The sequence below is a fragment of the Mesorhizobium sp. M0862 genome, assembly GCF_040319795.1.
In the GTDB taxonomy this organism is placed as follows: domain Bacteria; phylum Pseudomonadota; class Alphaproteobacteria; order Rhizobiales; family Rhizobiaceae; genus Mesorhizobium.
In genome coordinates this window covers 55,343-111,689 of record NZ_JAMYOJ010000019.1, presented here as the reverse complement: position 1 = coordinate 111,689, position 56,347 = coordinate 55,343, and the positions used below count along the sequence as shown (strand labels likewise).

The 56,347-nt window shown below is 63.6% G+C and carries 53 protein-coding genes (2 of these 53 cut by a window edge); 21 read left to right on the top strand and 32 right to left on the bottom strand.

Features of this window, described 5'->3' with window-relative positions:
* The 3 genes in view from NKI15_RS24770 to exbB are tightly spaced (at most 6 nt apart) and all read right to left on the bottom strand, a layout consistent with a single transcriptional unit that may run on beyond the window.
* Nucleotides 1-688, bottom strand: the 5' portion of a protein-coding gene (locus tag NKI15_RS24770; RefSeq protein ID WP_352500525.1) for an energy transducer TonB. Its footprint begins 272 nt before the window's first position; only the first 688 of its 960 coding nucleotides appear in the window; the start codon lies at nt 686-688; the stop codon falls past the left edge of the window.
* On the bottom strand, nt 685-1,143 hold the full coding sequence (gene exbD / locus NKI15_RS24765; RefSeq protein ID WP_023726082.1) for a TonB system transport protein ExbD: 459 nt from the start codon (nt 1,141-1,143) through the stop codon (nt 685-687). Before exbD ends, NKI15_RS24770 begins: the two co-directional genes overlap by 4 nt.
* Before the next feature lie 6 nt (nt 1,144-1,149).
* Complete coding sequence (gene exbB / locus NKI15_RS24760) at nt 1,150-2,139, bottom strand: tonB-system energizer ExbB (RefSeq protein ID WP_352500526.1); 990 nt, start codon at nt 2,137-2,139, stop codon at nt 1,150-1,152.
* Between the two features lie 325 nt (nt 2,140-2,464).
* Here exbB and NKI15_RS24755 point away from each other — a divergent pair, with 325 nt between their 5' ends.
* The gene (locus NKI15_RS24755; protein ID WP_023686098.1) at nt 2,465-3,133 is read left to right on the top strand and encodes a cysteine hydrolase family protein; all 669 of its coding nucleotides are present in this window, start codon (nt 2,465-2,467) and stop codon (nt 3,131-3,133) included.
* 195 nt (nt 3,134-3,328) lie between these two features.
* Here the strand turns inward: NKI15_RS24755 and NKI15_RS24750 are convergent, their stop codons facing one another.
* The gene (locus NKI15_RS24750; protein ID WP_023732922.1) at nt 3,329-4,288 is read right to left on the bottom strand and encodes an LLM class flavin-dependent oxidoreductase; all 960 of its coding nucleotides are present in this window, start codon (nt 4,286-4,288) and stop codon (nt 3,329-3,331) included.
* Between the two features lie 170 nt (nt 4,289-4,458).
* Nucleotides 4,459-4,614: a hypothetical protein gene (locus NKI15_RS24745; RefSeq protein WP_023670454.1), complete on the bottom strand. Its 156-nt coding sequence runs from the start codon at nt 4,612-4,614 to the stop codon at nt 4,459-4,461.
* Nucleotides 4,615-4,846: 232 nt separating this feature from the next.
* Here NKI15_RS24745 and NKI15_RS24740 point away from each other — a divergent pair, with 232 nt between their 5' ends.
* Entirely contained in the window at nt 4,847-5,614 is a 768-nt protein-coding gene (locus NKI15_RS24740) for an SDR family NAD(P)-dependent oxidoreductase (protein ID WP_023686096.1), read from the top strand.
* Nucleotides 5,615-5,686: 72 nt separating this feature from the next.
* On the opposite strand, the gene NKI15_RS24735 is transcribed toward NKI15_RS24740, so the two are convergent.
* The 8 genes from NKI15_RS24735 to NKI15_RS24700 all read right to left on the bottom strand — a co-directional run bounded on the left by NKI15_RS24735 (nt 5,687) and on the right by NKI15_RS24700 (nt 15,306).
* On the bottom strand, nt 5,687-6,631 hold the full coding sequence (locus tag NKI15_RS24735) for an ABC transporter permease (RefSeq protein WP_023747355.1): 945 nt from the start codon (nt 6,629-6,631) through the stop codon (nt 5,687-5,689).
* Nucleotides 6,628-7,683 (bottom strand): ABC transporter permease, encoded by a 1,056-nt coding sequence (locus NKI15_RS24730; RefSeq protein WP_352515126.1) that lies wholly within the window; start codon nt 7,681-7,683, stop codon nt 6,628-6,630. The genes NKI15_RS24735 and NKI15_RS24730 overlap by 4 nt, the downstream gene beginning before the upstream one ends.
* A 281-nt stretch (nt 7,684-7,964) precedes the next feature.
* On the bottom strand, nt 7,965-9,476 hold the full coding sequence (locus NKI15_RS24725) for an ABC transporter ATP-binding protein (RefSeq protein ID WP_023747356.1): 1,512 nt from the start codon (nt 9,474-9,476) through the stop codon (nt 7,965-7,967).
* A gap of 173 nt (nt 9,477-9,649) precedes the next feature.
* Nucleotides 9,650-10,675 carry a BMP family protein gene (locus NKI15_RS24720; RefSeq protein ID WP_023694458.1) on the bottom strand — a complete coding sequence of 342 codons (1,026 nt, stop codon included), beginning with the start codon at nt 10,673-10,675 and terminating at the stop codon, nt 9,650-9,652.
* Between the two features lie 128 nt (nt 10,676-10,803).
* A complete protein-coding gene (locus tag NKI15_RS24715; RefSeq protein ID WP_352460301.1) occupies nt 10,804-11,751 on the bottom strand; it encodes an ABC transporter permease in 948 nt (315 codons plus the stop codon).
* Between the two features lie 2 nt (nt 11,752-11,753).
* Nucleotides 11,754-12,725, bottom strand: coding sequence for an ABC transporter permease (locus tag NKI15_RS24710; RefSeq protein ID WP_352460302.1), 972 nt, complete (start codon nt 12,723-12,725; stop codon nt 11,754-11,756).
* Between the two features lies 1 nt (nt 12,726).
* A complete protein-coding gene (locus NKI15_RS24705) occupies nt 12,727-14,244 on the bottom strand; it encodes a sugar ABC transporter ATP-binding protein (protein ID WP_023732918.1) in 1,518 nt (505 codons plus the stop codon).
* 48 nt (nt 14,245-14,292) lie between these two features.
* Entirely contained in the window at nt 14,293-15,306 is a 1,014-nt protein-coding gene (locus NKI15_RS24700) for an ABC transporter substrate-binding protein (RefSeq protein ID WP_023670464.1), read from the bottom strand.
* Nucleotides 15,307-15,510: 204 nt separating this feature from the next.
* Between NKI15_RS24700 and NKI15_RS24695 the strand changes: the two genes are divergently transcribed.
* The 9 genes from NKI15_RS24695 to NKI15_RS24655 all read left to right on the top strand — a co-directional run bounded on the left by NKI15_RS24695 (nt 15,511) and on the right by NKI15_RS24655 (nt 29,177).
* Complete coding sequence (locus NKI15_RS24695) at nt 15,511-17,931, top strand: glucan 1,4-alpha-glucosidase (protein ID WP_031242798.1); 2,421 nt, start codon at nt 15,511-15,513, stop codon at nt 17,929-17,931.
* Between the two features lie 42 nt (nt 17,932-17,973).
* Nucleotides 17,974-18,987, top strand: coding sequence for a phosphogluconate dehydrogenase (NAD(+)-dependent, decarboxylating) (gnd, locus tag NKI15_RS24690; protein WP_023694463.1), 1,014 nt, complete (start codon nt 17,974-17,976; stop codon nt 18,985-18,987).
* A 23-nt stretch (nt 18,988-19,010) separates the two neighbouring features.
* Complete coding sequence (gene zwf, locus NKI15_RS24685; RefSeq protein ID WP_023687745.1) at nt 19,011-20,384, top strand: glucose-6-phosphate dehydrogenase; 1,374 nt, start codon at nt 19,011-19,013, stop codon at nt 20,382-20,384.
* Nucleotides 20,385-20,500: 116 nt separating this feature from the next.
* Nucleotides 20,501-21,205: an ROK family protein gene (locus NKI15_RS24680; protein ID WP_023730211.1), complete on the top strand. Its 705-nt coding sequence runs from the start codon at nt 20,501-20,503 to the stop codon at nt 21,203-21,205.
* A 214-nt stretch (nt 21,206-21,419) separates the two neighbouring features.
* Nucleotides 21,420-21,884, top strand: coding sequence for a Ros/MucR family transcriptional regulator (locus NKI15_RS24675; protein ID WP_023730212.1), 465 nt, complete (start codon nt 21,420-21,422; stop codon nt 21,882-21,884).
* Nucleotides 21,885-22,008: 124 nt separating this feature from the next.
* Nucleotides 22,009-23,109: a pyridoxal phosphate-dependent aminotransferase gene (locus tag NKI15_RS24670; RefSeq protein ID WP_352887267.1), complete on the top strand. Its 1,101-nt coding sequence runs from the start codon at nt 22,009-22,011 to the stop codon at nt 23,107-23,109.
* Between the two features lie 158 nt (nt 23,110-23,267).
* On the top strand, nt 23,268-24,509 hold the full coding sequence (locus tag NKI15_RS24665; protein ID WP_023730214.1) for an MFS transporter: 1,242 nt from the start codon (nt 23,268-23,270) through the stop codon (nt 24,507-24,509).
* A gap of 361 nt (nt 24,510-24,870) precedes the next feature.
* Complete coding sequence (locus NKI15_RS24660) at nt 24,871-25,977, top strand: efflux RND transporter periplasmic adaptor subunit (protein WP_352460334.1); 1,107 nt, start codon at nt 24,871-24,873, stop codon at nt 25,975-25,977.
* Nucleotides 25,974-29,177: an efflux RND transporter permease subunit gene (locus NKI15_RS24655; protein WP_352887264.1), complete on the top strand. Its 3,204-nt coding sequence runs from the start codon at nt 25,974-25,976 to the stop codon at nt 29,175-29,177. The genes NKI15_RS24660 and NKI15_RS24655 overlap by 4 nt, the downstream gene beginning before the upstream one ends.
* Before the next feature lie 30 nt (nt 29,178-29,207).
* Here the strand turns inward: NKI15_RS24655 and NKI15_RS24650 are convergent, their stop codons facing one another.
* From NKI15_RS24650 to hemC, 8 genes are all read right to left on the bottom strand, one after another.
* Nucleotides 29,208-29,843, bottom strand: coding sequence for a LolA family protein (locus NKI15_RS24650; RefSeq protein WP_352887262.1), 636 nt, complete (start codon nt 29,841-29,843; stop codon nt 29,208-29,210).
* Between the two features lie 57 nt (nt 29,844-29,900).
* A complete protein-coding gene (locus NKI15_RS24645; protein ID WP_023670477.1) occupies nt 29,901-30,164 on the bottom strand; it encodes a YMGG-like glycine zipper-containing protein in 264 nt (87 codons plus the stop codon).
* Between the two features lie 187 nt (nt 30,165-30,351).
* The gene (locus NKI15_RS24640; protein WP_023834670.1) at nt 30,352-31,068 is read right to left on the bottom strand and encodes a glutamine amidotransferase; all 717 of its coding nucleotides are present in this window, start codon (nt 31,066-31,068) and stop codon (nt 30,352-30,354) included.
* Nucleotides 31,069-31,082: 14 nt separating this feature from the next.
* Complete coding sequence (locus tag NKI15_RS24635) at nt 31,083-31,562, bottom strand: tellurite resistance TerB family protein (protein ID WP_023702389.1); 480 nt, start codon at nt 31,560-31,562, stop codon at nt 31,083-31,085.
* A 76-nt stretch (nt 31,563-31,638) separates the two neighbouring features.
* Complete coding sequence (locus tag NKI15_RS24630) at nt 31,639-33,240, bottom strand: heme biosynthesis protein HemY (protein ID WP_352887259.1); 1,602 nt, start codon at nt 33,238-33,240, stop codon at nt 31,639-31,641.
* Between the two features lie 10 nt (nt 33,241-33,250).
* Complete coding sequence (locus tag NKI15_RS24625) at nt 33,251-34,741, bottom strand: COG4223 family protein (RefSeq protein WP_023705003.1); 1,491 nt, start codon at nt 34,739-34,741, stop codon at nt 33,251-33,253.
* Between the two features lie 112 nt (nt 34,742-34,853).
* The gene (locus tag NKI15_RS24620) at nt 34,854-35,567 is read right to left on the bottom strand and encodes a uroporphyrinogen-III synthase (RefSeq protein WP_023705004.1); all 714 of its coding nucleotides are present in this window, start codon (nt 35,565-35,567) and stop codon (nt 34,854-34,856) included.
* 1 nt (nt 35,568) lies between these two features.
* The gene (gene hemC, locus NKI15_RS24615) at nt 35,569-36,492 is read right to left on the bottom strand and encodes a hydroxymethylbilane synthase (RefSeq protein ID WP_023705005.1); all 924 of its coding nucleotides are present in this window, start codon (nt 36,490-36,492) and stop codon (nt 35,569-35,571) included.
* A gap of 120 nt (nt 36,493-36,612) precedes the next feature.
* Here hemC and tsaD point away from each other — a divergent pair, with 120 nt between their 5' ends.
* Nucleotides 36,613-37,698 (top strand): tRNA (adenosine(37)-N6)-threonylcarbamoyltransferase complex transferase subunit TsaD, encoded by a 1,086-nt coding sequence (tsaD, locus tag NKI15_RS24610; protein WP_352460335.1) that lies wholly within the window; start codon nt 36,613-36,615, stop codon nt 37,696-37,698.
* Complete coding sequence (locus NKI15_RS24605; RefSeq protein WP_023705007.1) at nt 37,695-38,711, top strand: NAD(P)H-dependent glycerol-3-phosphate dehydrogenase; 1,017 nt, start codon at nt 37,695-37,697, stop codon at nt 38,709-38,711. The genes tsaD and NKI15_RS24605 overlap by 4 nt, the downstream gene beginning before the upstream one ends.
* Here NKI15_RS24605 and NKI15_RS24600 read toward each other — a convergent pair.
* Complete coding sequence (locus NKI15_RS24600) at nt 38,708-40,474, bottom strand: DUF7056 domain-containing protein (protein WP_023705008.1); 1,767 nt, start codon at nt 40,472-40,474, stop codon at nt 38,708-38,710. The two genes, NKI15_RS24605 and NKI15_RS24600, sit on opposite strands and share 4 nt — an antisense overlap.
* Before the next feature lie 227 nt (nt 40,475-40,701).
* Between NKI15_RS24600 and NKI15_RS24595 the strand changes: the two genes are divergently transcribed.
* The gene (locus NKI15_RS24595; protein WP_156941278.1) at nt 40,702-41,565 is read left to right on the top strand and encodes a class I SAM-dependent methyltransferase; all 864 of its coding nucleotides are present in this window, start codon (nt 40,702-40,704) and stop codon (nt 41,563-41,565) included.
* Between the two features lie 178 nt (nt 41,566-41,743).
* Here the strand turns inward: NKI15_RS24595 and NKI15_RS24590 are convergent, their stop codons facing one another.
* From NKI15_RS24590 to NKI15_RS24575, 4 genes are read right to left on the bottom strand one after another with little or no spacing between them, the layout of a single operon-like run.
* On the bottom strand, nt 41,744-42,373 hold the full coding sequence (locus NKI15_RS24590; protein WP_023705009.1) for a class I SAM-dependent methyltransferase: 630 nt from the start codon (nt 42,371-42,373) through the stop codon (nt 41,744-41,746).
* Nucleotides 42,370-42,870, bottom strand: a complete 501-nt coding sequence (locus NKI15_RS24585; RefSeq protein WP_023705010.1) for a GtrA family protein — start codon at nt 42,868-42,870, stop codon at nt 42,370-42,372. The genes NKI15_RS24590 and NKI15_RS24585 overlap by 4 nt, the downstream gene beginning before the upstream one ends.
* A 4-nt stretch (nt 42,871-42,874) precedes the next feature.
* The gene (locus NKI15_RS24580; protein ID WP_245260377.1) at nt 42,875-43,879 is read right to left on the bottom strand and encodes a glycosyltransferase; all 1,005 of its coding nucleotides are present in this window, start codon (nt 43,877-43,879) and stop codon (nt 42,875-42,877) included.
* Nucleotides 43,869-45,098 (bottom strand): glycosyltransferase family 2 protein, encoded by a 1,230-nt coding sequence (locus NKI15_RS24575; protein WP_023709450.1) that lies wholly within the window; start codon nt 45,096-45,098, stop codon nt 43,869-43,871. Before NKI15_RS24575 ends, NKI15_RS24580 begins: the two co-directional genes overlap by 11 nt.
* Before the next feature lie 385 nt (nt 45,099-45,483).
* Between NKI15_RS24575 and NKI15_RS24570 the strand changes: the two genes are divergently transcribed.
* The 4 genes from NKI15_RS24570 (at nt 45,484) to NKI15_RS24555 (ending at nt 47,475) form a co-directional block, all read left to right on the top strand.
* On the top strand, nt 45,484-45,780 hold the full coding sequence (locus NKI15_RS24570; RefSeq protein ID WP_023705014.1) for a YciI-like protein: 297 nt from the start codon (nt 45,484-45,486) through the stop codon (nt 45,778-45,780).
* A gap of 88 nt (nt 45,781-45,868) precedes the next feature.
* Nucleotides 45,869-46,294 carry an EVE domain-containing protein gene (locus tag NKI15_RS24565; protein ID WP_023670487.1) on the top strand — a complete coding sequence of 142 codons (426 nt, stop codon included), beginning with the start codon at nt 45,869-45,871 and terminating at the stop codon, nt 46,292-46,294.
* Complete coding sequence (locus NKI15_RS24560) at nt 46,249-46,947, top strand: class I SAM-dependent methyltransferase (protein WP_023702382.1); 699 nt, start codon at nt 46,249-46,251, stop codon at nt 46,945-46,947. Before NKI15_RS24565 ends, NKI15_RS24560 begins: the two co-directional genes overlap by 46 nt.
* A gap of 105 nt (nt 46,948-47,052) precedes the next feature.
* Nucleotides 47,053-47,475 carry a DUF1761 domain-containing protein gene (locus NKI15_RS24555; protein WP_352515128.1) on the top strand — a complete coding sequence of 141 codons (423 nt, stop codon included), beginning with the start codon at nt 47,053-47,055 and terminating at the stop codon, nt 47,473-47,475.
* 15 nt (nt 47,476-47,490) lie between these two features.
* On the opposite strand, the gene gcvA is transcribed toward NKI15_RS24555, so the two are convergent.
* Nucleotides 47,491-48,411, bottom strand: a complete 921-nt coding sequence (gene gcvA, locus NKI15_RS24550) for a transcriptional regulator GcvA (RefSeq protein ID WP_023683901.1) — start codon at nt 48,409-48,411, stop codon at nt 47,491-47,493.
* Nucleotides 48,412-48,545: 134 nt separating this feature from the next.
* Between gcvA and NKI15_RS24545 the strand changes: the two genes are divergently transcribed.
* Nucleotides 48,546-48,785, top strand: coding sequence for a hypothetical protein (locus NKI15_RS24545; RefSeq protein WP_023670491.1), 240 nt, complete (start codon nt 48,546-48,548; stop codon nt 48,783-48,785).
* A gap of 106 nt (nt 48,786-48,891) precedes the next feature.
* Here the strand turns inward: NKI15_RS24545 and NKI15_RS24540 are convergent, their stop codons facing one another.
* Nucleotides 48,892-49,428, bottom strand: a complete 537-nt coding sequence (locus NKI15_RS24540; RefSeq protein WP_245264527.1) for a L,D-transpeptidase family protein — start codon at nt 49,426-49,428, stop codon at nt 48,892-48,894.
* Nucleotides 49,429-49,573: 145 nt separating this feature from the next.
* On the opposite strand from NKI15_RS24540, the gene NKI15_RS24535 reads away from it, so the two are divergent.
* Nucleotides 49,574-50,257, top strand: a complete 684-nt coding sequence (locus NKI15_RS24535; protein ID WP_023670493.1) for a response regulator transcription factor — start codon at nt 49,574-49,576, stop codon at nt 50,255-50,257.
* Nucleotides 50,258-50,434: 177 nt separating this feature from the next.
* Entirely contained in the window at nt 50,435-50,890 is a 456-nt protein-coding gene (locus NKI15_RS24530) for a cyclic nucleotide-binding domain-containing protein (RefSeq protein ID WP_023730228.1), read from the top strand.
* A 159-nt stretch (nt 50,891-51,049) separates the two neighbouring features.
* On the opposite strand, the gene xth is transcribed toward NKI15_RS24530, so the two are convergent.
* From xth to NKI15_RS24510, 4 genes are all read right to left on the bottom strand, one after another.
* Nucleotides 51,050-51,856 carry an exodeoxyribonuclease III gene (xth, locus tag NKI15_RS24525; protein WP_023742136.1) on the bottom strand — a complete coding sequence of 269 codons (807 nt, stop codon included), beginning with the start codon at nt 51,854-51,856 and terminating at the stop codon, nt 51,050-51,052.
* Nucleotides 51,857-52,052: 196 nt separating this feature from the next.
* Nucleotides 52,053-52,733, bottom strand: coding sequence for an outer-membrane lipoprotein carrier protein LolA (locus NKI15_RS24520; protein WP_352887256.1), 681 nt, complete (start codon nt 52,731-52,733; stop codon nt 52,053-52,055).
* 138 nt (nt 52,734-52,871) lie between these two features.
* Entirely contained in the window at nt 52,872-55,541 is a 2,670-nt protein-coding gene (locus NKI15_RS24515) for a DNA translocase FtsK (protein WP_352515130.1), read from the bottom strand.
* A 345-nt stretch (nt 55,542-55,886) separates the two neighbouring features.
* Nucleotides 55,887-56,347, bottom strand: the 3' end of a protein-coding gene (locus NKI15_RS24510) for an ammonium transporter (RefSeq protein ID WP_373420142.1). Its footprint extends 988 nt past the window's final position; 461 of the gene's 1,449 nt are visible here — the last part of the coding sequence; its start codon lies beyond the right edge, outside the window — the gene reads right to left on this strand; its stop codon occupies nt 55,887-55,889.

Here is a 56,347-nt window from a genome sequence, read left to right as displayed (position 1 = left end):
TGCTTGCACTGACTGATGATCCTCTCGATTGCGAAGCCTTCGGCGCCGACGCCTTCGCCGCTGCCTTTTGATCGACACTGGCGGTCACGACCGCTTTCGCCGGCGCGGCCTTTTCCTTCTTCTCTTTCGGTTTCGGCTTGGGTTTTTCGGCAGCCTTCTTCGCCTTCTCGATCGGCTTGGCCTCCACCGGCTTGGTCTCCGCCGGCTTGGTCTGGGGCAGCGGAATGACCACATCCGGCGCTATGGTCGGGACGATGTCGGGCACCACCTCATCCAGCGGCGGCGATTGATCGGGCTGCTCGGCCGCTGCCGTCTCGATCGGAGCGGTCTTATCGAGTTGAGCCGCTTCCCTCTTCTCGGTGACCAGCTCCGGCTTACCGGGCTCGGGCTCCACGACGGGCTTCAGTTCGGCAACCGCCTCCTCGATCTGGTTCGGCGGCTCGGGCGTCACCACGTCGGCCGCTGAGTCCACCCGCACCGCCGGCGCCACCATCATCGGCGACAGCTCGATAGCCACAGCCGGCGGCGGGCCGCCATCGGCCATGTTGGCCAGGCTGAAGCTCTGGACGGCATAGACGAACGCGACATGCGCGCCGACAATGACAATGGCCGCAGCCGCCCACAAGCCAATTTCGCGCACGCCGGCGCGCGGCGGGTCGGCCGCGGGGGCGGCGGCCAGTTGCGTCACGGGGCGGCGCCCGGGTGCGCCGCGGATGCGTCCGCCGGCACCGTCTCCAGCCCCACCAGCGCGATCTTCAGATAACCGGCGCCGCGCAGCAGGTTCATCACCTCCATCAGCTCGCCATAACCGACCGCCTTGTCGGCACGCAGGAAGATGCGGGTCTGCTTGTCGCCCTTGGTTCTGCCGTCGAGCACCGCGGCGAAAGCCTGGCGCGGCACGCTGTCATTGCCGATCGCCAGCGTCAGATCGTCCTTCAGCGTCAGGAACAGCGGCGTTTCCGGCCGGGGTGCTGGCGTCGCCGTCGAACCCGGCAGATCGACATTGACGTCGACTGTCGCCAAGGGGGCAGCGACCATGAAGATGATCAGCAGCACCAGGATGACGTCGATGAACGGGGTGACATTGATCTCGTGGTTTTCTTCGAGATCGCCATCGATAGCCTCGCGAATTCTAGCCGCCATGGCCCATCACTCCGCCGCCAGCGCGGGCGCCTGCGGCACCGTGCGGAAATCGAGATCGCGGCTGACCAGCCGTTCGACCCCGGCCGAGGCATCGGCAAGAAGCTGCCGGTAGCCGGCTATCGACCGCGCAAAGACGTTGTAGATGACCACCGCGGGAATGGCCGCGACCAGGCCCATCGCCGTGGCGAGCAGCGCCTCGGCGATGCCGGGCGCGACGACCGCGAGGTTGGTGGTCTGCGCCTGCGAGATGCCGATGAAGGCGTTCATGATGCCCCAGACGGTGCCGAACAAGCCCACGAAGGGCGCCGTCGAGCCGATCGTCGCCAGCACGCCGGTGCCGCGCGACACGCGCCGCGCCGCCGCCGCCTCGATGCGCGACAGGCGCGACGTCACTCGTTCCTTCAGCCCGTCGCCGGTAACATGGCCGAGCGCACCGGCCGAAAGGGCAGTCTCTTCCTCGGCCGCCCGCACCAAAAGCGCACCGGGGCCGCCACTGTTGCCAAGCGCGCGCCCGGCCTGGCGCAGCGTGGCGGCATTGCCGATGGCGCGCGCAGCGCGACGGGCGCCGAGCTTGCCGAAGAGAATCTCCAGCGATTTGGCCAGCCACACCGTCCAGGTGACGAGCGAGGCGAAGGCCAACCCGATCATCACCGCCTTGACGATGATGTCGGCGGCCATGAACATGCCCCAGGGCGACAGATCGTGCGGCAGCGTCAGCGATATTGCCGAAGGCTCGGCCTGCGCGGATGCACCGGGCTGGGTTGCCGGCTGTGGCGCGGTCGGCGCCGCCTGCCCGGCAGTTGGCGAAGCCGGCGCGACAGGCGCAGCCGGTGCGGGCCGTTCGACTGCGACCGGGGAAGGCTGGGCCGCCGACCGGGCAGCTGCAGCGGGTTCCGTCGTCACCCTGGGCTGCGTGTTTGGCTGCTCTTGCGCAGCAGCGCTGCCGGCCGACAGCATGACCGCGGCCAGCGCCGCCAACAAACCATTTCTGGACACGCTTCTTCCTCGCTTCGTCATTGCACGTACGATCGGCTGGTCGGTGACGGAATGTCGACCCCGGAAATCCAGCCACTGGTTCTGGCTTCTCTCAAACGCGGCACAGCCGCTGGAAACAATTCAGGCGGCCGAGTGCCCTGCTTGACTATAAAACATGAGTTTACTAGTCAACAAACAAGATGGCTTTTTTGGCCAACGATTATCGGCGCGATGTCTCAGCGGCACATCGTCCTGGCGTCGGTCTACCTGGTGTCGTCGCACTGAGGGATGGACGGCCGCAGGGTTGCTGGGCCACGATACCGGGCAGCAATTGAGGCAGGCTGCGATGATCAAGGCGATACCGTTCGATTTCCCCTATGACGGCCGGCTGGTGCCGGCAAACACCGCGTTGCTGGTCATCGACCTGCAGGAGGATTTCCTCTCGCCGACCGGCTATTTCGCCAGGAAGGGTTATGACCCCGCGCCGCTGCGCGCCATCCTGCCGACAGTCAACCGACTGATATCAGCGGCACGCGCGGCCGGCCTCACCATCATTCACACCAGGCAGGGATATCGCGGCGACATGGCCGACATGACGCCGTACGAGAGATGGCGCCGCAAGCGGGCGGGTCTCGAAGGCACCGACGTGCTGCTGCGCTCCGGCCCCGGCTTTCAGATCGTCGCCGACATCGACGTCGCGCCGCACGACATCATCGTCGACAAGACCTGCAACAGCGCCTTCACCTACACCGACCTGGAACTTGTGCTGCGCGCACGCGGCATCACCCATCTGATCTTTTCCGGCTGCACGACCGATGTCTGCGTGCACACGACGCTGCGCGAGGCCTGCGACCGCAATTTCCAGTGCCTGACCATCGCCGATGCCTGCGCCAGCGGCGACCAATACGCGCATGACGCGGCGCTGCATATGGTGACGGTGGAGGACGGGGTATTTGGTACGCTGACGGAATCTGACGCGGTGTTGGAGGCGCTGGCAGTGCTGAGTGGTGATTAGACGCTGGCGGGACAGCACCCCTCTGCCCTGCCGGGCATCCCCCGCAAGGAGGGCGATCAGACATCACGTCGGCTTTCGCCAATTACCAACGTTGAGAGCCGGCGCTCAAGCTGCCAATCTTCCCCTTTGAGGGGGAGATGTCCGGCAGGACAGAGGGGGGTGCTGTCCCCGCCGGCGTTCCCGATCGCGATCTCGCTACCCAGCTGCGTGAATATCCGACCCGCCCCGCGAGGCAAACGCGCCGGGCTGCGGCACCTCCGCCTCACGGCGTGCCAGCGAATTACGCAAGAGCGCGATCGTCTCGCGGCCGACGCCGGCGATCTCGCGCGGCCTGTCGACGCCAACGATCATGAACTCGCTGATGCCCAGCGCCGCATAGGACAGCAGCGACAGGGCGATCTGCGCCGGTGGTCCGGAAAGTTCGACCGCCTTGTGTCCGACGGTAGAGGCGCCACCCTCCGAGCGGACCCGGACCGGAAGCGCAAAACGCAGCTTGCCGGCGCGGCCATGCTCGGCGGCGGCGCTGCGCGCCCGTTCCATCAGCTGGCGGATCTCGTCGGGCGAACCAGGCGCCAGCTCGAAGACGTCGGCATGGCGGCCGGCGACCTTCAGCGCCGTGCCGGACTGGCCACCCATGCGGATGGTGATATCGACGCCATGCGGCCCCTTGCGCGGCACATAGCCACCCTTGATGCTGTAGAACGCACCTTCATGGTCGAAGGGCCGGTCGTTCGACCACAGCCGCTTCAGCAGCACCAGATATTCGTCGATGCGCTGCCAGACCACGGTGTGGCCGACCGGACGCGTCTCGGCATCGTCGTCATCCAGCGGCTCGCTCAGCATCCTCAGCGCCAGCCGGCCGCCGCTCCTGGCGTCGAGCGCCGCCAGTTGCCGCGCCGCAACCGCAGGCGCGATCACGCCGGCCCAGTGCGTCAGCACCACTTCCAGCGACGAGGTGCGGTCCAGCGCCTGGGCGGCGATGTCCATATTGGTCAACAGCCCGGCCGGGTCGTCGACGACGATGTTCTGGAAGCCGGAATCCTCGATCAGCGACAGCTTTGTCGCCGTCTCGACGAAATCATAGAAGAACGGAACGGCCGAACCGGCGTCGGCGGCATGCGTTTTACCGGGAACATGCGTGAACTCGATCGGCATTGCCATCTCCTCCATCACGTTGGATGTATGTCGCCCAAAAGTGGCCCCGGTTTTTGAGACGACGACATGCGTAAAAACAAGCGGTCAGCGCCAAAGCGCATCCGCATTCGGTTCATCAACTCCGGTCACTCACTGAAAGCGATAGGTCGCCACCCTTCGGCCTGAACGGGTCAGGGAATCAAGCCGAGCACGACTGCCCCGGTGAACACGAACGCAAGGGCAAAGACGAGATAGGCGAAGGCGCCGGCATAGGCCGGGCGGAAAGCCTGGCTATTGGCCAGCCTCTGGCTGGTGCGGTCCGTCTCGGCGTTCTGGATATAGGACATATCGACCTCCGTCTTGCGGATTAATCTATAAAATCAGTAGACTTTGTCGAGTGCTATTTTTTGGCGATATGTAGAACGATTTTCTCAGTATGCCTTATTATTTGGTTTTGGATTGCTGGGGGACCCCTGCTGGCGACAAGCGAGCGACAAGCTTGGCCGACGTCTGCATAGGCGATAGCATCGCCATTCCGGCATAAATGCGGATCATTTCGATCGGGAACGGGAACAGAACATGGGTACAAGACTAGCCGGCAAGATTGCAATCATCTCGGGCGGCGCGACCGGAATGGGCGGAGCGGCCTCGGAATTGTTCGCCGCCGAAGGCGCCAAGGTGGCGATCATCGACCGCAATGGCGAGGCGGCGGCAGCCACTGCGGCGGCGATACGCGCGCGGGGACATATCGCCGAACACTGGGTGGCCGACGTCTCGGACGAGGCGCAGGTCGAGGCCGCAGTGAAGGCGGCGACTGCCAGGCTCGGCCCGGCCACGGTGTTGTTCAACCATGCCGGCACCATCGTGATAAAGCCGTTCCTGGAGACGACAGTGCAGGAATGGGACTGGCTGCATGCGGTCAATGTCCGCTCGATGTTCCTGATGACGCGCGCCGTGTTGCCGGGCATGATCGCTGCCGGTGGCGGTTCGATCGTCTGCACCTCGTCGATCTCGGCTGTGGCGGCCACACCCATGGAGGTGCTCTACGACACCACCAAGGGCGCCTGCCACATGTTCGCGCGCGCCATCGCAGTCGAATTCCGCGACCGCAACATACGCTGCAACGCCGTCTGTCCCGGCTTCATCCGCACGCCGCACGGCCTGCGCGAGGTCGCCGATCTCGGCAAGCTCGGCGTCGACGTGTCGGACGCCGCATTGGCCGCACAGCAGGGCCGCATCGGTGAGCCGGAGGAAGTGGCCAAGGCAGCGCTGTACCTCGCCAGCGATGAGTCCAGCTTCGTTAACGGGACGCATCTGTTTGTCGATAATGGTTTTACGGCGATGTGAGTATCCCAGGCTTGGCGCCCTTCCTCTCCCCCGTCGATCGGGGGAGAGGAAGGGCGCCAAGTCCTACTCGCCTTACCGCTCTTCTCGTCGAAACGGCTTCAGCAGCGCCGACGGCGCAACCGCGTTGCGTGACATCACGGCCATCGCGACGATGGTGAAAATGAAGGGCAGCATCAAGAACGCCTCATAGGGAATATGCCCGAGGCCGCTCGCCTGCATGCGCAATTGTAGCGCATCGACGAAGGCGAACAGCAGCGCCGCGCCCGCAGAGCGCCACGGGTCCCAGCGGCCGAACACGACCAGCGCGATCGCCACCCAGCCACGGCCCGACACGACACCAAAGGTGAAGGCGTTGAACTGTGCCATGGTGAGGAAGGCGCCCGCAAGCCCCATCAGCGCACCGCCGAGGATGACCGCCTGGAAGCGCGTGGCGATGACGCTGACCCCAGCGGAATCAGCGGCGCGCGGGTTCTCGCCGACCATCCGCACCGACAGCCCCCAAGGCGTGCGGTAGAGCACGAAAGCAGCGACCGGGATGGCAATGATTGCCAAGTAGACCAGCGCAAACTGGTTGAAAACCGCTGACCCCAGAACCGGAATATCCGACAGCAGCGGGATCGGCAGCGTCTGAAAACCCTTGATGCTGGGCGGCACCGATTGCTGGCCGAAGGTCAGACGGTAGAGGAAATAGGCAAGGCCCGACGAGAACAGGGTGACGCCGATGCCGCAGACATGCTGGCTGAGGCCGAGCGCCACCGTGAACAGCGCATGCAGCGCGCTCATCGCCATGCCGGTCAACACCGCGGCCAGCACCCCGAGCCACAGGCTGCCGCTGAGGCTGGCGGCGGTAAAGCCGGTCATCGCGCAGAGCAGCATGATGCCTTCGATACCGAGATTGAGCACGCCGGCCCGCTCGGAGAACATCTCGCCCAGCGTGGCAAATGCCAGCGGCGTGGCGATGCGGATAATGGCGGCGAGGAAGCCGACCTGAAAAATCTGTTCGAACACCGCGCTCATAAGGCGGCACCGACGCGGCGGATGCGATAGGCCGTGAACAGCAGCGCCACCAGCATGGCGAGCAGCGCCGTGCCCTGGATGACATCGCTGAGGAACGCCGGCACGCCGGTGGCGCGCGACATCGCTTCGGCGCCGGTCATCACGGCGGCCAGGAAGATCGCCGCCGGTACGACGCCGAGCGGATTGAGCCTGGCCAGCATGGCAACGACGATGCCGGAATAGCCATAGCCCGGCGAAATGTCGCTCATCACCTGGAAATGCACGCCGCCGACCTCGCCGACGCCGGCAAGCCCGGCCAGCGCGCCCGACAGCAGCGCCGTCGAGATCAGCACCCGCTCGACATGTATGCCGCCATAGCGGGCGGCTTCCGGGCTTTCGCCGGTGACCCTGATCCGGAAGCCGAGCGTGGTGCGCACGATCAGGAACCAGATCAACGGGGCCGCGATCAACGCGGCGATGACACCCAGATGCAGCCTTCTGCCTTCGAGCAGCACCGGGAAATTCGCCGAATCCTCGATCGGCGGCGAGATCGGATAGCCGCTGAACGAGTCCTTCCACGGCCCCTCGATCAGCGCCATCAGCGCATAGTAGATGACCGAGTTGAGCAGCAGCGAGCTGACGACGTCATCCACCTTGAATTTGACCCTGAGCGTCGCGGGCACCAGCGCTACCGCGGCACCGGCAGCAGCGCCCGCCAGCGCCATCGACAGGATCGCCAGCGCGCCCGGCATTGGGATGGCGCCGACGAAGCAGCTGGCCACGGCGCCGGCCAGCAATTGGCCCTCGGCGCCGATGTTCCAGAATTTGGCCCGGAAGGCGACGGCCACAGCCAGCCCGGTGAAGATCATCGGGGCGGCGCGCACCAGCGTTTCGGTGATGGCATAGCTGTCGCCGAACGAGGCCGACAGCATCACGCCATAGGCCTCAAGCACGCCGGCGCCTGCCAGCGCGATGAGGCCGCTGCACAGGACCAGCGCTGCGCCGATGGCCAGCAGCGGCAAAGCGAGATTGAACCAGGCGGGGGTGGAACTGCGGGCTTCGAGGCGGAACATCAGCTATGCCCCTCCGCCGCCCAGACGGTCGCGCCGCCCTTCATCCGCCTGCCGGCACCTTCTCCCCGAATAGACACGGGGAGAAGGGATCCGGGCCCTATGCAACTCCCCTCTTGCAGCTGTGGTGATTGGCGAAACCATGGGTGAGAGCCCCTCTCCCCGTCTCTATACGGGGAGAGGATGCCGGCAGGCAGGTGAGGGGCAGCGCTGACGCTTAAAGTCAGCCAAAAGCGGGCAGTATTATTTGAGGTTTCTGCGAGGAACCGAGTGAGAAAGTCCATCTAGGCTCTGCCCTCCGCCCCGGTCATCAGCAGCCCAAGCCGCGCGATGGTCGCATCGGCGCTGTCCAGCGTGCCGGCGATGCGGCCCTCATACATCACCGCGATGCGGTCGCAGAGCACCAGCAGCTCTTCGAGATCCTCGCCGATGACGATGATCCCGCAGCCCTTGGCACGCATGTCGAGGAATTTTTCGTGGATGAAGCGGGCGGCACCGATGTCGAGGCCGCGCGTCGGCTGCGAGACGATCAGCACCTTCGGGTCGAAAGCCAGTTCGCGCGCCAGCAGCGCCTTCTGCAGATTGCCGCCCGACAGCGCGCCGGCGCGGGTCATCGGCCCGGGGCACCTGATGTCATAGGCCTTGATCTGTTCTTCGGCGAAGGCGCGGATCGCATCTGGCTTGAGCAGGCCCCGGCTGCTGAAAGCCGCAGTACCAATGCGCGGCAACACCATGGAATCGGCGAGCGGCAGATTGGTGACCAGCCCGGTCGTCATACGGTCTTCCGGGATGCGGCCAAGGCCGAGCGCCTGCACCTCGCGCGGGGAGAACCGCGTCACAGGTTTGCCGGCTATCGTCATCACGCCGGCGTCGGGCGCGCGCGTGCCGGAAATCACCTCGGCCAGTGCCCGCTGGCCATTGCCGGAGACCCCGGCAATGCCGAGGATTTCGCCCGCGCGAACGGCAAGCGATACATCGCGCAGCGGCGTCCCCGAATGCCGTGAGGTGGAAATACCGTCGAGCGTCAGCACCGCCGCGCCTGGGGTCGAAGGTCCTCTTGCCGGCGGCACGATCTCATGGCCGCACATCAGCTGCGCCATTTCTGCCGATGTCGTGTTCGCCGGATCGTCGACACGGCCGGCGACGCGGCCGTGCCGCAACACGGTGCAGCGATGGGTGAGCGCCCGCACCTCGTTCAATTTATGCGAGATGAAGATGATGCCGAGCCCCTGCGCCGCCATCGAGCGCAGCGCCGAAAACAGCCCGTCGACCTCGCTCGGCGCCAACACCGCCGTCGGCTCGTCGAGGATCAACAGCCTGGCGCCGCGAAACAGCGCCTTGACGATTTCGAGCCGCTGCTGCTCGCCGACCGACAGCGCGGAGACAGGCAGGTTGGGGTCCAGCGTCAGCCCATACTGACGGCTGATGTCGGACAACCGGGCAAGTCCGCCGGCGCGGTCGATGCGGCCGGATTTGCCGGGAATGCCAATCAGAAGGTTTTCCAGGACCGTCAGCCTTGGCGCCAAATGAAAATGCTGGTGCACCATGCCGATGCCGGCGGCCAGCGCATCGGCCGAACTGGTGATCCGCACGGTCTTGCCCTGGATAAGAATTTCGCCGGCATCGGGCGCATAGGCGCCGAACAGCACATTCATCAGCGTCGTCTTGCCGGCGCCGTTTTCGCCCAGCAGGCCGAGGATCTCACCTGGGGCGACGCTTAGATCGACAGCCTCATTCGCCTTGACGGCGCCGAAGCTCTTGGTGATGCCGCGCATTTCGATGAGAGGGGCGGACAAGGATGCTCCTGCGGAGATACCCCTCCCCCTCGAGGGGAGGGTGCCGAGCGAAGCGAGGCGGGTGGGGTCACCTCAACTGCCTCAACCCATGACTTAGCAGGATGGAGCACTTCGCGGAGGACCCCACCCGGCCCTGCGGGCCACCCTCCCCTCAAGGGGGAGGGTACGCCGAGCTAATCCGAAACCGGCGTGTTCTCATCCACATCCACCCGGAAATTGCCTTCCAGGATCTCGGCCTTCTTCTTCTCGACCAGATCCTTCACATCCGCCGGCAGCGTCTTGTCGAATTTATGGTAGGGCGCCAGGAACGACCCGCCCTTGGCCATGCGCGAGAAATCGCCATAATCCTGCGCGGTGAAGACACCGGCCTTGACCAGCTTGATCGCCTGCTCGACCGTCGGATACATGTCCCAGACCGGCCCGGTTATGACCGTGTCGGGGCCGAGGCTCGACTGGTCGGACATGTTGGAGATGGCGAGGATCTTCTTGTCCACCGCCGCCTCGATGACGCCGAAGCGCTCGGCATAGATGACATCGACGCCGGCATCGATCTGGGCGACCGCCGCTTCCTTGGCCTTGGGCGGATCGAAGAACGAGCCAATGAAGGCGACCTTCTTCTTGATGTTGGGATTGACCTCCTTGGCGCCGGCAAAGAAGGCGTTGACCAGCCGGTTCACTTCCGGAATGCCCATGGCCGCCACCGCGCCGATCGTGCCCGACTTCGACATCTTGCCGGCGATCATGCCGGACAGATAGGCCGGCTCGTGGATCCAGTTGTCGAAGACGCCGAAATTGGGCTCGGCCGGGCCGGCGCCCGAGCCGAACAGCCATGCCGTCTTCGGGAACTGCTTTGCCGTGCGGCGCGATTCACGCTCGGCGGCGAAGGCGTCGCCCAGCACCAGCTGGTACCCGCCTTGCGCATATTCGCGCATGACGCGGCTGAAATCGGCGGTCTGCACCTTTTCCGACCATTTGTATTCGATGCCGAGTTCCTTCTCGGCCTTCTGCAGGGCGACGTGGATCTGGTTGTCCCACGGCTCCTCGATCGGCGTGGCGAAGATCGCCGCCACCTTCAGCTTCTTGTCCTTGGCGAGGGCTGCACCCGGCAGCATGGCTGCGGCCAGGCCAAGTGCGCCGAGTTCCAGCACGTCGCGCCGCGACAGGCCGGTCGATTGCGATTTGTTTTTCCGGTTTTCCATCTAGTGCCCCTCTGTTTGACAGCCGTGTCGAGCCGACTGTTCCGAAATCAGACGCGGAACTATGGAACGGGTGCGGACTTTTGTCCACATGGTCAAATTTGGCGGGACTGCTGCCGGGCTCACGCCTTTTAGCGCAGCGCTTTCTCGCCGCCGGCTACGGTGATGACGCCGACGATGATCAGCCCGGTCAGCAACAGCCGAACGCCGGCGCTGACGCCGAACGTGTTGAGCATGGTCAGAAGCAGCACCAGGAACAGCGCCGCGCCCCAGACACCGGGAACATTGGCCTTGCCACCGGCGACCGAGGTGCCGCCGATGACGACGACGGCGATCGAGGCCAGCAGGTACTCGTTGCCGATATCGACATTGGCGCCGCGGAAATAGCCGGCGAGCAGCGCCCCGTCCATGCCGCCGAGCGCGCCCGACAGCGTGTAAGTCAGGAAGCGGGTGCGGCCGACATTGACGCCGGCAAGCCACGCGGCGCGGATGTTCTGGCCGATCGCCAGCACCGAGCGGCCATAGATCATGCGCTGCAAGGCGATGGCCGCACCGATGCTGAACAATACGGTAAGGATCGCCAGCACTGGAATGCCCAGGATTTGCCAGTTCGCAAAATCGGCAAAGCCGGGCGGCGGCTTGATCTGCAGGCCACGCCCATAGCTGATGTCGATCGACTGGATGATGAAGCTGGCCGACAGAGTGGCGATGATCGGCGGGATCCTCAGCGCCCAGATCAGGAGATAGTTGACGGCACCGATGGCGGCGCCGCAGGCGAGCGCGGCGAGCAGCCCGACCACGATCATGGAATCGCTGCCGCCCATGACCTTCATGGCGACGGCACTGGCGAGCCCGATATTGGCCGGCAGCGACAGGTCGACATTGCCTGGCCCGAGCGTGATGACGAACATTTGGCCGACTCCGACGATGACGGTGAACACCGCCAGCGACAGTGCCGCCGTGACCATGCCACCGCCGCCATAGCCGCCGGTGAAAGCGATGGTCGCCAGCCAGACGAACATCGCGCCGATGAACGACCTTATCCAGGGTTTGGCGGCCAGCGATTTAACCAGCGTCATCGCTACCTCTCCCTGCGGCTGATCAGGACGCGGGCTGCCAGCACGATCATCAGGATGGCGCCGTTGGCGGCGACCTGCCAATCCGGCGGAATGTGCATGAAGGTGAGCAGAGGCGATGCCGCCAGCGCCAGTGTCAGCGCGCCGAGCACGGCGCCGATCGGCGACACCCGGCCGCCGACGAACTCGCCGCCGCCGAGAATGACGCCGGCGATCGCCAGCAGCGTGTAGCCATTGCCGATATTGGCGTCGGCCGAGGTGGTGATGCCGATCAGCGCCATGCCGGACAGAACGCCGAATAGGCCGGTCAGCGCAAACAGCACGATCTTGGTTCGAAGCAGCGACCAGCCAGCGCGCCTGAGCGCCGCCGGATTACCGCCGGATCCCCGCAGGATGACGCCATAGGAGGTGCGCATCAGCCCAAAATGCACCACCGCTGCGATCGCCAGCGCGGCGATGATAGGGAACGGAATGAAGGGCGGCTTGAAGGCCATCAGCGACAAGAGCCAGTCCGGCGCCTTGCCACCGGGCTTGGGCAGCACCAGAATGGCAAGCCCCTGCCAGACGAAGCTCATGCCCAGCGTCACCACGATCGACGGCAGATTGCGCAGATGGATCAGTGCGCCGAGCAGCGCATAAACGCCTATGGAGCCGAGCAGGATGATCACGCCGAGCAGCGGCGCGTCCTTCAGCCAGGTCGCGGTGACGCAGCCGACAAAGCCGACAAAGGTGCCGATCGACAGATCGAGCTCATTGCCGGCGATGACGAACATCTGGGCGATCGTCGCCAGCGCGATCGGAATAGCGAGGTTCAACATCAGGCTGAAGCCGAAATAGCTGATGGCGCGTGGGTTGAGCCAGGCGATGGCGATAACCACCAGCGCCAGCGACAGCGCCGGCAACAGGCTGCGCAGCAGGCGCGCGCGGGCCGCGCTGCTGCGCGGCGAGGACGTAGGGCCGGGAGCGACTGCCGTCATCTCAGGCCGCGTCGCCGAATGAGGACTGGATGATCTTTTCCTCGGTCAGCTCGTCGCGCGTGAGATTGGCGACGATGCGGCCGTTCTTGAAGACATGGATGTGGTCGCAATTGTCGAGCTCTTCGGTCTCGGTGGTGTACCAGAGGAAGGTCCGGCCCTTGGCCGCCTCCTCGCGCACGAGATCGTAGACCTCAAGCTTGGTGCCGATGTCCACGCCGCGCATCGGATCGTCCATCAGCACGATCTGCGCATCGGAACCCAGTGCGCGGGCAAACAGCGCCTTCTGCTGGTTGCCGCCGGACAGCGAGAAGATGTTGTTGGTCATGTCAGGCGTGCGGATGCCGATCTTCTGCTTCCAAAACTCAGCAAGCTCGGCCTCGCGCTGCGGCGAGATCAGCAACCCTTTGCGCAGCCGCGCCAGCGAGCGGATGCCGATGTTTTCGGCAATAGACCATTGCGGGAAAATGCCGTCCGATTGGCGGTCTCCGGCCACCAGCGCCACCGGGGCGGTCACCTCGATATCAAGCCTTCTACGCGTCGCGGCGGCAAAGATCGCCAGCAACAGGTCGGTCTGGCCATGGCCGGCAAGCCCGGCAAGCCCGATGATCTCGCCGGCGCGAGCGACAAGCTCCTTGCCGTCCTGCTGCCGCTCGGGCCGCGCCCGCACCCTGAGCGGGCCCGCCGCCGGCCTGGCGGCGATCTCCGCCGCGATCTTCTCGCGCGCTTCCGCGCCGCCCATGGTGGCCACCAGCCGGTCGCGGTCGAACGCTTTTGCAACGTCCGTGGCGACCACCTTGCCGTCGCGCATGACCACGATGCGGTCGGCATTCTGCAGCACCTCGCCCAGCACATGCGAGATCAGGATGCAGCTGCCCCCGGTGGCTACGAAACGGCGCACGAAGGCAAGCAGCTGGCCCGCAGTATGCGCGTCCAGCGAAGAGGTCGGCTCGTCGAGAATGACCAAGTCGAGCGGATCGCGCGTCACCGTGAAGGCGCGCGCCACCTCGACCATCTGCCGCCGGCCGATGGAGAGATCGCCGGCAATGTCGTCTGCCGAGATGCCGTGATCCGGAAAGATTTCGTCCAGCTTGGCGGCAATGAGAGCAGCCGCCTTGCGTCGCCAGCCGAAGCCGGTGAGCGCCGGATGGTTGATGCGCGTATTCTCCGCGATACTGAGGTTAGGGCAGAGCGACAGTTCCTGGAACACGCAGCGTATGCCGAGTTTCAGCGCGCGCGCCACCGAGTAGTCGGTTTCGGCATTGCCACGCACCGCGATCTCACCGCCATCGGGCTGCAGCGTACCGGCCACCATATGCATCAGCGTCGATTTGCCGGCTCCGTTGTGGCCGACCAGCCCGACGCATTCGCCTGATACAACATGGAAGTCGACGCCGTTAAGCGCCCGAACGGCGCCGAAATGTTTTTCGGCGCCGTTCAGCCTGATGATGTCCAAATGGGCGGCGCCGAAATGTTTTTCGGCGCCGCCCAGTCTGATGATGTCCGTATTGGCCTCAGGCATGCTCAACGATATCCGGTCGGTCATGCCGCTGGCAATGAATGCAATGCATCACTTGATATTGGCTTTGATCGCCGCGATTGCGTCTTCCTGGCTGTATTCGTGGGTGGCGACGCCGCCCTCCTTGATTTTCGGCAGCTCGGTCTCGAAATTGTCCTGGGTAAAGGCGAGATACGGCACCAAAAGGTCATGCGGAATGTCGGTGCGGCCGTCGAGCACCTGCTGCGCCACCCAGAAGGCCAGCGACGACACGCCGGGCGCGATCGAGGCCGACCAGGTCTGGTAGCCATCCTTGTCCTTCTGCTCCTTCCACCATTTCAGCTCGTCCTGGCGGTTGCCCATGATGATGGTCGGACGCGGCTTGCCTGCGGCGGCAAAGGCTTGTGCCGCGCCATAACCGTCACCGCCCTGGTCGACGATGCCGACGATGTCGGGCAACGAAGGCAGGATCGTCGCGACCGCCTTCTGCGCCGTCGTCTGGTCCCAGTCGCCGGTCACCGAACCGACGATCTTGAACTCGGGATGGGCGGCGACGCCTTCCAAGATACCGGCATGGATGGCATCGTCGATCGAGGTGCCGGCAAGGCCGCGGATTTCCAGCAAATTGCCGCCCTTGGGCTGGAACTTGGCCATCTGCTCGACTTCCTGCTTGCCCATGTCCTTGAAGTCGACGACGACGCGGTAGGCGCAAGGTTCGGTGACGGTCCCGTCGAAGGAGACGACGACGATGCCGGCATCGCAGGCCTGCTTGATGGCGCCGTTCAGCGCATCCGGCGATGCGGCATTGATGACGATGGCGTCATAACCCTGCAGGATCAGGTTCTGCACCTGGGCAGCCTGGGTCGGCACTTCCTTGTCGGCGGTGGTGAAGATGTCGGCGGCGCCGACGATCTTATCCTCCACCGCCTTCTTGGTGACGATGCCGTAGCTGTCGAGCATCGCCTGGCGCCACGAATTGCCGGCGTAATTGTTGGAGAAGGCGATCTTCTTGCCGCTGGTGTCGGCAAGCGCCGTGCCCGAGGCGAGCATCGCCGCCAAAGCGCTCAGGACGAGCAGTGTCTTCATGTCATAATCCTCCCATAGATTGTCGGCCCCGCCGACTGTTGCAGATGGTTTTGGCGTTGTCTGCCTGTTTTTTATCTATTGTCAGACAAATTCAGATACGCCCGCTTGTCAACTGCGATCGATCACGCTTGGACGATCAACTTCAGGTGCGGCGGTTGAAAAGCCTTCGCGTGCTGGTCTAGGGAAGGGTCCAGGAGACCATGCATGGCAGCGATGCCGCCGACCCTTCCCCCCAGTGCACCCAAAAGAATGGGCGCCCCCGGAATTCCGGCGCGCTGGACGTCAAGCGCCAAGAGCGGCGTAGGTGCCGCGCTTTCGCCGGCGAGCCGCGTCTGGTTCACGCTCAGCCATGGCATCGTCAACGAGGTCTATTATCCCGGCCTCGACAGCGCCTGCACGCGCGACATGGGACTGCTGGTCACCGGTCCCGGCGGCTGGTTCTCCGAGGAGAAGCGTGACGCCACGCATGCCATCGAGCCGTTCGAGGACGGCGTGCCCGCCTACCGGCTGATCAACGCGACGGCGCGTTACCAGATCGAAAAGCGCATCCTGGCGGATCCGGCGCGCCCGGCCTTGCTGCAGGAAACCAGCTTCACGGCACTCGAGGGCGTGGCCACGGACTACCGCGTCTACGCCCTGCTGGCGCCGCATCTGGTCAGTGCCGGCATGGGCAACACCGCCTGGACCGACGAGCACAAGGGGAGGCCGATGCTGTTCGCGTCCGGGCGCGGCACCTGCCTGGCGCTTGCATCCTCGCTGCCCTGGGGTGATTGCTCGGCCGGCTATGCAGGCTTTTCCGACGGCTGGCAGCAACTCAGCCGCGCCGGCCGGCTCGATCCGGCCTGCCAAAGGGCGGAGGACGGCAATGTCGCGCTGACCGGCGAGATCGGCTTTTCCTTACGCAACAGCAAAGCCTTGCTTGCGCTTGGGTTTGGGGCAACGCCGGATGAAGCGGCCGAAAACGCCGCCGCCAGCCTGAAACGCGGTTTTGAGCCGGCGGCAAAGGCCTATGTCGCGAAATGGCGGAAATGGCAGGCAGGCCTGACGGCGCTCGACCACCATGATGCATCCGGCCTCAACACCTACCGCGTCAGCACAGCGGTGCTGGCGACACACCTGTCGCTGGCGAGGCCCGGTGCGGCCGTCGCCAGCCTGTCGATCCCCTGGGGGTTCAGCAAGGGCGACGACGACCTTGGCGGCTATCATCTGGTCTGGCCGCGCGACCTTGTGGAAACCGCGGGCGGCTTCCTCGCCGCCGGCGATCCGGCGCAGGCGCTTGAGATCCTTGCCTATCTCCGTTCCATCCAGCAGCCGGACGGCCACTGGCCACAAAATGTGTGGCTCGACGGCTCGCTCTATTGGCCGGGCATCCAGATGGACGAATGCGCCTTCCCGCTGCTGCTTGCCGATGCGCTGCACCGCGCCGGCCACCTGCCGCGCGCCAAGCTCGCCGCCTTCATGCCGATGATCGAGAAGGCCGCGTCCTATGTCGTGCGCAATGGTCCCGTCACCGGGCAGGACCGCTGGGAAGAGGATGCCGGCTACAGCCCATTCACGCTCGCCGTCGAAATATCGGCACTGCTTGGCGCCGCCGATCTGTTCGACGTTGACGGCAAACCGGAACCGGCTAACTATTTGCGCGAGGTCGCGGATTGCTGGAACGACCAGATCGAGCGCTGGACCTATGTCAACGGCACACCGCAGTGCCACGAGGCTGGCGTCGACGGCTACTACATCCGCATCGCGCCGGCCGACGGTTCAGGCGCCGCATCGCCGAAGGACGGCTTCGTACCGATCAAGAACCGTCCGCCGGGCGATACCGACAAGCCGGCCGAAGCGATTGTCAGCCCGGACGCGCTGGCGCTGGTCCGCTTCGGCCTCAGGGCCGCGGACGATCCGCGCATCGTCGGCACGGTCAAGATCATAGACGCGCAACTGCGCTGCGACCTGCCGCAAGGGCCTCTCTGGTATCGCTACACCAGCGACGGTTATGGCGAACACGCCGACGGCGCGCCCTTCGACGGCAACGGCCAGGGCCGGCCCTGGCCGTTGCTGGCCGGCGAACGCGCCCACTACGAGCTGGCCGCCGGTAACAAGGACAAGGCGGCAAGCCTGCTCAGGACATTCGAGGCTTCGGCTGGCGTGGGCGGTCTGCTGCCGGAACAGGTCTGGGACCGCGCCGACATACCGGAGCGCGAATTGTGGCTGGGCAGGCCGTCGGGCAGCGCCATGCCGCTGGTCTGGGCGCATTCGGAACACATCAAGCTGTTGCGCTCGCTCCGCGACGGCGCCGTCTTCGACATGCCGCCGCAAGGCGTCAAGCGCTATGTCAGGGACAAGACCGGCTCGCCGCTGAGGATATGGCGCTTCAACAACAGGCTGCGCACCATGGAAGCCGGCAAGACGCTGCGGGTTGAACTGCTGCAGCCGGCACTGATCCGCTGGAGCGGCGACCAGTGGCAGACCAGCCATGAAATCAACACTTCCGTGAATGTCTTTTGCGTCCATCTGGCGGATCTGCCGGTGGCCGATATTCCGCGAGGTAATACGATCGTCTTCACTTTTTTCTGGCCCGACGGCGACCGTTGGGAGAATGTCGACTTCACCGTCGGCATTGAGAACTAACTCGCCAGCAATTTTCTTTCCTCAAGCGACTAGGACAAGACCATGCAGATCGGAATGATGGGACTAGGCAGGATGGGCGCCAACATGGTGCGCCGCCTGATGCGCGACGGCCATGAATGCGTCGTCTACGACATCAACCCGGCAAGCGTTGCCGGCCTGGTTGCCGATGGCGCCATCGGCGCCGCATCGATGGAGGAGTTCGTCGGCAAGCTTTCCAAGCCGCGCAGCGCCTGGCTGATGCTGCCAGCGGCGATCACCGGCAAGATCGCCGACCAGGTGGCGGCGCTGATGGAACCCGGCGACATCATCATCGACGGCGGCAATTCCTATTATCACGACGCGGTCGACCAGGCGGCCGAACTCGCGGCCAAGGGCCTGCACTATGTCGATGTCGGCACCAGCGGCGGCGTTTGGGGCTTGGAGCGCGGCTACTGCCTGATGATCGGCGGCCCCGATACGGCGGTCAAACACCTCGATCCGATCTTCGCCACGCTGGCGCCCGGCGCCGATGCCGGCGCCACGCCCGACAAGGCGGGCGGGACCGCACCCTTTGGCTACCTGCATTGCGGACCGAGCGGCGCCGGCCATTTCGTCAAGATGATCCACAACGGCATCGAATATGGTGTCATGGCCGCCTACGCCGAAGGCATGAACATCCTGAAATCGGCCAATGCCGGCAAAAGACAGCGCACTGCCGACGCCGAGACCAGCCCTTTGGAAAACCCGCAATACTATCAGTTCGACATCGACCTGCCGCAGGTGGCCGAGGTCTGGCGCCATGGCAGTGTGATCGGCTCCTGGCTGCTCGACCTCACCGCCGGCGCTCTGAAGAGCGACCCGGCATTGGCCCAGTTCGGCGGCCGCGTCTCCGATTCCGGTGAAGGCCGCTGGACGCTGAAGGCGGCGATCGACACCGGCGTGCCGGCGCCGGTTCTGTCCTCGGCTTTGTTCGACCGCTTCTCCTCGCAGGGCGAATCCGAATTCGCCGACAAGCTGCTGTCGGCCATGCGCTATGCCTTTGGCGGCCATGTCGAAAAGCCGAAGGCCGGCAAGTGAAGGCCGCAGGGGAGACTCGCAAGATGAGCCCGGAACGGTCCGACACGCTGGTGCTCTTCGGAGCAACCGGCGACCTTGCCCACAAGAAGATATTTCCGGCCCTCTACCAGATGGTAGCCAAGGGGACGCTGACCGAGCCGGTGATCGGCGTCGCCTTCGATGCCTGGGACATCAACCAATTGCAGGCGAGGGCCCGCGACGGCATCGTCAACGCTCTCGGCAAGATCGACGAAAAGATCTTCGCCAAATTCGCCAGTCTGCTGCGCTATGTCAGCGGCGACTACCGCGACGGCGCGACCTTCGAGAAGCTGAAGACGGCGCTCGGCTCGGCGCAGCGGCCTCTGCACTATATGGCGGTGCCGCCGACCATGTTCGAGACCGTCGTCCAGGGGCTGGAGCAATCCGGTACCGCGCATGGCGCGCGGCTGATGGTGGAAAAGCCGTTCGGCCACGATCTCCAATCGGCGCGCTGGCTGAACCGCGTGCTGCATCTGGTGTTCGAAGAGCAGTCGATCTTCCGCATCGACCACTATCTCGGCAAGGAGGCGATCCAGAACCTGCTCTATTTCCGCTTTGCCAATTCCTTTCTCGAGCCGATCTGGAACCGCAACTTCGTCGAAAGCGTACAGATCACCATGGCCGAGGACTTCGGCGTCGAAGGCCGTGGCAAATTCTATGACGATGTCGGCGCTATCCGCGATGTGATCGAGAACCATCTGCTCAACATCCTTTTGCTGCTCGCCATGGAACCGCCGGTCGGCCGCTCGGCCGACGATCTGATCGACGAGAAGGTGCAGGTGCTGCGCGCCATCCGCACGCTGACCAAGGACGACGTCGTGCGCGGCCAGTTCACAGGCTATCTCGCTGAACCCGGCGTGAAGCCGAACTCGCCGGTCGAAACCTTTGCCGCCGTGCGCTTCATGGTCGACACCTGGCGCTGGCAGGACGTGCCCTTCTTCATCCGCACCGGCAAGAACATGCCGGTGCATGTGACCGAAGTGATCGTGCGGCTGAAGCGGCCGCCGCTGGACGTCTTCGATCCGATCAAGCCCAGCGACGCCAATTACGTGCGCTTCCGCATCGACCCGCAGGTGGCGATCTCGATCGGCGCGCAACGCAAGGCACCCGGCGACGACATGGTCGGCGAGCAGGTCGAGCTCACCGCGCTCGACGATTCGAAGGGCGACATGCCGCCCTATGAGCGGCTGATCGGCGATGCCATGAACGGCAATGGCCAATTGTTCACCCGCCAGGATGCCAGCGAGCTTGCCTGGCGCATTGTCGGCCCGGTGCTCGGCGACACCACGCCGCCGCATATGTATGAGCCGAAGACCTGGGGGCCGGCCGACGCCATGGCCAGCTTCGGGCCGCCCAACGGCTGGATCAATCCGAGTTGAGCAATTCAGGAAGGTGCGAGCGGTTTTTCCGTCCGGAATTGCGTAAAAACAAAGAGTTGGAGCGTTCCCCCGTTCCCTGAAACGGGGGAATGCGCCAAGTGAGCGGAGGAAACGACATGGCCAAGGCAGCCAGGCCCGCGAAGGCCAAGGCCGAACCGATCGTGCTGACGATCGATGTCGGCGGCTCGCATGTGAAAATCCTCACCAGCGCAGGCGGCGAGATGCGCCGAGCCGATTCCGGACCGGACCTGACACCGCAGCAGATGGTCGCCACGGTGAAGACGCTGGCCGAAGGGCTGGCCTATGACGTGATCTCGATGGGCTATCCCGGCCCGGTCAGGCACAACAGGCCTTCGCTCGATCCCGCCAATCTCGGCAAGGGCTGGGACGGCTACGATTTTGCCGCCGCCTTCGGCAAGCCGGTCAAGGTCGTCAACGACGCGCTGCTGCAGGCGATCGGCAGCTACGATGGCGGGCGCATGCTGTTCCTCGGCCTCGGCACCGGCCTGGGCGCGGCGATGATCCTCAACAATGTCGGCCAGCCGATGGAACTGGCGCATCTGCCGTACCGCAAGGGCGGCAGTTTCGAAGATTATGTCGGCGAGCGCGGCCTGGAGAAATACGGCAAGAAGAAATGGCGCAAATACGTTTTCGACGTCGTCGGGCGGCTGCGTGCGGCGCTGCAGCCGGATTATGTCGTCATCGGCGGCGGCAATGTCGACAGACTGGATGAATTGCCCGCCACATCCAGGCGCGGCGACAATACGCGCGCTTTCGAGGGCGGTTTTCGACTATGGCGCGACAAGGCGCTCATCGTCTGATAGTATTAAAATTCAGTATAGTTGTTCAAAATGACGTGTGGCGCGATACGAAGTCATTGCGTTACGCAGATTTGGCGATTAGATCGGTGGCACCGGATGGAATCATCTGGCGCAACCGCACATATGCGGCAAGACAAATGACTAGAGCGGATTTCCGGCTCCGCTGGGACCACTCTGGGAGTTTCCGCCACCCCCCTAGCGACGGAGAGATAAATTGGCCGACGACAGCAACGACTCTGACAAGGACATCGACCTGCTCGAGCTTACCGCCCATATCGTGTCCGCTTACGTCGAGAAGAACCGCTTGCCCGTTGCCGGCCTGAGCGATCTCATCGCCAGCGTTGCGGCGTCGATCGGCGGGCTCAGCCAGCCGCCGGCCCCAGTGGCGGCGCCGCAGATCCCGGCCGTCAATCCCAAGCGGTCGGTGACGCCGGACTACATCATCTGCCTCGAGGACGGCAAAAAATTCAAATCGCTGAAGCGCCATCTCGGCGTCCATTTCAACCTGACGCCGGAAGCCTATCGTACCAAATGGGGCCTGCCGGCCGACTATCCGATGGTTGCCCCCAACTACGCGGCGTCGCGCTCCGAGCTGGCCAAGTCGATCGGCCTCGGCCGCAAGGCCGCAGTGGCGCCGCCAGCCAAAGCCAAGGGTCGGAAGGCCAAAGTCCCGGCCTGAGTGGGCTCAGCGCCTCGGCGCTGAGCCAATCGTTTGGACGACTGGAACAGAAGCCTGCCAGCGAATGAGCCTTGGCAGGCTTCGTGCTTTTGTACACCACAGAGATTGCTTTGGGGGAGCAGCGATGAACTACGCCAGAATGGTGATCGAGAAAGAGGCGCCGGAGGAATACGGCTACGATCGCATCCGCTTCAATCTCTCCGAAAGCTCGATCGCCGATCAGAAACTCTCCGACGTCGGCCTGTCGCTGCCGGATCTCACGCTGTTCTACGGCGAGCATCGCGGCGACAAGGAGTTGCGGGCGCTGATCGCAGCGCAAGACAAAGGCATCTCCGCTGACGATGTTCTGGTGACCGCCGGTGCGGCGGGCGCGCTCTTCATCATCTCGACCTCGCTTCTGTCGGAGCGCGACCACCTTGTCGTCGTCCGGCCGAACTACGCCACCAACATCGAGACCCCCAAGGCGATCGGCTGCGCCATCTCCTATGTCGATCTCGATTTCGACGCAGGCTTTGCCATCGATTTCGGCCGCGTCGCCGCCAGCATGCAACCGAACACCAAGCTGATCAGCGTCACCTGCCCGCACAACCCGACCGGCACGATGATGGGCCGGGCCGATCTCGACGCGCTGATTGCGCTGGCCGAAGCGAGCGGCTGCCATCTGCTGGTCGACGAGACCTATCGCGACCTCTCCTATGGACAGCGCCTGCCGGCGGCGGCTTCTCTCAGCCCCAAGGCGATCAGCGTCTCGTCGCTGTCGAAAGCCTTCGGCATTCCCGGCATCCGCATTGGCTGGCTGATCACCAGCGATGCCGAACTGCAGGAGCGCTTCCTCGCCGCCAAGGAGCAGATCGGCATTTGCGGCAGCGTCATCGACGAAGGCATTGCGCGCGGCATGCTGGGGCGCCGCGACGCTTTCCTGGCCGCGCTGCTGCCCGAGATGGCGAAACGCCGCGACATCGTGCAAGACTGGATCGACCGCGAGCCGCTGGTCGACTGGGTGCGGCCACAAGGCGGCGTCGTCGGATTTCCAAGGCTCAATGTCAGTCCAGACTTCGACCTCGACCGTTTCTACGTCAATCTCTTGGAAAACCACGGCACCTATGTCGGTCCCGGCCACTGGTTCGATATGCCCAAGCGCTTCTTCCGCGTCGGTTTCGGCTGGCCGAAAGAGGCGGAATTACAGGGCGGCCTCGACGCCATCACCGCCGCGCTGAGGCAGTAACGTCCGCGTGCAATCGGGCGAGCGGCTGGAAAACCGCTTGATCCAGGCCCGATTTTCACGCATACGCGCCCCGAACTTTGATAAGTTTCATCGGCCGGAACAGCGCCCATTTCCGGGAAGTGCCCCGCCGGCCAATGCAAGCAACGGGGCCTGTATCCATGACATCCCATTCCCATACACCGCCTGACCGGCGTTACGCCGCCTTCCGCCATCGCTCCTTCCTGAGCTATTGGGCGGCGCGTTTCCTGACCACCTTCGCCACCATGATCGTGTCCGTCGCCGTCGGCTGGCAGATCTATGATCTGACGCGCGATCCCTTCGATCTCGGCATTGTCGGCATCGTCCAGTTCCTGCCGTCGCTGCTGCTGGTGCTGGTCACCGGCGTTGTCGCCGACCGTTTCGGCCGCCGCCTGATCATGGCGCTGGCGACGGTAGTCGAGGCAGGTTGTGCGCTTGTCCTGTTGTACTTCACGCTGCGCGGTCTCGTCAGCCCGCTGCCGATCTTCATCGTGCTGGCTATGTTCGGCCTGGCGCGCGCTTTTTATGGGCCGGCCTCGTCGTCGCTGTTCGCCAACCTTGTTCCGCCGGAAGATTTCGGCAATGCGATCGCCTGGAACTCGTCCGCCTGGCAAACGGCGACCATTGTCGGCCCGGTCGCCGGCGGCCTGCTCTATGGCGTCTCGGCCGAAGCCGCTTACGCCGTTGCCTCCGTGCTGATGCTGGTGGCCGGTCTGCTGATCTTCACCATTCCGAAACCGGCCCAGCAGAGCGCCACCGACAAGCCGACGATGGAGACGCTGTTTGCCGGCTTCCGATACATCTGGAGCGAGAAGATCGTCCTGGGCGCCATCTCGCTCGACCTCTTCGCCGTGCTTCTGTCCGGTGCCTCGGCGCTGCTGCCGGTCTATGCCCGCGATATTCTGGAACTCGGCCCGTGGGGCCTCGGCCTGCTGCGCTCGGCGCCCGGCATCGGCGCCATCTGTGTCGCGGTCTGGCTTGCCGGGCATCCGCTGCGCGACAATGCCGGCAAGATCATGCTCGGCTTCGTCGCCGGGTTCGGCGCCTTCACCGTGCTGTTCGGCGTCTCGACCATCACCTGGCTGTCGATCCTGGCCCTTGCCGGCCTCGGCGCCACCGACATGTTCAGCGTCTATATCCGGGAGACGCTGATCCAGCTGTGGACACCCGACGAGGTGCGCGGCCGCGTCAACGCCGTCAACCAGGTCTTCGTCGGCGCCTCCAACGAAGTCGGCGAGTTCCGCGCCGGCACCATGGCGGCGCTCATCGGCACCGTGCCGGCGGTGGTGATCGGCGGCGTCGGTGCGATTGCCGTCGCCGGACTGTGGGCGGTGCTGTTTCCGCAACTGCGAAGGGTGCGGCATCTCAACAGCCGCAACTGATCGAGTAAGCCGCAGGATCCGGCGTTCGGTCCAAATCAGCTTGCGCCGATGACGGCTGAGATGGGCCGGAAGCGGACGGGCCGGTTCTGGGCGAACTAGCCAGATGGCGGGGCAGCCACAGGGTGGACATTTCAACACATATGGAAAATGATCATGTTGCCATGCACAATACTGCAGTGCTCTGGTCTCGACGAGAAACCTTAAATATAGAAGAGAACCACCCGACCTCCGGGTCCAGCTAGCGGGGACGCAAATGGACACTTCAGGGAATCGGCAATCGCATCGCGACGCAAGCGGGCGACCCAGCCGATCGGCCGGCTGGCTGGCCCGCTCCGCCGTCCCAGTGGCACTCCTGCTCGGCATGGCTTTCAGCAGCAACGCGTTTGCGCAGGACCAGCAGCTGCCCGTGGTGACGGCGGCCAAGCCGGTGGTGCGTGAAATCGTCGAAGACGACGAGTTCGTCGGGCGCTTCGAAGCCGTCGACGAGGTCGCCATCCGTTCGCGCGTCAGCGGCTATCTGGACAAGATCAGCTTCCAGGACGGCGCACTGGTCAACAAGGGCGACCTGCTCTTCACCATCGACCAGCGTCCGTACCAGGCGGCCTACGATGCCGCCAAGTCGCAAGTGGACGTCGCCAAGTCCCTGCTCGAATTCTCCAAGATGCAGCTGGATCGCGCCGATGCGCTCGCCAAGACCGGCAATATCTCGGCCGCGACGGTCGACGACCGCCGGCGGGAATACCTTTCGGCGCAGGCGCAGATGCAGGGCGCGACGGCGGCGCTGACGACGGCCAACCTGAACCTGGAGTTCACCGAGATCAAGGCGCCCTTGTCCGGCCGCATCGACCGCCGGCTGGTGTCGGTCGGCAACCTCGTGCAGCCGGATTCCACCTTGCTGACGACCATCGTCACGCGCGATCCGATCGACTTCTATTTCGACGTCGATGAGCGCCTGTATTTCAGCTACGCCCGCGACGCGAAGGAGCGCGGCGGCAGCATGCAGGAAGGCGCCGGCGGGCTCGAGGTGGTGGTTCGCGTCGCCGACCGCGCGGAGGCGGTATTCAAGGGCAAGCTCGATTTTGCCGAGAACCGGATCGACAACGCGACCGGCACCATGCGGGTGCGTGCAAGGTTTGCCAACGCCGACGGCGTTCTCCAGCCAGGCATGTTCGGGCGCATCAACGTGCCGGGGTCGCTGCCGCATAGCGGCGTCCTGGTGCCCGACGAGGCGGTCGGCGCCGATCAGGATCGCCGCATCGTGTACCTGGTGGATGAGGCTGGGATGGTGTCGGCGAAGCCCGTGCGCACCGGCCCGCTTCTCGACGGCTACCGGGTGATCCGCGCGGGCCTGACCGGCGACGAGACGATCATCGTCAACGGGCTGATGCACGCCAGGCCCGGCACCAAGGTGAAGGTCGAGATGGTGACGTTGCCGCCCAAGGTCGACACCGCCGGGTTGCAGCAATGAGGTTCGCCCATTTCTTCGTCGACCGTCCGATCTTCGCATCGGTGGTTTCGATCGTCCTCCTGATCCTCGGCGGGATTGCCTATACCCAGCTGCCGATCGCGCAATATCCCGAGATCGCGCCGCCGACCATCGTCGTTCGCGCCCAGTACCCGGGCGCCGACGCCGAGACAGTGGCAGCGACGGTGGCAACGCCGATCGAGCAGGAGATCAACGGCGTCGAGGGCATGCTTTACATGTCGTCCTATTCGTCGGGCGACGGAGCGATGGCGCTGACCATCACCTTCAAGCTGGGCACCGATCTCGACCAGGCGCAGGTGCTGGTGCAGAACCGCGTGTCGGTCGCCGAGCCGCGCCTGCCCGAAGAAGTCCGCCGCCTCGGCATCACCACCATCAAGAGCTCGCCCGACCTGATGATGGTCGTGCACATGCTGTCGCCCGACAATACCTACGACCAGCTCTACGTCTCGAACTACGCCCGCTCGCGGGTGCGCGACATACTGCTCAGGTTGGACGGCGTCGGCGACCTCATCATCTTTGGCGAACGCGAATATTCGCTGCGCATCTGGCTCGATCCGGAAAAACTGTCCGCCCTGGGGATGACCTCGGGCGATGTGGTGCAGGCGCTGCGCGACCAGAACGTCCAGGTGTCGGGCGGCTCCATCGGCGCGCCGCCGACCAATACCGGCACGGCGTTCCAGTACACGGTCACCACGCAAGGCCGCTTCAACGACGCACGGGACTTCCGATACGTGATCGTCAAATCGGCCGAAGACGGCCGCCTGATCCAGCTGCAGGACGTGGCGCGCATCGAGCTCGGCGCCAAGGATTACGTCACCAACTCCTATCTCAACGGCAAACCGGCGGTGGCGCTCGCCATCTTCCAGCGGCCAGGCACCAATGCGCTCGCCGCAGCCGCGGAGATCCAGGACAAGATGAAGGAGCTTTCCCAGGACTTCCCGAAGGGATTGAGCTACGACATCGTCTACAATCCGACCGAGTTCGTCGCCGAGTCGATCCAGGAGGTCTACAAGACGATCCTCGAGGCGATGGTTCTGGTCATCATCGTCATCATCGTCTTCCTGCAATCGTGGCGCATGGCGATCGTGCCGATCGTGGCGATCCCCGTGTCGCTGATCGGCACGCTGGCGGTGCTTTACGCCGCCGGCTTCTCCCTCAACATGCTGACGCTGTTCGGCCTCGTGCTGGCCATCGGCATCGTCGTCGACGATGCGATCGTCGTGGTCGAGAACGTCGAGCGCAATATCGCCAGCGGGCTGGCGCCCAATCCGGCGTCGCATCTGACCATGGACGAAGTCGGAACGGCGGTCATCGCGATCTCGCTGGTGCTGATAGCGGTGTTCGTGCCGACAGCCTTCATTCCCGGCATTTCCGGGCAGTTCTACCTGCAGTTTGCGATCACCATCGCGGTGTCGACGGCGATCTCGGCATTCAATTCGCTGACGCTCTCGCCGGCCTTGGCCGCGCTGCTGTTCAAGCCGCACCACACTGCTGCGGCGCCGCCGCGCTTTTTCCTGGCGCGGTTCGGACGGGCGCTCGCCGACGGCTTCAATCGCGGCTTCGACAAGGTCGCCCATTGGTATTCGAGCATCGTGCGCGTGTTGGTCGGCTCGCGGATAGCGATCGCCGCCACGCTGGCCGTTTTCGCGGCCCTCATCTACGCCACGGTCTATATGGTTCAGACGGTGCCGCGCGGTTTCATTCCGTCGCTCGACCAGGGCTATGCGATCGTCGTCGTCCAGTTGCCGGACGGCGCCTCGCTATCGCGGACCGATGCCGTCATCCAGCAGGCGTCGCAGATCATCCAGAAAACGCCGGGCGTCGACTACGCGGTCGCCTTCGCCGGCTTCTCCGGCGCCACCTTTACCAATGCCAGCAACGCGGGCGTGATCTTCGCCAGGTTCAAGCCGTTTGACGAGCGACTGGAAGCCGGCCAGTCCGCGACCCAGGTCATCGGCAATCTGTTCGGCAGCCTGCAAAGCATCAAGGAAGCCTTCATTATCGCACTGCCGCCGCCGCCGATCCGCGGCGTCGGCAATGCCGGCGGCTTCAAGCTGCAGATCCAGGAGCGCAACAGCGCCGACATGCGGCAGATCCTGGCGCTTGCCTATGAAATTGCCGGCAAGGCCAACAAGACGGCGGGGCTGACCGGCGTGTTCACCACCTTCTCCGCGTCCAGCCCGCAATTCTTCCTGGCGATCGATCGCGACAAGGCGCGCATCCTGAACGTGCCGATCCCCAACATCTTCGAGACGCTGTCTATCAATCTGGGCACCGCCTACGTCAACGACTTCAACGCTTTCGGGCGCGTCTACCAGGTGCGCGCGCAGGCCGACCAGGCGTTCCGCCTCGATCGCGCCGACATCTTGAAACTGAAGGTGCGCTCGGCGACCGGCGCGCTGGTTCCGCTGGGCACGTTGATCGAGATCCGCGACGTCACCGGCCCGGCGCTGGTCCAGCGCTACAACATGTACGTCTCGGTGCCGCTGCAGGGCAACGCCGCGCCCGGCGTTTCCACCGGCGATGCGCTTGCCAAGATGGAAGCGATCACGGCACAGACGTTGCCGGCCGGTACCTCCTACGAATGGACCGAACTCGCCTATCAGGAGCGCAACACCGGCAATGCCGCTGTCTATATCTTCGGACTTTCGGTGCTGTTCGTGTTCCTGGCGCTGGCGGCGCAATATGAAAGCTGGGTGCTGCCGTTCGCCATCGTGCTGGTGGTGCCGCTCGGCGTGCTCGCGGCGTTGCTCGGCGTGTCGTTCCGAGGGCTGGACAACAACATCCTCGTGCAGATCGGCCTCATCGTGCTGATCGGACTTGCCGCCAAGAACGCGATCCTCATCGTCGAGTTCGCGCGGCAGGCCCAGGAACGCGGCCTGTCGGCGGCCGAGGCTGCCGTCGAAGCCTGCCGGCTCAGGCTGCGGCCGATCCTGATGACCGCCTTCTCGTTCATCCTCGGCGTCGTGCCGCTGATGATCGCGACGGGCCCGGGCGAGGAAATGCGCCAGTCGCTTGGCACCGCGGTGTTCTCCGGCATGCTGGGCGTCACTTTCGTCGGCCTGTTCCTGACGCCGGTGTTCTACGTCACGCTCAGGTCACTGTTCTCACGGCGCAAGCCGCATGCCGAGGCCGAGTCTTCGGCACCGGCAGAGGTGCCGTCCGAGACGGCCGCCGAGTAGTGTTACACGGGCAGTTCGTGGCGCTGCCGACTATTTCGTTTTGGTGTTGAATTCACGGTTTGCAGCATAGTCGATAGTGAAGGTGCCCGCAGGACCGCGAACGCCCTGCTTCACGTTGGATATGGTGACTGTCGAGGTAAGGCCCCTCTCGTCAGTCAGGGTCCATCTGCGTAGATCGAGCGATTCCCTGTCAAACACCATAGTGATATTCGAATTGCCGAAGGCCGACTTGTCGGCCAGCCTGATGATCACCTGGGCGCCATCGTCCCTGATACTTTTGAGGCGATTGCCGGAAAAGTTGACCTGATTGTCGAGGAGCAGCTTGAGCGGCGTCTTCGAGAGAGCATAAAGCCGCGATGTCTTGAGCTTCTTGTTATAGACCACCAAGGATTTTCCATCTGCAATTACGCTGACCCCTGATTGGCCTGCATAGTTGAACCGGATCTTGCCCGGCCGCTGGAGGAAAAATTTCCCTTTGGTCCTTTCCGCTCTTGGGCCCGACTGGACAAAGTCCCCGGACATGGACTTTACCGATGAGAAGTGATCGGCAATCGTCTTCGCTTCTACAGGTGCGGCCAAGGCCGCAGTCGAAAGTTCGGCGTTTATCGCGACAGCGCTGACAACGGCTAACCAGAAAGCCAGCAGTCTTTTGCTGTCATATGCCATTCAAGTTATCCTACCCCGAGCAGGCGCGTGATCGAAAGAGATCACGCGCCTTTGAGATCAGTAGCCGTCCGGGCACTGAGCAACGTAAACTCGACCGTTCCGACCGCGATATCTGCACTGGCCGGCTTCGCTGGCGTGCCCGATGACCGCCCCGGCCAGCGCTCCGACCGCACCGCCAACAACCGCCCCTTTTACCGGGTCGCCGGCCACTGCTGCGCCTACAGCTGCGCCACCCAAACCACCGACGGCAGCGCCTTGTTCGGTGCGGGAGCATGCCGCGAGCGGAATGAGTAGGCTTAAAATGAGCAGCGTCTTCTTCATTGGTTCTCTCCTGGGGCCGTTATTAGCCGAAGCTCAAATGCGCCACGGAGTTTTTCGATCCATCGGAGTGTTTGGGGCGCAATCCAAATCTGCGGGAACGGGCTAAGGTCACGGATCCATCGTACACGCCTCCCATAGGTAAGTCGTCTTTGGGCAAGCTCGGCCGTTCAGAGTAGTTGGATTTGCTCTATCCCTCAGTAGGCTTGCCGAAGATCAGGCTCAAAAATTCGCTCAGCCAGCGCTTGAGGTGCATATCCCAGATCAGCCGGCCGCCGAGATGGTCGCGGCCGGGCTGCGCGCCGGGCAATTCGAAACGGTGCGCGCCGCGCACCACCCAGCGCTGCATCATCAACCGGGTCAGTTCGCCATGGAACTGGATGCCCCAGGCATTGTCGCCATAGCGAAAAGCCTGGTTGGGGTAGGTTTCCGCCGTCGCCAGCAGCGTCGCATCCCTGGGCAGCGAAAAGCCTTCGCGGTGAAACTGGTAGACCATGTCGGGCCAGGGCAGCAGCTTCTTGCCGGCTTCGGTCGGCTTCAGCGGATACCAGCCGATCTCGACCAGCCCCTCGCCATGCCCCTCGACCTTGCCGCCGAGATGATTGGCCAGCATCTGCGCGCCAAGGCAGATGCCGAGGAAGGGCCGGTTCTCCTTTAGCGGAACATTGAGCCAGTTGGTCTCGCGGCGGACGAACTCATCTTCGTCATTGGCGCTCATCGGCCCGCCGAACACCACGGCGCCGGCGTGTCCCTCCAGCGTCTCCGGCAGGCTGTCGCCAAGAGGCGGCCGGCGGATGTCGAGGTCGAAACCTTCCTCGAGCAGCATGTGGCCAACCCGGCCGGGGCTCGAAGTCTCCTGATGCAGCACGATCAGGATTTTTGGTTTCGAGCTCGGTCTGGGCGGCATGGAAAGGCGGAATCCTATTCGTCGCTCGACGTTCCGCTGGCGCCGGGCGCGGCGGCCGCCGCCTTGCGGCGCGCCTCGACGCGATCCTGGCGCTCGACGCCGATCAGTTCGGCAACGCGCCAGACGGTGTTGTCCTCCAGTTCATGCAGTTCGCCGTCGGCATAGACGATTTCCCACATCAGGCCGATGAAAGCCTTGCGCGCCTCGGCGTCGAGATGGCGCTTCAAGACGCTGGTGAAGGCATAGAGGTCGATCGCCTCATTGTCGGCGCGCTCGCCGGCGGCAGCCAGTGCATCGAGCTCGTCGCCGCTGATCGAATAGCTCTGCGCCAGCACCTGCTTGAACCGCTCCCACTCGACATCCTGGCGTACGCCGTCGGCATTCATCACATGATAGAGCAAAGCCGACGCCGCAACGCGCGGATCGTCCGCATTCGCGCGAGCCCCAGCCCCGGAGGGCAGGTCTTTCAGAAAGGCCAGGACGCGTTCGAACATGGTGCTCACTTCACTTTATTGGAGCATGATCTTTTCCAAAAACCGGTATCCACTTTTTGGGATCATGCTTCAGGGATCAAAACAGGCGGAAGCGGCGCGGTGACTTCTCCGCTTCGTCATCGGGGTCGACGCCGGGGTCGTCGGGCAGCCGCGCCAGTTCCTCGGCAGGTTCGACGGGTTCGGCGTCGGGTGGTATTGCGGCGAAAGCGGCGGAAGTGACCGGCGTGACCTGGTCGTCGCCCACAGCAGGCTTCGGCTCGATCGGCGCCTCGCTGCTCGTCCTGGCGATGGCCGGATGATCGATCACTTCGGCTTCCTTTGCCGGCTTGGCGGGTGCCGCAAGCACCGGCACATCGGCTTCGTCTTCATGGCTGTCGATGAGCTGGCCCAGCCGCTCCATCGGCGCGCGCCAGGCGAAAGCGTCGAGCTTGCCGCTGACCGGCGATACCGGCGCCCAGCGTTCGGAGACGACGCCGTCGGCGACCCAGGCCGGATCGCGCGGCGCGCGGACCGCCTTGGACAGCAATTGCCTGATCTTGCCCTGGTCGCCGGTCTCTGCCTCCTCGATATCGGCCAGCAGCAGGTAAGCGCCTTCCCGGCGATCCATGCGGATCGCCGCTTCCGCCTCGCGGCGGGCGGTGGAAAAATCCTGCGCATCGAGCGCGGCGCGCGCCACCGTCATCGACGATTCGGCATTGTTGCGCTTCAGCTCCTGCAGCTTCTTCGCCCGGTTGAGACGATCGACCACGGCATCTCCCGGCCTTGCGTGGGTGTAGAGCTCGGCGATCTCGGGATGCGGCTCCGCCTTCCAGGCTGCCTCAAGGATCTTCGAGCCTTTGCGCACATCGTTCTGTTTGAACAGAAGATTGGCGGCTGCAACCGCGGCCGGCGCGAAATCGGGCGCGAGCTTGTTTGCCTCGAGTGCCGCTGCCTTGGCTGCATTGGGGTCGCTGTCGGTCAGCGCCTGCGCCTTGGCGGTCAACAGCACGGCGCGGCGGCGATTGGCGGCGTCGCGTTCGATCTGCCTGGTCGACTTCTGCGCCTCCACCAGCTTCAGCGCGCCGTCCCAGTCGCCGCGCCCGGTCAGATCTTCCAGCGTCGATTCGGCGGCCCAAGCCAGTTGCGGCGCGACGGAAGCGGCGCGGCCGGCATAGTGACGCGCCGCGTTGCGGTCGCCGAGCCGTTCGGCTTCGAGATAGAGCCCGCGCAGGCCAAGCAGCCGCATTTCGGGGTCGTCGAGCATGGCCTCGAATTTTTCGCGCGCGCCCTCATGGTCGCCTTCGAGCAGCGAGGCTCGCGCTTCGAGCAGCTGGATCAGCGGCTCCTGGTCGGAGCGGATCAGTTTGGCGGCTTCCTTGGACTTCTTGCGGGCCAGCGCGCCGTCGCCGGCGCCGGCTGCGATCATGCCGGTCGACAGCGCCTGGTAGCCGCGGTCGCGGCGGCGGACGCGGAAATAGCGCGAGATCGTGTATGGGCTGTTCCACAGCGACTTGATCAGCCACCAGACGATCATCACCGCTGCGACGACGGCAACGATCGCCACCGCCGCCACCATCAGGCTGACCTGGTATTGGTAACCGTTGAAGGTAACGACCATCTCGCCGGGACGATCGGCCAGCCAGGCAAAGCCCAGACCGAGGGCGAAGACGGCGGCGAGAAAGATGAGAATGCGGATCATCGTGTCGTCCTCATGCCTTCATCGCTCCTGCAATCAGCGCGTCGACCTGCGTCTCGACGTCGATGCGCGCCTTCAGTTTGCCGGCAAAGTCGGCGCCAGCAGCCTTGACCGCATCCGGCAGCGTTGCGTATTCGCTGAGCGCCTTGGCGTAGTCGCCCTGATTGACCGCCACTTCGATGCGCGCCACGGTTTCCGGCGCGCCGGCGCCTTCGACGGCGCCGATCGGCCGGACCTTGACCAGCGATTCGGCGCTCGACAAAAGGTTCTGGAAGAAGCCGGCATTTTCATCGACCGGCGTCGCCGCCGCGACCATCGCATTGGCCGCGGCGTCGGCCTCGCCGGCGATCTCGGTGCGGGTCGGGACGCCCTTTTCAGCGTAGGGGCGCAGCGCTGCAATCTGCGGTGCATCGGGCGAGATCGCCGCAAAGGTCTCCAACTCGGCGGCGAACGGCGCGCCGCGGTCAAGCGCCGCCTTCAAGGCCGAAGCGGCGATGGCCATCGCGATCTTTGGCTGCGAGGCCTGCGCATCGACCTTGCCGGCGAGCTGCGTCACCGACTGCTCCAGCGCGGCGATCTTGCCTTCCTGCGTCTTGGCTGCCTCACCGGCCGATTTCACCAGTGCGTCGAGGCCCGCCAGTCTTTCATTGAGCGGCGCGAGATCGACGGGCGCTGCACCACCGGCCTGGCCAAGGGCGGCAACCGCCGTCTCGATCTGCTTGACCTTGTCGCCAAGCGCGGCAAGCCCGGCATTGTCGCCGGCGCCGTCCTTTTCGACCGCCGATTTCAGCGATGCGACATCGGCCTTGACCTGATCCAGCGCCGAAGACAGCCCGTCGACCTTGGCCGTTGCGGCGCCATTGCCGCTGGCTTCCCTGAGGTCGGCGATTTCGCGCTTCAGCGAAGCGATCTCGCCATTGACGCCGTCGAGCGAGACCGTGCCCGCCCCTGAGCCCGGAGCGCCAAGCACGCCGGCAAACTGCAGCCCCCCGGCGGCAGCCAGCGCGATGACACCGCCGATGATGCCGGCGGCAATGCCGTTCGTGCGCTTCGGTTGCGCGGCCATGGGCTGGTTCCCGGCTGTCCTTGGGGTTTCCTTGGGTGCACCCGGCTTGGGCGAGGCATCCTCGAAACTGAAGTCGGAGGTTCTGGCGCGCGGTGGCGCATCCGAAGCGGTGGGGTAAGGCTGCTCCGCCTGGGTGGACGCCTTGGCATCGGCGCTTTCGGGAGCGGCCTGCGCCGCGGCGTCGGAGTGCTCCCACGGCTCGAGATCGGCTTGATCGGCATGAACGGGCTCGTCAGGCGTCTCCGGCTGCGCATTGGCCATGGCAGCCGCATCCTCAGCCGCAACCGACCCTGCCGGGGCCTCGACGTCGTCCGAGTTGGCGACATCCGTCTTGGCGGCATCCGCATCGGCAATGCGCGAGACAGCGCCGGGTTCGAGTTCGATGGTCACCGGCTCGCGGCGGCTTTTCGAATGTCGCATCTTCGGCGTCTTGACCATGCCTGGGCTCCGCAATCCTGCTTCGTCTGGGCGCCCGACGGCGCGTGATGGTTTGAAAAATGGTCTAGCACATCATCATCAGGTGAAAAGGGGCGGCGTGATGACACGGGGCTCAGTCGCCGCGGTGCAACAGCTCAAGCAGCGCCTCCTCCTGCGGTTCCCGCGCAATGCGTATTTTTTTGCCGGCGGCATTGTCAAACGCCGCTGCCACGCGCTCGGAGAGCGCAAAAGCCTGCATGTTTTCAAGGAGATCGCGCAGTTCCGCCCGGCTGGCCAAGGCCTGCAACGCTGCCGCCGCCTTGGCTGAATAGAGCAGCACCGCGTCGACCGCCTGATCGGACAGGCGTGTACGGATTTCAGCATCGGAATAATCGAGCGAAATCGTGTCGTAGGTTTCGACGGTGCGGACCTCGACGCCGGCCTTTCGCAGCCGCGCCTCGAATGCCGGAAACCGCACGCGCCCTGTGAGATAGACGACCGCCTTGCCGGAAAGGCCGGCAGCAATCGCCTCGGCCAGCCGCTCGGCGTCGCCCGCCCCTTCGCTGACCGACAAGAACCCTGTCGAACGTGCCGCTTCAGCCGTCCTGCGTCCGACGGCATGGCAAGGCAAGGCGGCGAGCGCACGAATGAGTTCTTTCGGCGCATGCCGCACCGCATTTGCGCTGGTCACAGCGACGGCCACGGCATTGTCGCTCGCAGCATCGGCGCCAACCCGCAGTGTCACCGTTTCGGTCAGCGGCAGAAGGAGCGGCTCAAATCCCAATTCCTGCAGCCGCCGCATGGTTCGCGACGCCCCAGGTTGCGGCCGCGTCACCAGGACACGCATATCAGACCCAGCCGTCGAAGAAGGTTTCGCCCGCTTTGACCCGCACCATCCTGGCCGCGTCCGTGCCGATGTCAGCGGCATCCAGCGCCAAGCCTTCGGCCTTGACCTCATGCGATTGCGTGCCATCGGGCGAAATGATCAGCCCGGCGAAAACCAGCCTGCCGCCCGATATCGTCGCATAGCCGGCGATCGGCGTGCGGCAGGAGCCATCGAGCGCCGCCAGGAAGGCGCGCTCACAGGCCAGCGCCTGGCCTGTCGACACATCATGGATGGCCACCAGCATCTTTTCGACCTCGCTGTCGCCGATGCGGGTTTCGATGCCGATTGCGCCTTGTCCCGGCGCCGGCGGAAAAGCATCGAGCGGCATCAGATCGGTGACGACATGGCCGAGCCCGAGCCGCTTCAGCCCGGCATAAGCGAGGATCGTGCCTTCGGCGACGCCTTCCTCCAGCTTGCGCAGCCTGGTCTGCACATTGCCGCGGAACATGACCACGTCTAGGTCCGGCCGCATGCGCCGGATCAGCGCCTGACGCCTGAGCGAAGACGACCCGACCTTGGCGCCTTGCGGCAAATCAACAATGCGCTCCACCGCCTTGCCGATGAAGGCGTCCCGCGCATCCTCGCGCGGCAGGAAGGCGGACAGCTCCAGCCCGACCGGCAGCACTGTCGGCATGTCCTTGGAGGAATGCACGGCGATATCGATCGTGCCGGCCAGCAGCGCCTCTTCGATTTCCTTGGTGAACAGCCCCTTGCCGCCGGCTTCCGACAGCGGCCGGTCCTGGATGCGGTCGCCGCTGGTCGAAATGACGACGACCTCGAAGGCTTCCGCCGGCATGCCATGCGCTTCCATCAGCCGCGCCTGCGTCTCATGCGCCTGGGCGAGCGCCAGCGGGCTGCCGCGTGTTCCGATTTTCAAAGTTTGCATGGCGCGCGGTCCGTGATAACCCCCGGCTGGCTTTGCGTTTCCGGCGCTCTCCCTAACGAGGCCCGCCTCTACTAACTAGGAAAGTCCGGCGACACAATCTCTGGAGACAGCGACGAATTGATCCGCGTTCTGGGCATTGAGACGAGTTGCGACGAGACCGCCGCCAGCGTGGTGACGCTGGACGGCGATTCCGTGCCGGTGATTGCGTCCAACATCGTGCTCAGCCAGATCGAGGAGCACGCCGCCTTCGGCGGCGTCGTGCCGGAGATCGCCGCGCGTGCCCATGTCGAGGCGCTGGACGGCATTGTCGAGGCCGCTCTTGCGGATTCGGGCGTAGCCCTGGCCGACATCGACGCCATTGCCGCCACTGCGGGCCCCGGCCTGGTCGGCGGGCTGATCGTCGGCCTGATGACGGCCAAGGCGATTGCAGCGGCCGCCGGCAAGCCGCTGATCGCCATCAACCATCTCGAAGGCCACGCACTGACCGCAAGGCTGACCGACGGGCTCGACTTTCCCTATTTGCTGCTGCTGGTTTCCGGCGGCCACACCCAGATCGTCGCCGTGCGCGGCGTCGGCGACTACCAGCGCTGGGCGACGACCATCGACGACGCGCTCGGCGAAGCTTTCGACAAGACGGCCAAAATGCTCGGCCTGCCCTATCCCGGCGGCCCGAACGTCGAAAAGGCGGCAATGTCGGGCGATGCGGCGCGCTTTGCCCTTCCGCGGCCGATGAAGGGCTCGGCGCAGCCCGATTTCTCCTTCTCCGGCCTCAAGACTGCGGTGCGCCAGGCGGCGACCGCCATCCAGCCGCTGACTGAGCAGGATGTCGCCGACATCTGCGCCTCGTTCCAGGCGGCAGTAGCCGATGCGCTGGGCGACCGCGTGGCCCGCGCGCTTGCCCGCTTCCGCGACGAATTTCCGGACAAGGCCAAGCCGGCGCTGGTCGTTGCCGGTGGCGTCGCCGCCAACAGAGCGATCAAGGCGACGCTGCAGAAGCAGTGCGCCGAGGCCGGCTTCGCCTTTGTCGCGCCGCCGCTCAAACTGTGCACCGACAATGCGGCGATGATCGCCTGGGCCGGGATCGAGCGGTTGCGGGCAGGCCTGTCGCAAGAGAACGGCTTCGATTTCGTGCCGCGTTCGCGCTGGCCGCTGGACAGCATTTCGGCGCCGATGGTCGGCTCCGGCCGGCGCGGAGCGAAAGCATGAGCGCCAGCAAGACAAGCGGCAGGGACAGAACCGGCTGGCGCGTCGCCGTGCTTGGCGGCGGCGCCTGGGGCACGGCGCTGGCGCTGGCGATGCTGCGCTCCGGTCACGATGTGCGGCTCTACGCCCGCGACGAAGAGACGGTTTCCGCGATCCGCCGCGGCGAGAACCCGCGTTATCTCCCCGGCATCGCCATTGAAACAGGCATTGCGGCGACCAGCGATATCGGCACTGCCCTGACCGATGCCGATTGCGCGCTGGCCGTGGCACCGGCACAGGCGCTGCGCGCCATGCTGACGACGGCAAAGCCCCATATGCCGAAAGGCATCCCGCTGGTTCTCTGCGCCAAAGGCATTGAGCGCGACACCGGCGCGCTGCTGTCGGCGATCGTTGATGAGATTCTGCCCGAAACTCCGGTTTCGGCCCTGTCCGGTCCCAGCTTTGCCGCCGACGTCGCCAGGGGTCTGCCGACCGCTGTCGTGGTTGCTGCACGCGACGACGCCTTGGCGGCCGAGCTTGCCGCGCGCTTTTCGGCGCAGAATCTGCGCTGCTATTCCAGCGACGATTTGATCGGCGTCGAGATCGGCGGTGCTTTGAAGAATGTGTTCGCCATTGCCGCTGGCGCCGTCACCGGCGCTGGGCTCGGCGCCAGCGCGCAGGCCGCCATGGTGACACGCGGCTTCGTCGAACTGCGCCGCATCGGCGCGTCCTTCGGCGCCAAGCCGGAGACGCTGATGGGGCTTTCCGGCCTCGGCGACCTTTTGCTCACCTGCTCTTCGGCCCAGTCGCGCAATTTCGCCTATGGGCTGGCGCTGGGGCAAGGTAAGCCCTTGTCCGGACTGCCGCTCGCCGAAGGCGTGCCGACGGCGGCGATCGCCGCCCGCATCGCCACCGAGCGCCACATCGACGCGCCGATCATCGCTGCGGTGTCGGCGATACTGGACGGCACGATCACCATTCGGCAGGCTGTCACGGCATTGATGACCCGGCCGCTGAAGACCGAAACCGGTATTTAATTGTAAACTCCCGTGAACAGCTCGGTATTGTCCCCGCCAGGCACGATGCGGTTTTCATAGTGACCTTCCGGCAGCAGCAGTGCCTCGGCTGGACCGTTGCGCAGGACAACGTCGCTGGTACCTGCCTCCAAGGATAGGGGCGAAGAATGCGAGGTGCCGTTTATCTCGACCTCGCCGTCTGCAAGCTCCCCGCTGGTCGTGTACAGGCTGTATCGTCCGGCGACAGGCACCTTGAAAACGACCGGACGACCGGAATAGAGGCGACGACCAGCCATTCTGATGTTGGGAGCGATCTGGACGTAGCTGTCGCGGATGAGAGGCGCGATCACGGTATCGATCAAATCCATGCGATATGACCAGAGGACCATCTTGGGCGGGGAATCCGAGAGAACTTTGTAGGCTTCCGATTGCCTGCCTTCCTGCAATGTTTTCAAGACATAATGCTGGTCGAGCCAGAGTGTGGAGGGCTCCTGTCGATTGGGCAGCATGGCGATGCCGTCGAAATACTTCTCATCCGGTGCGAGCAAAGATTCCGCGCGCGAGACCAGTTCAAGCTGGGCCTGATTGTTGAGGCGTAGGTAAACGACATTGCTCGCGTAGCTCATTGCGATGGCTGTGATCAGCACCGCGAGGACAGGAACCCGGTAGCGCGCGTGGGTTGCGGTGCTGTCGAGAAGCTCCAACGACCAGAGCGCAACGAACGGCAACGCCATGATGAAGACATAAGGCCAGGGCTGGTCGTGCGTGAATACCAGCACCGTGATGACGAGTGAAAAGATCAGCGCAATTCGCCTTCGACCATCGAGTTTCATGATCCGCATCAGTGACAGGGCCATACCGGAGAAACAGATCCCGTAAAGAAGGGCGTTCCGCGCCAGTGTCTGTAACACGAACTGCCTCAGTCCCCCGTAGTCACCGCCTCCACGCGTCGCAATCTCGACCGGGCCAAGTAAAAGGTTTTTGGCCGCGAGAACAGGGGCGCCTCCACCGAAGATCAAGCAATAGACCATTATCGGAACGGCCCATCCAAGCACGAGCCACCCTCCGCGAACCGCCCCTGTTGCGTAGCGTCTCATCAAGGCTGCGTCAGCAACAAGGCCGATGCCGAGCGCAACGTTGAAGTAGACCGATTTCTGAGTGATGACGAAGGCAAGGCCACTTAGCATGCCGGCGGCAACAAGCTGCCTTGCCCTCAACCCAGGTGCGCGCAGGACAACCAGCAACGCCGCCACGGCGAAGAACACTGCCGGCGGTTCGGCGATGGTACGAAAGATGCGCTCCATGAAATTCGAAAAGCACAGGAGAACGAGGACGATCGTCAAAGCGCGCACGCGATCCTCGCCCAGAGCGCGAGCGCATGGGTAGATCAAAGAGATCGTCCCGCAGGCCAGCAACGCAGTCTGCATGCGGCCAGCAAGCAGAATCGACGTGGCATTCCAGCCGATCAGATGAGCAATCTCATAAAAAGCCGCATAGCCGACCGCCTTGGGATGCCAGATCGTATCGAACAGGCCGTTGGAGAAATATTTCGCCCATCCGAGTTGGACGAATTCATCCATGACGAAGCGGATGTTCCAAGCCAGAACGAACAGCAAGATGATCTTGAGTGCGATCAGGATATGCAGAAAAGTTGTTGTTGGGCGCTGCCCGAGAGCGAACAGCTTGTTTGGTCCCGGCTCCTGCGTATTCAAGACAACCCCCTCGATCGTGCCCAGGCAGACCAACGCCAGGCGTGCTGCCTCGCTGGGCGCAACGCCCTTCATCCTCAGACAACAACTTCGAGGCCGGCAGCTCCGCTTGGCGAAGCATGGTTCCACCGCGGTTAATTTTCCGAGACTGTGCGGAACTGAAGCCGTCGCGCTTCGGATTCTTGCAGCGCTCCGCTCCAGCCTGTCTATACGCAGCGGACTTTAGCCGCTGTTAGCCTTTTGCTTGTTAAGAAGGGTTATGTTCAAACACGGCAGCCAGCCTTCTGCGACAATGCGGAGGCTTGAAAGGACATCGCGTGCTACAACCCAAGATGGCATCGGGCCTCGTCTGCCCAGTCTGCTATTCCAGGCTTGGCACAAGCCCGGTTGCCCTGACCTGCGAATCTTGCCCTGCCCCCTATCCCGTGCACAAAGGCATTCCGTTCTTTGTCGAGTCGCCGGTGAGGGAGGGCTTCGACGCGAGCTTCCATGAAGAGGCGTATGCCGGTACCAGTACGCGCGCCCGTCTCTACAATTCGCTCAAGCAGGTCATCACCAGCGAATATTCACCGCACGACACGCTGAATTCGTTTCTTGCCTCGATACCTCAGGACTCAATGATCGTTGAGTTCGGCTCCGGCGCACGGCGCGTCCGCCCCGATGTTCTCAACATTGACCTGTTCCCCACCCCGAACGTCGATCTGGTCGCGAATATCGAGCACACGCCGCTTGCGAGCGATTCCGTCGACGTCGTCATTCTGGACAGCGTGATCGAGCATGTTCCCAATCCGGTAGCGGTCGTCGATGAAGTGTTCCGTGTCCTGAAGCCGGGTGGGAAGCTGCTCTGCATCAACCCTTTCCTGTTCCCCTATCACGGCTATCCCGCCCACTACTGCAACTTCACAAAGGACGGGATCGAGCAGCTTCTCCAGCGGTTCGCAAGGGTAGAGGTCCAGACGCATCAAGGGCCGACAAGCGCGATCGTCAACATCCTGTCCGAATACATCGGCGTCGTTGTCGGTCGAGAGAACCGAACCCGCTACATGGTAGCGAAAGCCGCGATCCTGACGCTGACATTCCCGTTGAAGTTTATCGACAAATTTCTGGTCGATCGCCCGGAGAGTCACCGGATCGCCAGCATGCTCGGCACCATCGCGACCAAATAGCGTGTCGCTGACCAGCGCTTATTGCCAAGAGCAATTCCAGGAAAGTGTGATCGGTTTTCCCAGGAAAAGCGCGTAGCGCTTTCCCTTGGGAATTGCGCAAAAACAAAGAGATAGAGCGGTTCGCCGTTTCCGTGAAACGGTGAAACGTTCTAGCGACCCGCCAGGATCTACCCATCTGCTACCAGCTGAGCAGTTCACAATAATTCGGCCGGTCCGGTAACGCCGATGCTCTTTTTGCTGTGGGGAAATGCCGTCTTGCCATGGCCGTGAAGTCCGAGCGTGAAAATAGCACGACATGCTTGTCTCCGGTAATGTGCCGGTCCGCAAGAAGCGACAAGGTGGCGCGTATTCCACCAGGCTCGATGTCCTTCAAGATGATCTTCCGGCAGGCCCAGCGTTCGCAACTGTCGGCCAGCGATTTGAAGAATGCGTCGCGCCCATCGACCGGCACATGATGAATGACGTCGGAAATCGTCACAACATCAAAAGATCCCTGCACGCTGGAAAGGTCCGTGGCGGGCAGAAGTTCGACCTTCGCCCGATTTGCGTTGCTTAGAAAGGCACCGATTGAAGGTGCGAGATCGCACATCGTAACCGTTAGGTCGGGGCGCCGATCAAGCAACCGGTCGACGAGCGCTCCATCCCCGCCGCCGATATCCAAAACCCTCGCGCCGTTCGGCAATTCGCGATCGAGAAAATCCGCAATTACATTGAGATTGACGAAAACACGCCGGTAGATGTCTCCGACCGGCTTGAAATGACGGCCAAGAGCCCTGCGCATGATCTGTCCTGGCGGCAACATTCTCATTCCTCGTTTCCCGTGGTTGAGCGAGAGGATGTCGCCGGCAAGGTGATGGGCTTTAGATTGAACCGTGACAAGATAGCAAAATGCGCAACGACAACGTTCCAGATGAGCAACGCAACTGTGGCGATCGGAGACGCAATCGCAACGCCAAGGCCGAGGCATGAACAGAGAAGCACCATCATGGCTACCGAGATCGGATAGGCCGCAGCCACACCTGCCGCAAAACGCGCAAACGCTTTCAAGCGAAGTGGCTTGCCGAAGGTGAACCAGCTGTGCAGAGCGTATCCCGTAGGCATCACAGCCAGGAATGAAATCATGATGCCCAGCAGGTAATGCCCACTCAGCTGATCAACCGCAATCATGATGGCATTGTGCGCAATTGCGCATATCGCTCCCACCACAGTGTACCGCCATCCACGTTCCAAAAGCGGTCTTTCGTGAGCTCCGGCATGGTTGCTCTTGTCCACTTGGTCGTCGGCGATCCTGGCAGAGCTGAACATTGCCTCAGAACGCTCCTGTCAGTTTCGCGCGAAGCCGGCACATGACGCGCTCCAGCAATCGCGAATCGCGCAAGTAGCGCCTTAATCCCGTCGGCCCGAGCGACAGCATGGTGCGAGCCGCTCGAACCAAGGCCTTCAAGTCGCCGCCCGACGCAGCCGCCAGCGACACATTGACGCTGATCGATGCCCGAGCAGCAGATTCAATCTGGCGTCGGCTGCGCGCCGAAAGCCGGTACAGATGGCGCTCTAGGACAGTCTGCATTTGCGAACGGAATTCGTTCGCATCGCGCGATCCGGTTACGGTCAGCGAATCGCCATGAACCCGGAAGGCTGTGGTTATCTCTTTGTGATAAACGACAGATCCGGCAACAGCGAGCTTCGCCCACATATCCCAATCCGCCGTATACCAAAGCATCTCATCCATGCCCCCGCATGCCAGCCAAGCACTCCGACGAAAAATCGGAGCAGGCACAGACACGAAATTCTGTACGAGAAGCCGTTCCAGCAAGAATTCAGATTCGAGCACCTTTTCGGTTGGCAAGGGACAGTTCCAGCATCCCATTCGCCGGCCGTGGCGGTCAACGATCGCAGTCGGGGCTAAATGAAGCGCTGCTTCGGGTGCGTCCGCGAGCCAGCGTCGAGCGGCCTCAATGCGCCCGGGCAACCACAGGTCGTCTTGGTGGAGTATGCAGACATAATCGGCGGCGGCTAGCTCAACGCCCAGGTTGGTCTTCGACTGCCAAGGCCCGAGATCTTTTCGCCGAAGCAGCCGGAACGCCGGCCGGTAGAGGAATCGCTCGACAATGGCAGCTGTGGCGTTCGTCGGGCTGCTGTCGATAATGATTATCTGCAGGTCGCCAGTCAGCTCCGCAGCAAGTGAATCAAGTGTCGCTCCAATCCATGCCGCCCCGTCATGGACAGGCATGACGACCGACAGAAAAGGCTTTTCGGCTGCGCGGCTTACGGCTTGAATTTCCGCTCGCGAGGCTGCTGAAGGGTTAGAACTCATGTCTGGCGCTCAATGTATCAAGCAGCAACTTGAGCACGAAGCCAGATAGCACCATGGACATGCCGGCCACGCAGATAGTGGTGACCACAAAGGTCAGATGCACTGATTGCTCCATGGGGCCACCGACAAAAATCCAATGTAGCGCCAGTGCCACGTCCGCCGCGAAGCCAGCTGCCGCGAGTACGCCACCGGAAAAAACCAGCCATTCCAAAGGGCGACCGCGCGTCAGCCATGACACAATTCGACCGCTGTAGACCGGATGGTAGATGGCGATTGCCACCTTTGCCAGCATACCGAACAGGATCGCTGAAAGGCCAATCAACGTCGCCATAGCCGAGAGCGCGACGAAGTGAATTCCGAAGTACCATCCACCGATGCGAACAGGTCCGGCAGCGAGAACTGCAAGGCCGGCAATGCCAGTGATCAGCAAGGTCAGCCCAGGCACGAGATACATGGTGTCCGGCGCGTGAGCAATAATGAGCCGCAAATGGCGCCAACCGTCGCGGAAGGAACGCAGATGCGGGGCGCGGTTTCGCTTGTCGGGGTAGAGCTTGATCGGCACTTCACGAATGGTGAGCCCAGCGCGATGCGCATTGATGATCATTTCCGAGGCGAATTCCATTCCCGGCGAGCGTGCGCCGATTTTCTGAAATGCCTCTCGAGTGAAGCCGCGCATGCCGCAATGGAAGTCGCGGATCGGAGATTTGTGCAGCCAGCGAGCGATGGTGGACAGGACGGGATTGCCCAGGTAGCGATGCAGTAGCGGCATGGCGCCCGGCTCGATACCGCCGGCGAACCGATTGCCCATGACAAAGTCCGCACCCAATTCCAACGCATCGATGAAATCGCCCAATTGGCTCCAGTCGTAGGAATCATCGGCATCGGCCATGATGAGATATTTGCCCTCGGCCGCTTCAACTGCAGCGCTGATTGCCGCGCCATAGCCCTTTACCGGCTGATGGACGACCCGCGCTCCCAACTGTTGCGCAATCTCCACCGACCTGTCCGTGGAGCCATTATCGCCGACGACGACTTCCCCCTTGACGCCGCGCCTCAAGAAGGCATCGAAGGCTTTGCGAATGCAAATGCCAATCGTCAATTCTTCGTTCAGGCAAGGAATAATTGCAGAGACGAGAACGCGCTCGGTCTCCATGCTGACCGTGAAAGCAGGCGTGGCGTCGTCGATCCTGACTGTCGTGTCCCCCGCGATGCTCTCCATTGCGTCCTCTATTCAGGCGTTCTGGAAGAACCAGCCCATCCCCACAACTGACCCGCTGGGAGCGTATCATATCGAAAATTGATTATCTTTGACTTACGAAATATCCAGTGGCGTCTTTATAAGCAGCAATCGCAAAGGCCAGGCGCTCTTTTTTCGCAATGCAGCGCTGTTGCCTGTGTCTGCTCTTTCGGGCGAAGCGATATCGTCTGTGACTTTCATCAAACTCATGTGGATCCATCATTTCAATGCCTTGGCCTTGAGCGGGGCGGAGATCCATCGCGACAGATCATTTGGCATTGACCCGAAGGCACCATAAAAGCAAAAACGCGGTTTCGGCAGTTCAAGGCGAACTTTAGTCGCAATCCCAACCCGGAGTTTCGAAAGCATGCTGTTTGCGTTGATTTGCAAGGACAAGCCCGGCAGCCTGCAGGTGCGCGTCGACACGCGACCCGCCCACGTCGCCTTTCTCGAGGGCCTGAACGCCGACAGGACACTGGCCTTTGCCGGTCCGTTCCTCGATGCCGACGGCAAGCCGAACGGCACCCTCGCCGTGGTCGAGGCGCCGGATCTCGCCGGTGCGCAGGCGCTGTCGGCTGCCGACCCCTATGCCAAGGCCGGGCTGTTCGAAAGTGTCGAAATCCGCCAGTGGAACTGGACCTTCAACAAGCCGGCGGCTAGTTAGTTCCGGCGGCGCCTAGAGCGATCCCAGGAAAAGTGTGTAACGGTTTTCCGTCCGGAATTGCGCAAAAAATAGTAGTTGGAGCAAAGACATGAACTACTGGCTGTTCAAATCCGAACCTTCGGTCTTCTCCTTCGAGGCGCTGAAGGCCAAGGGCAAGGCCGGCACGCAGTGGGACGGCGTGCGCAACTATGCAGCGCGCAACAACATGAAGGCGATGCAGATCGGCGATCTCGGCTTCTTCTATCACTCCAATGAGGGGCTGAACGTCGTCGGCATTGCCGAGGTCTGCGCGCTTGCCCATCAGGATACCACCACCGACGATCCGCGCTGGGAATGCGTCGACATCCGCGCCTTCAAGGACGTGCCGAACCCGCCGACGCTGGAGCAGGTCAAGGCCAATCCGAAGCTTGCCGAGATGGCGCTGGTGCGGCTTGGACGGCTTTCCGTACAGCCGGTGACGCCGGCCGAATGGAAGGAAGTCTGCCGCATGGGCGGCCTGACGCCGGCTCCGTGACGGTCCTCACGCCGAACAGCGCGAAAAAGTTCATTCTCGACAACACGGCGCTTATGTCGCCGCCGCATGTGCCGGAGATTGTCCTCAATCTTGCCGACGAAGCGCATGACCTCTGGCAGCGCACGGAGAACGAGCTGATTGAAATCGGCCTGCCGCCGCCGTTCTGGGCCTTTGCCTGGGCCGGCGGTCAGGGCCTTGCCCGTTACGTGCTGGACAATCCGTCGGATGTGCGGGGCAAACGCGTGCTCGACTTCGCCTCCGGCTCCGGCCTTGTCGCCATCGCCGCCGCCAAGGCGGGTGCGGCGCACGTGATCGCCGCCGACATCGACCCGTTCTGCGAAACGGCGATCCGCCTCAACGCAGAGGCCAATGGCGTTGCCATCGACTTTTGCGGCACGGACTGCATCGGCACCGACGCCGGCTGGGACGTGGTGCTGGCCGGCGACGTCTTCTACGACAAATCCTTCGCCGACACGCTGATGCCGTGGTTTTCGACACTGAAGGCGCGCGGCGCTGACATCCTCGTCGGCGATCCGGGCCGCTCCTACATGCCGAAGGCGGGACTGGAGCCGCTCGCAGTCTACGAAGTGGCGGTGACGCGGGCGCTGGAGGACGCCCTGGTCAAGCGCACCACGGTGTGGCGCTTCGCTTGACGGCATTGCCGAACAGGCGTTCCATCGCGCATTGATTTGAAGAATACGCATGTCGTTATCCCAGAACCGTCAGGCTTTGGGCTGCATGCTTGAGGGGAGGACTTTATGGATTTTTCAGTGGTGAACTGGCTGGCGGTGGTTGTCGCGGCCGTCGCGGCGTGGCTGTTTGGCGCCGTCTGGTACACGGCCCTCAGCAAGCCTTGGGTGAGGGCGGCCAGGATCGATCTGTCAACGTCAAAGAAATCGATATTGCCCTTCATCATCTCCTTCATCGCCGAGCTGATCATGGCGCTGGTCTTGGCCTTGGTCGTCGGCGCGATGACCGGCGGCGAGCCGGTCCTTGTCGCAGGGCTGGTCTTCGGCTTCGTCCTCTGGCTGGGTTTCGTCGCCACGACGCTGATGGCCAACCATCGCTATGAGAATTTCGGCTGGGACCTGACCCTGATCGACGGCGGCCACTGGCTCGGCGTGCTGTTGATCATCGGCGCGGTGATCGGCTGGTTCGGGGCGCCGGTCGTCGCCAGCTGAGGCCTGCAGAAGTCGTCAGGTCTGCGTCCTGGCGACTTCGTCGAGGATCCATTCGCGGAAAGCGATGATGCGCGGATCGTTGGCAGTGCTCTCGGGATAGACCAGGAAGTAGCCGAACTCCGGCCCCACGCGCAGACCGAGTTCAAAGGGCTGCACCAGCCTTCCCTGGGAAAGGTCGTTTGCCACCATGGCGAACTCGGCGAGCGCCACGGCATTGCCGTCGAGCGCCGCCTGCACGGCATCGGTAGAGGTTCCAAACACGATAGTCCGACTGTCGTCGAAATCGTTGATGCCGGCCGCCGCCATCCACATGCGCCAGTTCGGCCATGTCACGCCTTGGCGCGACCATTCGATATGGGCAAGCGTGTGGTTGAAGAGGTCGCGCGGTTCGCGCAGCGGCGGGCCGGAGGTCAGCAGGCTCGGGCTGCACACCGGAATGAGGATGTTGTCGAACAGGCGATGGGCGCGAAGCCCCGGATACTTGCCGACCCCGAACCGGATGCCGACATCGACGTCGTCGAGTTCGAAATCGCGCACTTCGTAGCCGATGTCGAACCTCAGCTCGATACTGGGCTGAAGTTTGCGAAAATCGTCGACGCGCCGCATCAGCCATTTTGACGCGAACTGCGCGTCGAGCGTCACCTTCAGCAATGCCGTGCCGCGCGTCAGCTTGCGCGCCCGCGACACCGCCCGGTTGAGCAGGTCGAGCGCATCGATCGAGGCCTCGAACAGCACCGTACCTGCCTCGGTCAACCGGATGGTACGACTGGTTCGCGTGAACAGCACCAGCCCGAGCTGATCCTCGATTTCCTTGATCTGGTGGCTGACCGCCGCCGGCGTCAGCCCGAGCTCGTCGGCAGCGCGGGTGAAATTGAGGTGGCGGGCGGCGGCTTCCAGAGTCCTCAGCGCGCGCGTTCCGGGCAACAGACGGGACATCACCGTATCCTCAAATAAAACTTGACGATCCGAAAAGAACTACTCGTTTCTCGCATGGATTTCAATGCGGCATGATGCATCCATCGAAACACCATCAAGCCGGATTTGATATCCGGCGGAACACGGAGCGCATCATGTCCATCTTCGTTTTGAACTCGCCAGCAGCTCGCTCGAACTGGTTGCATGCCGTAACGGACTGGCTTCGCCAGGCGAAAGTCGCCATCAACCTGCCGCGCCAGGACGTGGAGGACCTTTCGGATCGCCAACTGCGCGATGTCGGCGCGCAGCGCAAGGACGTGACGCGGGCCGTGGACCGGGAACTCGGCCGGCTTGGATTGCTGGACACTGGGTGGCAGAAGCCGAGAAGGCGTTAGGCAATGGTGAGTAGTGAGTAGTGAGTAGTGAAGGATTGAAACGACGCCGAGACCATCCTACTCCCTACTCCCTACTCCCTACTCCCTACTCCCTACTCCCTACTCCCTACCTCACCACCCTCACCACCGTCCGGTCCGACACCAGCGGCAACAGCCGCGCCATTGTCCGCGCTGTCACCGCCACGCAGCCTTGCGTCGGTGTGAAGCCTGGGCGCGCCAGATGGAAGAAGATGGCGCTGCCGCGGCCGCGCCGGCGCGGCGCCATGTTCCAGTCGAGCACAAGGCAGGCGTCATAGAGGCGGTCGTCGCGCCGCATTCGCTCATGGCTGGCGCCATAGGGGATTTTCACCGGCCGGTTGTAGTTGCGGTCGTCCGGCACCTCGCACCAGCCGAGATCGGCGCCGATCGGCGCCATCGCCAGCTGGGTTTTGCGGCCGGCCGCGAAATGATCGCCCCGAAAATATCCTGACAAAATCCGCATCTCGCCAAGCGGCGTCGCACCGTCGCCTTCGCGCTTATTGGCCGAGATGCCGCCGCGTCCGAGCGCACAGGCAAACACCTTGCTGCCGGCCTGCAATATCCCCTGGCTGGGGTTGCCCGGCCTCGCCCGAACCACCAGCACACGCAGCCTTTTCGGCAAAATTGCGCCGGCTGCATTGCGATCGCGTTTTTTCTTGTATGATCGTGTCACGGAACAAATCACTGTGATCGGACTGTTGCGCCGGTCAGCTTCCGCATAAATGGGAGGCGGTCAACTGAAAATTCTTTTCAAAACAATGGATTGATCCATGACATCACGTACCATTCTGATCGTTGACGATGATGACGACCTGCGCGGAACCCTCGTCGAGCAACTGGCCCTTTACGAAGAATTCGACGTCTTGCAGGAAGCGACCGCCGCCAAAGGCGTCGCCGCGGCGCGCGGCGGGCTCATCGACCTGCTCATCATGGATGTCGGACTGCCCGACATGGATGGCCGCGAGGCGGTGAAGATCCTGCGCAAGGGCGGCTACAAGGCGCCGATCATCATGCTGACCGGCCACGATACCGATTCCGACACAATTCTGGGCCTCGAGGCCGGCGCCAACGACTATGTCACCAAGCCGTTCCGCTTCGCCGTGCTGCTCGCCCGCATACGCGCACAACTGCGCCAGCACGAGCAGAGCGAGGACGCCACCTTTTCGGTCGGGCCCTACACGTTCAAGCCCAGCCAGAAGCTTCTGATCGACCAGCGCGGCGGCAAGGTGCGGCTGACCGAGAAGGAAGCCTCGATCATCAAATATCTCTATCGAGCCGACCAGAAGGTGGTGACGCGCGACGTCCTGCTCGAGGAAGTGTGGGGCTACAATTCCGGCGTCACCACGCACACGCTGGAAACTCACGTCTACCGGCTGCGCCAGAAGATCGAGCGCGATCCTTCCAATGCTGAAATTCTTGTGACAGAAAGCGGCGGCTACAAGCTGGTTCCTTAAACTTTTCATTGTTCGATAAGCGGTCGGGGCGGGACTGTTTCGGGGAGGATCCGGCTGGGGGAGCCTGGATCGGCCCGTTGCGCAGATTGAAGTGTTAGAGCGTCCTTTGCGCGTTCAATTGGACACGCGGCGCTCTAAGGGAGGGATTGGACTGACCGTTCGGGGACGCAGCTAGAGATGGCGCTGGATGACGACATCCGCATCCTGTCCGCCGTGAAGCTCTTTGAGGGTTTCACGCAGGAACAGCTGCGCCTGCTCGCCTTCGGCGCCGAAGCCACCCATCTGCAGGCCGACCGCAAGCTGTACCGCGAGGATGACGAAGCCGACTCAGCCTATATCGTGGTCAGTGGCCGCATCGTGCTCTACCGGGAGCAGGATGGCGACCGCATCCCGATCGGCACCGCCGGCCCCGGCACGATCCTCAGCGAACTGGCGCTGATCGCCGACTCAAGACGGCTGACCAGCGCCTCGGCCGAGACCGATTCGGAAGTGATAAGGTTGAGCCGCAAGATGTTTCGCCGCATCCTGGAGGAATATCCCGAGGTGGCGGTGAAACTGCACCAGCGCATCCTCGATGATTTCCAAGCCATGATCGCCCGCATCGAGAAGCTGGCGCCAAGGTTTGGCGGGTAGGTCCCCGCGACCGCGCTGACGCTTGGGTGTGTCGAGATTCAGGTCAGGCCGAGTCGAAAATGGCTGATACCGAGAACCGGAGCGGGGCGTACTCAAAGTACGCACCGGAAGCGCAGGTATCGGCCATTGCAGGCCGGCCTCACCTGAATATCGGCACGCCTAATCCAGGTCGAACCGCGCAATCACCGGCACATGGTCCGAGGGCCGCTCCCAGCCACGCGCCTCTCGCAGGATCTCATAGCGGGCAAAGCTCGGCACCAGGTTCGGTGACGACCAGACATGGTCGAGCCGGCGGCCGCGGTTCGAGGCTTCCCAGTCCCGCGCGCGATAGCTCCACCAGGTGTAGAGCTTCTGCTCTGGGGGCACGTCGAGCCGCATCAGGTCGACCCAGTCGCCGGCGATCCGCATCGCGTCGAAATTTTGCGTCTCGACCGGCGTGTGGCTGACGACGTTGAGCAATTGCTTGTGCGACCAGACATCGTGCTCCTGCGGAGCGATGTTGAGGTCGCCGACCAGGATCGAGGCCGACACCTCGTCATGCGCGGCGCGGATGGCGTTCATCTCGGCAACGAAATCGAGCTTGTGGCGGAACTTGCGGTTGATCTCCGGATCGGGCTCGTCGCCGCCGGCCGGCACGTAGAAATTGTGGACCAGGATTGCCTTGCCGCCGGCCTGCACCTTGACCGACAGATGCCGGCTGTCATCGATCTCGCAGAAGCGCCGTTTCTCGACAATCTCGATCGGCCGCCGCGCCACCGTCGCAACGCCGTGATAGCCCTTCTGGCCATGGAATGCGATGTGCTCGTAGCCGGCCTTGCGGAACGCCTTTTCCGGAAACAGCTCGTCGGGAACCTTCGTCTCCTGCAGGCAAAGCACATCGGGCGCCTGCTCCGTCAGCAGCCGCTCGACGATCGGCATGCGCAGGCGCACGGAGTTGATGTTCCAGGTGGCGATGGAGAAGGGCATGCGGCGGTCCGAACAAGGTCGCCGATCTACTGCCAGCCTAGCGCCACAAACACAAGCCAGCCTTTGCGGGCGGCGGCTCTGATTCAGGTCAGGCCGAGTCGAATGGCGGTCTCCGAGAACCGGAGCGGAGCGTACTTAAACCACGTGAGCACCGGAAGCGCAGGAGATCGCCATTGGCAGGCCGGCCTCACCGCATCTAGCGCTGGTTGGTGTTCAGCTCGCGGTTCGCCGCATAGTCGATGGCAAAGGTGTCCGCAGGGAAGCTGACGCCTTCCTTGGTGTTGTAGATCATCACCGTGGTGTCCTTGCCCTTCGCGTCGGTGATGGTCCACTGGCGCAGATCATAGGATTTCGGATCGAACATCATAGTGATCTTCGAATTGCCGAACACCGACTTGTCGGCAAGCTGGATGGTGGTGAGGTCGCTCTCTTCCTTGATCGATTTCACGCGGCCCCCCGAGAGGTCGATCTTGGTGTCGAGCAACAGCTTCAGCGGCGTCTTCGACAACGGATAGAGATCGGACGTTTTCAGCCGCTTATTGAGGATGACCACCGACTTGCCGTCGGAAATCACCCGGAAATTCGACTTGCCGTCATAGTTGAAGCGAATCTTGCCTGGCCGCTCAAGGAAGAACTTGCCGCCGGTCTGCTGGTTGTTGGGGCCGAACTGGACGAACTCGCCGCTCATCGATTTGACCGAGGAGAAATGGTCGGCGATCTTTTGCGCCGTCGGCGGCACTGCCGCCTGCGCCGAGGCCAAGAGCTGGAACCCCGGCACGACGTTGATGGCCGCGGCGCCGGCAAGCATCAGGCCAAGGCCGAGCAACTGGCGACGGTTTGGAGCGAAATCGCTGATCGCGGAAAGATCGTTTTTCATGCCGGTCACTCTCGTGTGGTGTGTGTCTCGTTGCAGTCGGTGGACCCCCAGTTAGACTTAAGTTTGGCGGGCCGGACAGCGCTCAGTCGCTGTAACGCGCCAAAAGGTTCAAGGTTGCCGCCGGGCCGTATCGGCTGATCAGAACTTGTCGTCCTCGGTCGGCACCAGGATTTCGCGTTTGCCGGCATGGTTGGCCGGGCCGACAATGCCTTCCTTCTCCATCTTCTCGATGATCGAGGCGGCGCGGTTGTAGCCGATGCCGAGCCGGCGCTGGATATAGCTGGTCGACGCCTTGCCGTCGCGCAGCACGACCGAGACCGCCTGGTCGTAGGGATCGTCGGAATCCTCGAAATTGCTGTTGCCGCCACCGCCAGCGCCGCCCTTGCCCGACGGCTCGTCATCGTCCTCGCCGTCATCCTCGGTGATGGCGTCGAGATATTCGGGCACGCCCTGCAGCTTCAGATGGGCGACGATCTTCTCGACCTCGTCGTCGGCGACGAACGGGCCGTGCACGCGCTGGATGCGGCCGCCGCCGGCCATGTACAGCATGTCGCCCATGCCGAGCAGCTGCTCGGCGCCCTGCTCGCCCAGAATGGTGCGGCTGTCGATCTTCGACGTCACCTGGAAGGAGATACGGGTCGGGAAATTGGCCTTGATGGTGCCGGTGATGACGTCGACCGACGGACGCTGCGTCGCCATGATGACATGGATGCCGGCCGCGCGCGCCATTTGTGCCAGGCGCTGCACCGCGCCTTCGATGTCCTTGCCGGCGACCATCATCAAATCGGCCATCTCGTCGATGATGACCACTATGTAGGGCATTGGCTCGAGATCGAGGTTCTCGGTCTCGTAGATCGCCTCGCCGGTCTGGCGGTCGAAGCCGGTCTGCACGGTGCGCGAGATTTTTTCGCCCTTCTTTTCAGCCAACTGCACGCGCGCGTTGAAGCCGTCGATGTTGCGCACGCCGACCTTGGACATCTTGCGGTAGCGGTCCTCCATCTCGCGCACCGTCCATTTCAACGCCACCACGGCCTTCTTCGGGTCGGTGACCACCGGCGTCAGAAGGTGCGGGATGCCGTCATAGACGGAAAGTTCGAGCATCTTCGGGTCGATCATGATCAGCCGGCAGTCCTGCGGCGTCAGCTTGTAGAGCAGCGACAGGATCATCGTGTTGATGGCGACGGACTTGCCGGAGCCGGTGGTGCCTGCGACCAGCACATGCGGCATCTTGGCGATGTCGACGATCACCGCCTCGCCATTGATGGTCTTGCCCAGCGCCAGCGCCAGCTTGGACTTGGTCGTCTCGAAATCGCGGCTGGCCAGGATCTCCCGGAGATAGACGGTCTCGCGCTTGGCATTCGGCAATTCGATGCCGATGGCGTTGCGGCCGGGCACCACGGCGACGCGGCAGGCAATCGCGCTCATCGAGCGGGCGATGTCGTCGGACAGGCCGATGACGCGCGACGATTTGATGCCGGGCGCCGGTTCCAGTTCATAGAGCGTGACGACGGGGCCGGGCCGTACCGCGATAATCTCGCCCTTGACGCCGAAATCCTCCAGAACGCCTTCGAGCAGGCGCGCATTCTGCTCCAGCGCGTCCTTGGACAGGCTGGCGTCGCGCACCACGTTCTTCGGCTCCGACAGGAAATGCAGCGACGGCATTTCGAATGTTTCCGAGCCGATCAGCGAGGTCTGCGCCTCGCGCTGGACGCGCGCGCCGGGAGCGGGACGCGGCGCAGGTGCGGCGACGCGGGTCGCCGCATCTGACCGGAAGTTCTGCACCTTGGCGTTCGGCGCGGCACGGCGCTGGACCGGCTCGTCGTCGAGTTCGACCTCCTCGTCGCCATTGCCGAAACCGGCATCGAGGACGTCGTCATCGTCCGGATCGACGGAAACGCTGCGGTCATTGACCATGGCGGCGAAGAATTCCGGCTCGACGCGGGCGCGGCCATCCGGGCTCATCCGCGCTTCGGCGAATTCCGCCGATTCGACCCGTTCGGCGGCGCGGCGCCATGCGGTGGAGCGCTGCTCCATCTCCGGCTCGAACTCGTCGCGCTCCTGCTGGCGGCGCACAGCCCGGCGATGCATCCAGGCGCGGAAAGACAGCCACCAGTGGGTAATGGCGCCGAGCGCCAGTATCCCTTCGTCGCCCTCGTCGTCGTCTTCGTCGAAGAGCAGGTCGTCCTCTCGGGGATCGGGCTCCGCGGTGCGCTCCATGACGGCAAAGCCGTTCTTGCGCGCAATCAGCGCCGAGCCATAGGCAAACAGCCACAGCGCCGGCGCAATGAGCACCATGGCAATGATGCTGGCAACGATGCCGGTCGGGTAGCCGCCAATGACCATGCCCGGAATATTGAGCACCATGTCGCCGAACACGCCACCGAGGCCGGTCGGCAACGGCCACGTCTTGGGCGGCACCACGCAGCCGGCCATCGCCGCCGCGAGCAGCGCGAAGCCGAACCAGGCAAGGCCGCGCTTCGGCAGCCTGTCGACGCCGCGCGCCGAAAACAGAAGAAAGCCCCAGATCACCGCCGGCACCAGGGCGGCAACCGCGGCAAGGCCGAAGAACTGCATGGCGAGGTCGGAGAATACCGCGCCCGCATAGCCCATGGCGTTGGTGACGATGTTGTCGGTGGCGTGCGAGAAGCTGGGATCGGCGACGTTCCAGGTCGCCAGCGCCGCGACGCCAAAGGCGACCAGCGCAAACAGGCCGGCGCCGACCAGCCGCCCGACCTGGCGCCGCGCGAATGCCTGGATGCCGTGCCCCGTATCGGTTAGCGCGAGCGGTGCTGAAGCCCCTGAACGCATGCTTCGTTCCCCGTCTGTCATGGACTGGCCGGGCGCATGACGCACTCCGGCAGATTCGGATGTCAGACTATCGGGGGGAAGTTAAGGCCGCATTAACTATACGGCAGCCGGAGCCACGATCTTGCTCACTCCACTGTAGGCAGTCTCAACAGTTCAGAACCAATCCGGTCGACGTCTCCCCGCCGGCGGCCATCACTAGAACGTGATTGCGCAGGGATCGAGGCCTGCCAGCACGGTTGCCAAAAAGAGAGGCCCGGAATGACCCGGGCCTCAAAGCGTGAACTCCTTTCGGGAGCGTCACGACGGGATGGGAGAATGCGGGGCGGCCGAGCCGCCCCGCAAGGCTTACGAGTGGTAGGCCGCTTCGCCATGCGAAGTCAGGTCGAGGCCTTCGCGCTCGGCGTCGGCTGTCGGACGCAGACCGATGATCAAGTCGACAACCTTGTAGAGGATGGCGCTGCCGATGCCCGACCACAGCAGAGTTACCAGGACGCCTTTGCCCTGCGCCAGGAGCTGCGTGGCCGTGCCGGCATAGCCGGCGGCGAAGTCGGCCGTCGAATAGTCGACGATGCCGGCGCCGCCGAGGGCGGGATTGACCAGAATGCCAGTGCCGAGCGCACCGATGATGCCACCGACGCAGTGGACGCCGAAGACATCGAGGCTGTCATCATAGTCGAACGTGTTCTTCACCACCGAGACGAAGAAGTAGCAGACGAAGGTGGCGACGATGCCAAGCACGATAGCGCCCATCGGGCCGGCAAAACCTGCAGCCGGCGTAATCGCGACGAGGCCGGTGACCGCGCCCG

Excerpts from the sequence above, each read along its gene's own strand:
- NKI15_RS24650 (WP_352887262.1), bottom strand. The coding sequence starts at position 29,843 with ATGGCATATGACAGCAAAAGACTGCTGGCTTTCTGGTTAGCCGTTGTC.
- NKI15_RS24730 (WP_352515126.1), bottom strand. The coding sequence starts at position 7,683 with ATGTTCCGCCTCGAAGCCCGCAGTTCCACCCCCGCCTGGTTCAATCTC.
- NKI15_RS24575 (WP_023709450.1), bottom strand. The coding sequence starts at position 45,098 with ATGGAGAGCATCGCGGGGGACACGACAGTCAGGATCGACGACGCCACG.
- NKI15_RS24555 (WP_352515128.1), top strand. The coding sequence starts at position 47,053 with ATGGATTTTTCAGTGGTGAACTGGCTGGCGGTGGTTGTCGCGGCCGTC.
- NKI15_RS24535 (WP_023670493.1), top strand. The coding sequence starts at position 49,574 with ATGACATCACGTACCATTCTGATCGTTGACGATGATGACGACCTGCGC.
- NKI15_RS24645 (WP_023670477.1), bottom strand. The coding sequence starts at position 30,164 with ATGAAGAAGACGCTGCTCATTTTAAGCCTACTCATTCCGCTCGCGGCA.
- NKI15_RS24660 (WP_352460334.1), top strand. The coding sequence starts at position 24,871 with ATGGCTTTCAGCAGCAACGCGTTTGCGCAGGACCAGCAGCTGCCCGTG.
- NKI15_RS24590 (WP_023705009.1), bottom strand. The coding sequence starts at position 42,373 with ATGAGAATGTTGCCGCCAGGACAGATCATGCGCAGGGCTCTTGGCCGT.
- NKI15_RS24570 (WP_023705014.1), top strand. The coding sequence starts at position 45,484 with ATGCTGTTTGCGTTGATTTGCAAGGACAAGCCCGGCAGCCTGCAGGTG.
- NKI15_RS24625 (WP_023705003.1), bottom strand. The coding sequence starts at position 34,741 with ATGGTCAAGACGCCGAAGATGCGACATTCGAAAAGCCGCCGCGAGCCG.
- zwf (WP_023687745.1), top strand. The coding sequence starts at position 19,011 with ATGAGCCCGGAACGGTCCGACACGCTGGTGCTCTTCGGAGCAACCGGC.
- hemC (WP_023705005.1), bottom strand. The coding sequence starts at position 36,492 with ATGCAAACTTTGAAAATCGGAACACGCGGCAGCCCGCTGGCGCTCGCC.
- NKI15_RS24630 (WP_352887259.1), bottom strand. The coding sequence starts at position 33,240 with ATGATCCGCATTCTCATCTTTCTCGCCGCCGTCTTCGCCCTCGGTCTG.
- exbD (WP_023726082.1), bottom strand. The coding sequence starts at position 1,143 with ATGGCGGCTAGAATTCGCGAGGCTATCGATGGCGATCTCGAAGAAAAC.
- NKI15_RS24680 (WP_023730211.1), top strand. The coding sequence starts at position 20,501 with ATGGCCAAGGCAGCCAGGCCCGCGAAGGCCAAGGCCGAACCGATCGTG.
- NKI15_RS24515 (WP_352515130.1), bottom strand. The coding sequence starts at position 55,541 with ATGCGTTCAGGGGCTTCAGCACCGCTCGCGCTAACCGATACGGGGCAC.
- NKI15_RS24735 (WP_023747355.1), bottom strand. The coding sequence starts at position 6,631 with ATGAGCGCGGTGTTCGAACAGATTTTTCAGGTCGGCTTCCTCGCCGCC.
- NKI15_RS24545 (WP_023670491.1), top strand. The coding sequence starts at position 48,546 with ATGTCCATCTTCGTTTTGAACTCGCCAGCAGCTCGCTCGAACTGGTTG.
- NKI15_RS24740 (WP_023686096.1), top strand. The coding sequence starts at position 4,847 with ATGGGTACAAGACTAGCCGGCAAGATTGCAATCATCTCGGGCGGCGCG.
- NKI15_RS24670 (WP_352887267.1), top strand. The coding sequence starts at position 22,009 with ATGAACTACGCCAGAATGGTGATCGAGAAAGAGGCGCCGGAGGAATAC.
- NKI15_RS24565 (WP_023670487.1), top strand. The coding sequence starts at position 45,869 with ATGAACTACTGGCTGTTCAAATCCGAACCTTCGGTCTTCTCCTTCGAG.
- NKI15_RS24605 (WP_023705007.1), top strand. The coding sequence starts at position 37,695 with ATGAGCGCCAGCAAGACAAGCGGCAGGGACAGAACCGGCTGGCGCGTC.
- gcvA (WP_023683901.1), bottom strand. The coding sequence starts at position 48,411 with ATGTCCCGTCTGTTGCCCGGAACGCGCGCGCTGAGGACTCTGGAAGCC.
- NKI15_RS24580 (WP_245260377.1), bottom strand. The coding sequence starts at position 43,879 with ATGAGTTCTAACCCTTCAGCAGCCTCGCGAGCGGAAATTCAAGCCGTA.
- NKI15_RS24705 (WP_023732918.1), bottom strand. The coding sequence starts at position 14,244 with ATGCCTGAGGCCAATACGGACATCATCAGACTGGGCGGCGCCGAAAAA.
- NKI15_RS24600 (WP_023705008.1), bottom strand. The coding sequence starts at position 40,474 with ATGAAGGGCGTTGCGCCCAGCGAGGCAGCACGCCTGGCGTTGGTCTGC.
- NKI15_RS24530 (WP_023730228.1), top strand. The coding sequence starts at position 50,435 with ATGGCGCTGGATGACGACATCCGCATCCTGTCCGCCGTGAAGCTCTTT.
- NKI15_RS24720 (WP_023694458.1), bottom strand. The coding sequence starts at position 10,675 with ATGGAAAACCGGAAAAACAAATCGCAATCGACCGGCCTGTCGCGGCGC.
- NKI15_RS24620 (WP_023705004.1), bottom strand. The coding sequence starts at position 35,567 with ATGCGTGTCCTGGTGACGCGGCCGCAACCTGGGGCGTCGCGAACCATG.
- NKI15_RS24755 (WP_023686098.1), top strand. The coding sequence starts at position 2,465 with ATGATCAAGGCGATACCGTTCGATTTCCCCTATGACGGCCGGCTGGTG.
- NKI15_RS24665 (WP_023730214.1), top strand. The coding sequence starts at position 23,268 with ATGACATCCCATTCCCATACACCGCCTGACCGGCGTTACGCCGCCTTC.
- NKI15_RS24640 (WP_023834670.1), bottom strand. The coding sequence starts at position 31,068 with ATGCCGCCCAGACCGAGCTCGAAACCAAAAATCCTGATCGTGCTGCAT.
- xth (WP_023742136.1), bottom strand. The coding sequence starts at position 51,856 with ATGCCCTTCTCCATCGCCACCTGGAACATCAACTCCGTGCGCCTGCGC.
- NKI15_RS24560 (WP_023702382.1), top strand. The coding sequence starts at position 46,249 with ATGGAAGGAAGTCTGCCGCATGGGCGGCCTGACGCCGGCTCCGTGACG.
- gnd (WP_023694463.1), top strand. The coding sequence starts at position 17,974 with ATGCAGATCGGAATGATGGGACTAGGCAGGATGGGCGCCAACATGGTG.
- NKI15_RS24635 (WP_023702389.1), bottom strand. The coding sequence starts at position 31,562 with ATGTTCGAACGCGTCCTGGCCTTTCTGAAAGACCTGCCCTCCGGGGCT.
- NKI15_RS24745 (WP_023670454.1), bottom strand. The coding sequence starts at position 4,614 with ATGTCCTATATCCAGAACGCCGAGACGGACCGCACCAGCCAGAGGCTG.
- NKI15_RS24700 (WP_023670464.1), bottom strand. The coding sequence starts at position 15,306 with ATGAAGACACTGCTCGTCCTGAGCGCTTTGGCGGCGATGCTCGCCTCG.
- NKI15_RS24715 (WP_352460301.1), bottom strand. The coding sequence starts at position 11,751 with ATGACGCTGGTTAAATCGCTGGCCGCCAAACCCTGGATAAGGTCGTTC.
- NKI15_RS24585 (WP_023705010.1), bottom strand. The coding sequence starts at position 42,870 with ATGTTCAGCTCTGCCAGGATCGCCGACGACCAAGTGGACAAGAGCAAC.
- NKI15_RS24750 (WP_023732922.1), bottom strand. The coding sequence starts at position 4,288 with ATGCCGATCGAGTTCACGCATGTTCCCGGTAAAACGCATGCCGCCGAC.
- NKI15_RS24520 (WP_352887256.1), bottom strand. The coding sequence starts at position 52,733 with ATGAAAAACGATCTTTCCGCGATCAGCGATTTCGCTCCAAACCGTCGC.
- NKI15_RS24710 (WP_352460302.1), bottom strand. The coding sequence starts at position 12,725 with ATGACGGCAGTCGCTCCCGGCCCTACGTCCTCGCCGCGCAGCAGCGCG.
- NKI15_RS24655 (WP_352887264.1), top strand. The coding sequence starts at position 25,974 with ATGAGGTTCGCCCATTTCTTCGTCGACCGTCCGATCTTCGCATCGGTG.
- NKI15_RS24695 (WP_031242798.1), top strand. The coding sequence starts at position 15,511 with ATGGCAGCGATGCCGCCGACCCTTCCCCCCAGTGCACCCAAAAGAATG.